Here is a 57,671-nt window from a genome sequence, read left to right as displayed (position 1 = left end):
TTGCCCATTTGCTGTGAGTAAAGATGATCCGATTTTAACAACGATACGTTTTAAAGCCTTGAGCTGACGTTGCCCATCTACCACTTCTATCATCTTGTCCTCAGTTGTACGCTTGATTAACGTACGTAATACACTTCCATTTCGCCATCGTCACCATCATCGTCCTCATCATCATCTGCCAATAGACCAGCCAGACGTTGTTGACGACGCATTTCACGATAAGCTTCTTTTGCGGCAATTGTTTGTTCACGTGTTTCTGCTTCAAGCTGATCACGGAATGCTTTCACTTTTGCAGCATACTCTGGATCTTCTGCTTCCAACTCACGTTGTTGCTCGATTTGATCCATGAGGTAATACACAACTTCTTTTGTGCCCTCAGACATTAAGCCTGAAGTTTTGAATACTGGGCCATCCCATTGTAATTCTTCGAGAATATGGTTGCACCATTCTTCACGTTCAGACTCTGGTAATTGATCCAATTTGTTGAGTACAAGTACTACAGGTAATTTTGCTAAAGTTGGTGAGAACTTTTTCAATTCTTCCAAAATTGCTTTCGCATTATATGCAGGATCTGAACCATCAATCGGTTGTACATCGACAATATGTAGGAGAATACGTGTACGTGCCAAATGCTTAAGGAAACGAATCCCCAAACCTGCACCTTCCGCCGCACCTTCGATCAAACCAGGAATATCAGCCATCACGAATGAACGATGACGGTCAGCATCGACCACACCAAGGTTAGGAACCATGGTGGTGAATGGATAGTCTGCAACTTTTGGTTTTGCAGCAGATACCGCGCGGATAAATGTTGATTTACCCGCATTTGGCATACCCAATAAGCCTACATCCGCAAGAACCTTAAGTTCTAAACGAATTTCACGGAATTCACCTTTAAAACCGTGAGTACACTTACGCGGTGAACGGTTAGTTGATGATTTGAAATGAGTATTCCCTAAACCACCATCACCACCGCCTGCAACAAGTACTTTTTGACCATTTTCAATTAGGTCACCAATAATATCGCCTGACTCGGTATCTACAATTGTCGTTCCCACTGGAACATAAAGAGTAACGGATTCACCACCACGTCCAGCACAGTTTGCGCCAGCACCGTTTTTACCACGTTCAGCGCGAAATTTACGGGTATAACGGTAATCTACTAAGGTACTGGTATTGTCGTCAGCTTGAATATATACGCTACCACCACGACCACCATCACCACCATCTGGACCACCAAATGGTACGAATTTTTCACGGCGAAAACTGGCTACGCCATTGCCACCGTCGCCAGCCTCTACGGTAATGACTGCTTCATCAACAAAGCGCATGCTGCCAATCCTCTGAAATCTTTAAAACCGCATATTCTGCCATATTTTGAAAAAATTCTCGAATAGTATTCTTCAGATGAACATGAATTTTATTAAACAATTTTTATAATTTCTCAATTAAAGCTGATTCTTGACTTATTTTGATTGTTTTTCACTCAGATATTTTCTTATAATTATATCTGTAAAAAAAGTAAATCAATGACTCACAAATGAGCGCATTAACAATTTATCCATCTACTTTTTAAATTAAATATTTTTATCTATATTAATTCAAAGGAATACCAATATTGTCTATCGTCCAAATTAGTGCTGCGCTTGGACCCGCAGAATGTGAACTCGCTGTAAAATACACTTTGCAAGAAATGCAAAAAGAAGCAAAAAACCAGAAAATAGATTTAGAAATTATAGAAAGCAATGAAACCAAGTATGGTTATTCTTCTATACTTTTAAATGTGAATGATGATGCAAAAAATTGGCTGAATAATTGGCTCGGTACTATTCAATGGACATTTCAAAGTAAAATTCGACCAAATCATAAACGTAAAAATTGGTTTGTCGGTGTTTCACTCATGGAAGTACCACAACAACTTCCGACTGATGACAGCATTATCTTCCAAGCATGCCGTGCTTCAGGTGCAGGCGGGCAACATGTTAATACCACTGATTCTGCCATTCATGCGACACATGTTGCTTCAGGAATTAGTGTCAAAGTCATGTCTGAACGTAGCCAACATGCCAATAAGCGTCTTGCAAAGGAATTGATTACATTAAAACTTCAACAGCAGTTTGAAAATAATCAAGCAAGTAATAAACAAGTTCAGCACTTGCAACACGCTTTAATTGAAAGAGGTAATGCAGTGCGAAACTTTAAAAAATAGAATTTCCTTATAAAGTAAACCATAAATATCAACCTCATACCTTTAACTATAGATTAAAAATGACTTTAAAAATTAAAATTCCCTTAGAGTTAATTGAATTACTGTCTGAGATACCTCAGTCTATCCATGGACAATATACTGAAAATCAAAAAATCATAACTCTTAGCCATCAACATGGGGGCATTCATTTAGAATTTCTTATCCATGTATTGAATGACCATCGAGAATTTCAACTACATGCTGTGCTTTCAATTGATAATTTTAAACAATTTGAAATTATCAATTTGCAAGGATGTTCAGACAATTTTAAAAAAAGTGAAAATCGTTATTTAGAAGCTATGTTTAATATGGCTATACGTGTTTTAAAACAACACTCTCATAATTTAGTGCCTATAAAAAATCAAAATCCAAAATGGAAAAATACTCTTCAGCTTTTTTTAAAATTCGCGTGCGTTGGACAGACACACTTATTATCAGATTTTATTTCAAAAAACTTTTTAAAAATAAAATATATGAAACTAGAAGAACGAACTTGGTTTTGCCTTCAAGCACTTAGAGAACAAAATCTTGCAATATCAATAGACTGGCGCGATATTGAAGATTTACCCGAACTTATCAAAAGTATTCTTGAAGAAATCCATTACAAATATAATGTGTCTTTTCAAGCTTTAGAAAATTTTGATATTGAAAATGATGATGAAACTATTTTTATTGAAAATTTAAAAAATCAGCTTATCCATATTGGTCTTCACCTTCTTTCAATAGAAACACATTCAGATGATTATTTCTTCCTTTTGTGTATAGAGGATGAATATTCCAAGCTAATTCAGCTATGTGATAAATTGAATTTAGAAATTTCATAAAAAATGGAAGCCGAAGCTTCCATTTTTGAATCTTTAAATCAAGAATAAATTAAGCATGTGCTTCTTTTGATTCTTCAAGCATTTTACGATCCACTTCTTCAGGATTGTTCAACGCTTCATTCAGTTTAGCTGTATCCAATTTGCCTACCCATTTTGCAACAACAATCGTTGCCAATGAGTTCCCCACCAAATTCGTTAATGCGCGCGCTTCAGACATGAAACGGTCAATACCCAGAATCAACGCCAAACCTGCAACTGGAATATGACCTACTGCTGACAAAGTCGCAGCCATCACAATAAAGCCTGAACCTGTTACACCCGCAGCACCTTTAGAAGAAATCAATAACACTGCTAGCAATGTAATTTCATGCCAAATATCTAAATGTGTATTGGTTGCTTGCGCAATAAAGATCGCAGCCATCGTTAAATAAATAGATGTACCATCAAGGTTAAATGAATAACCGGTCGGAATGACTAGACCAACCACAGACTTTTCACAACCTGCAATTTCAAGCTTTTTCAACATACGTGGTAACACAGATTCTGAAGAAGAAGTCCCCAATACAATCAATAACTCTTCGCGAATCATGCGGATCATTTTTAAAATACTGAAACCACAGATACGGCTGATCGTACCTAGAATAATGAAAATGAATAGCAAACACGTAATATAGAAACAAACAATCAATTGTCCAAGTTGAGCAAGACTGCCGATACCATATTTACCAATGGTAAATGCCATTGCACCAAACGCACCGATTGGTGCAAGTTTCATGATCATATTTACAATGTTAAAGAATACATGTGCAATCTGATCAATAAACTTCAATACAGGCTTACCAGCATCACCTAACTTGTGTAATGCAAAACCAAATAACAATGCAAATAAAAGCACTTGCAGAATTTCACCTTCTGCAAAAGCTCCAACGACTGTATTTGGAATAATATGTAAGAAGAATTCAACTGTCGATTGCGCAGCACCTGATTCTACATACTTTGAAATACCAGATGTATCCAAAGTCGCAGGATCAATATTCATTCCCACACCAGGTTTAGCAACATTAATTACCACCAAACCAATAATCAATGCAATTGTTGACACAATTTCAAAATATAAAAGCGCAATACCACCCGTTTTACCGACTGATTTCATGCTTTCCATACCAGCAATACCACTGACAACAGTACAGAAAATCACAGGAGCAATAATCATTTTGATGAGCTTAATAAAAGCATCACCTAAGGGTTTAAGTTGCTCACCTAAACCTGGAACAGTTTTCTCAACACCATTGATTAAGTGTGTGGTCGTTGGGAAATAATGCCCCACGATTACACCTAAAATAATGGCAATAATCACTTGAAAATAAAGTGACTTATATAGAGGTTTCTTAGCCATGATAATTAATTCTTTCTCTATTTCTTTGTGAAGAAATATTCAATGTTAATGCCACCTAAATGTTGCCCACATCTAAAACCCCTTTTAATTCAATTAAAAAGAATCTAGAAAATCTTATTTTTAAAAAATAAAACCCGTTCAGAAAACCTCAGCTTTCTAAAGGAAGGACAACAAATAACGATGTTTAAGATCTATTCTCTATTACGCGATAAGCCAATAAGAATAAACGCAGCACAGGAGATGAAAAATAAAACACTATTCACTTGTTATTTTAATTAATTTTTACTCATCAATCTCAACTCAAATGTTAAAATTGCTTAATAATTATTCAATTTATGCTTAGACCTTAGTCTAATACCAGCTATACCTATGTCATTTCAAGCATTTGTGGCATAGTGTAGAGGACAGTTTTTTCTCATCTTCGCCTATCAAAAATGAACACAAAACGTAATATCTATAAAGACTTTGAACATCCTTTTGCCCAATTTGTCAGAATCGTGGGAAAAGGAAAAAATGGTGCACGATCACTCACTTATGATGAAGCATACCAAGCTTTTTCAATGATCTTGAAAGATGAAGTCTTAGATGTTCAACTCGGGGCATTTCTCATGCTACTCCGTGTCAAAGAAGAATCAGTAGATGAACTCTCTGGTTTTGTCCAAGCGACCAAAGACCAATTGAATTTTCAAACTCTGGATGTGGATCTAGACTGGTCATCTTATGCAGGTAAACGTAAACATTATCCGTGGTTTTTATTGGCTGCACTAACCTTAGCCAAACACGGTTATAAAATCGTGATGCATGGTGCTTCTGGTCACACCATGAATCGTGTTTATACCGAACAAGTTTTAGAATATTTAGGCTTCCCCATTTGCCAAAATGAATTAGAAGTAAAGCAACAACTTGCTCAACATAATTTTGCTTATTTACCTTTAGGTGTTATTTCACCCGTCTTAGAGGATTTAATTAATCTTCGTAATGTCATGGGATTACGTTCGCCTATTCATACACTCGCGCGCTTAATCAATCCATTTAATGCCAAAGCGACCATGCAAGCTATTTTCCACCCTGCTTATCGTAGTTCGCACCAACAGGCAGCTTTTCAACTGGGCTATAAAAATAGTGCGGTGATCAAGGGTGAAGGTGGAGAATTTGAACGTAATCCGGATGCGAAGACATTGATCTGTGGGATTAAAAATGGCGAGTTGTATGAACATGAACTGCCTAAACTGACGGATAATCGCAGCCCTATAGAAGAAGAACTTAATTTAGCTGTATTCAAAGCTGTTTGGGAAGGTACGCAAAGCCACGAATATGGTGAAATCGCAGTACCTGAAACAATGGGAATCGCGCTATATACCATGGGTGTTGTAAATAGTTATGAAGAAGCAATGCTCACTGCCCGAAAACTTTGGAAAAATCGCTTCTAACTACCAACAACAATCACCCGTTTGAATTCTATTAATATTTCTAAACGTAAAAAGAGTTGGATTAAAGCCAAATCCAACTCCTCTTATTCATACAGTTTCAGCCAATTAGTTTATTCATAAAACCTACTAATTGACTTGCTCAATGACACGATAAATGCTGTCACTTTCACGGCTTTCAAACAGCAATTCGATACTGGGTAAAATTTTTTCACCTTCAACAATAATATGATCAATTTTTTTAAACAATGCTAAACCTTGCGCATGCTCCTGTTCATGCAAATTATTGAGCCAAGCCATAGCATTGACCTCATTGCTATATTGATCTTTGACTTTTACGGTGATCATCTGATTCATTGCTCTTCCCTCTTTTTTTAATCCTGAGTTTTTATAGCATGACATGAATACGAGTTTTCATAGGAAGATGTTAGATTTTATGGCAATGTTAAAGCTAAGTAAGCTTGTATCAAATTCATGATAAAAATTAAAAAATTACAGTGCATCACTTTTGTAATAGTGGGACTTTAAAATTATTTCATTAGATTTCAAAATTGAAAAAGCTCGCATTTCTGCGAGCTCTTTAGGTTGGAAAGCTAGTGCTTATTTCTTGTTTAGACTGGAGCTATAAACTCAATAAGCTGTCATTGATCTGTCCAACTATAATAGTAGCCTCATATGGTTAATGACCTACTGTAGTTTTAATATAGTCAGTAATCATTTTCTAAGCAAGATGCGGTAACACTATTCAACTTTATTACAGCAATTTTGAAATTGAAAATTTGTAAAATTAGAGGATAATAGTGCACGTATTCAAAACACCTATTAATAAGCATCATTTGAAATACTTTAAATAAAAAGCTATGGATAAGAATAAAAAAGACTTTTTTATCGGACTTGCGATCATCATCGTATTCATCTTTTTATATAAAATTGGATGGATCACCACTTTGCGCCCGATGCGTCATTATTAAGCATTATCTTAACCGTAATAGCCTTACTTAACATCGCTGTTCTTTAATCCAATAATTTCCAATCGCGCCCAATTTGCACAAAGTTAGGTAACTTATCACTTTGCATGACATTATTCTCTTGATCTACGGCAAACTTTGTCCATAGTTCAATTTGATCTGGATCAATCATTTCATAAAAGGTAAATTCACCAAGTGCAGCTTCTAAGGCTGTATCATTTGCAACAAGATCATGCAAAGCACCACCTTTTGCTAATGGCGATGGTTCGACTAGAATGCATTCACCTTTAATTTTGCTACCACTTAAATCAAAAAAAGAAAATTTCATTGTTATTTTCACTTAAATTAAAAATTTTGAAAAATATAGCACACAATTGATCAGTAATTATGATTGCTTTTATAGCAATCTACGCAGGATAAAAGTTTTTTACTGAACCCATAGCATTCATTTTATATTTGCACTGATACAACCATACTTTTATTTATCTTTCTTAGCTTGGGTTAAACTGTAGAGAATCAACTCTTTGATTAAATGAAAGAATAAAGGAATGTTAAAAATAAAGACGATCACCATAAATATGATCGCAATGATTGATAATGCTAAATCGAAATTCGCCAGTTGCTCTAATGGCTCTGTATAAACGTTTAATAGCAAAAATAGTGCGAGGGTGTTAATCAATAGTAATATGCTCACAATAACTGCGTACTTTTTATTTTCAAAAGATATTTCATTCAAAAACAATGTCATTATTGATCCACTATAAGTGCATGATATCAAAGCGATGAAATACAACATAAATGTAAATGATTTCAATAAAGGCATTAGATTTAGCGCAGCATAAGCAATAACAAAACCAAGAATAATTTTGAATATAACTGTAGCGATTCTTTGCATATTCTATGAACCAGATGAATTATCGTTTTATTATTTTTAGTGTTTAAAATGGTGCGCTCTGCGGGACTCGAACCCACGCCACAGGCTTCGGAAACCTGTACTCTATCCAGTTGAGCTAAGAGCGCATCTTTTGAATGGGCACATCATAACAAAAAATCATACTAGGTAAAGCATTTATAAAACAACTTGCTCAATTGCTGAGCAGGCTCTATACAACATCCTATATATGCAATGCAGAATTCCACCTAACTCACTTGGTTTATTGTTTGAGATCGCTCACAATACACACTCCAAAAACCAAGTGAGAATTTCATGACTGATGCGCTGACGTTAAGAGATTTATCGAAAACCTATCGCAATGGGTTCCAAGCACTCAAAGGAATCAATTTAACTGTTCCAGAAGGTGAGTTTTATGCACTCTTAGGACCAAACGGTGCGGGTAAATCCACAACAATCGGGATCATCAGTTCACTAACCCGTAAAACATCGGGTACAGTTGAAATTTTTGGGCATAATTTAGATACTCACCCATCCGATGCAAAACAATGCTTAGGTGTCGTTCCACAAGAGTTTAACTTTGGTCAATTTGAAAAAACTTTTGATATTTTAGTGACCCAAGCGGGTTATTACGGCATTCCGAAAAAGATCGCAGAACAACGTGCAGAACATTATCTAGAAAAATTAGGGCTTTGGGAAAAACGTAATACCCAAGGTCGTATGCTGTCTGGTGGTATGAAACGCCGTTTAATGATTGCTCGTGCCATGATGCATGAACCGAAATTGCTAATTCTCGATGAACCGACTGCGGGTGTCGACATTGAACTACGTCGCTCAATGTGGGACTTCCTCACCGAGATGAATGAGAATGGTACTTCTATTATTTTGACTACACATTATTTAGAAGAAGCTGAAATGTTGTGTCGTCAGATTGCGATTATTGACCGCGGTGTAATTAAAGAAGACACCTCGATGAAATCATTCTTGACGCAATTGACCGAAGAATCTTTTATTTTCGATTTAGAACATCCGATTGAACCATTGAATATTGAAATTATTGGTTTGAAATTTAATTTGGTTGATCCTTTAACTTTAGAAGTCACGATGGATCAAGCGCATTCTTTAAATGATTTATTCCAACTTTTAGAATCTCAAGGCATTCGTGTACGCAGTATGCGTAATAAATCGAACCGCTTAGAAGAACTATTTGTGAAAATGGTTGAGAAGAATCTTGAAGGAGCAGCACAATGAATTTCACCCAACTCCGTGTTGCACTCTACACCCTAGTTTATAAAGAAATTCGCCGCTTTATGCGGATTTGGCCACAAACTTTATTACCGCCTGCGATCACCATGAGCTTGTACTTTGTGATCTTTGGTAATTTGGTCGGTTCTCGCATTGGTCAAATGGGTGGATTCAGCTATATGCAATTCATCGTACCAGGCTTGATCATGATGGCTATTATTACCAATAGTTATGCCAACGTATCATCTAGCTTCTTTAGCGCTAAATTCCAAAAAAGCATCGAAGAACTGATCATGAGCCCTGTGCCTTTACACATGGTGCTATGTGGTTATGTGATTGGCGGTGTTTGTCGTGGTGTACTTGTCGGTGCAATCGTGACAGCAATGAGTTTATTTTTCACTGATTTAGCGATTCATAATATTTTCGTGACGATATATACAGTCATTGTGACTTCCCTATTATTCTCTTTAGGTGGGTTTATCAATGCGGTTTATGCCAAATCATTTGATGATATTTCAATTATCCCTACATTTGTTTTAACACCACTGACTTATTTAGGTGGTGTATTCTATTCAATTAGTGCTTTAAGCCCATTTTGGCAAAATCTCTCTTTAGTTAACCCGATTGTATATATGGTCAATGCATTCCGTTTCGGGATCTTAGGTCATAGCGATGTCAATGTTTCGTTGTCTTTAATCATCGTGACACTTTGCTGTGGCGTACTTTACGGTATTGCTTACTATTTACTTTCTCGTGGTTCAGGAATGCGTGAATAATGTCTGTCGAACTTTCTTTATTAGGTAAAGACACCAATTACCCTACAACTTATCAACCTGACATCCTTTTCCCGATCTCGCGTGCAGAAGCACGTGAGCAATATGCGCATGTCGATGGCATATATAAAGGAAAGGATTGGTGGCATGTTTTCGAAATTTCTTGGTTAAATGCCAAAGGGATTCCACAAGTTGCGATTGGTCGTATTGCGCTACCTGCAACATCGCCGAATTTAATCGAGTCAAAATCATTAAAGCTCTACTTCAATAGTATGAACTTCACCCAGTTTGATTCGCAACAAGCTTTTATTCACACCGTTGAAAAAGACTTGTCCAATGCAGCGCAAGCACCTGTGACCTTGACACTCTTTCCAGTCGATGAATTGAACATTGCCAAACCACAAGGCATTTGTATTGATGATCAAGAACCTGACCGCTTAGTCAATCATCCTGATGCAAGTCTTTTGGCATTGGATAATCAGGCGAATGAATCTGCGGAAAGCATTGATATTCAACTATATTCTCACTTACTCAGAAGTAATTGTCCTGTGACAGGTCAGCCAGATTGGGGCACTGTTTTTATCCGTTATCAAGGCAATAAACCTTGTTATCGGAGCATTTTAGCTTATATTATCTCTTATCGTCAGCATAACGGTTTCCACGAACAATGTGTGGAGCAAATCTTTGCCGATATTTGGCAAAATTTAAAACCTGAAAAGTTGATGGTTTATGCAACGTATACACGTCGTGGTGGTTTAGACATTAACCCTTGCCGTGTATCTGATGAATCATGGATGCCAAGCCCAATCCGATTGGCGCGACAATAAAACATTGAGGTTGAACACATGCCTTTTTTTGGTTTTGTACCTTCTGAAGAACTATTAAAGAACATTCAGACAGGTATCGAGAAAAAAAACTCTAACGAACCACTTTATCCTTTACGTGATCAAACAGCTTTGCTTATTAATGAAGAAATTATTGATACGCTTTTAGTTGAACTTGTTCGTCGCTTTCCAGAGAGTGACAAACGTGACACAGCTGAAAAACTTGCTGGATATGTAAAATCTACTGTTGCGGTTTTACTTAAGCAGTTATTGAGTAAAGCGGATAATAACGTTGTACGTGCTTCTGTAGAGTTTTCTGAACGTAGCTTATTTAAAGATCCGCAAGGGCAATTCCGCGTTGGTGAATCTTTAGATGCAAATTTAATTACCAATTTAAAGAATAGTTTTGCAGAGGTTGCATCAGCTGGCGATACTAATCGTGCCGTACTGTCTGAACAAATGAAGCAATTTGCAGATGCAACCATTAATCACTTCATGCGTGACTTCAACAAAACCTTAGATTTAGGCATGATCAAACGTAAAGGTGCAGATATTGGCGCGGCTGCGGTGGGTAAAGCTGTGCATATTGCAATTGATAAATTGATTCCAAGCTTAAATAAGGTTGAAATCAAAGCAGTTGCTGAATATTACGACACTTTATTTTTTAATTGATCGTTAAAATTTAATTGTTTTTTTTAATGAATAAGAATGCTCTCCATGATGAGGGCATTTTTATTTGCAATCGTGTTCACTTTAACACCTTACTTATTATCAATTAAAAATCATAAGCTTAAAATTATTTAAGCAATCAATAAATAGAAAATAATCGCTTTAGTTTAATTTGTCACAATAGCAGTAACATTGGCAACTTAAAACATCCTTAATTCTTGCTTTTTAACATATTCAATTTGCTCATGAATAGCCGTAAACCATTGACTTCAACATTTACCATACGTTGCCATCAATAGGGATTGTGATAGCATGCCCGAGACTCATTTTTATTGCACCAAAACAGACCAATGGATCCAAACGCTCAATATAAATTTTTACGGCAAGCACCTCGTGATGGTCTCAGCACATCCCAACTCCCTTCTCGTTGGCAAAAACTACATATTGACCCCTGGTTAAGTCTATTTTTACTTTTAAATGCCTTACTTGGTCTGACAGTACTTTATAGTGCCTCTGCGCAAGATATGGGGTTGGTCTCTAAACAAGCCATGAGTTTTGGAATCGGTTTTTTGGTCATGTTTGCCTTGGCGCAAGTACCACCCAAAGTTTACCAAGCTTTTGCGCCCTACTTTTACTTGTTTGGAATTGTATGCCTTGTCGCAGTCAAACTCTTCGGTGAAGTCCGTATGGGTGCGCAGCGTTGGATCGGAATCCCTGGTTTTGGCAGTGTGCAGCCCAGTGAATTTTTAAAAGTGGGAATGCCGTTGATGATTGCGTGGTTTTTAGCACGTAACCCTTTACCGCCAAGTTTTAAAAATGTATTCCTTTCTTTAATTATGATTGGAATTCCTTTTATCCTTATTGCAGAACAACCTGACTTAGGAACGTCACTACTTATCTTAGCCAGTGGTATTTTCGTGCTCTTTTTGAGTGGTCTGTCTTGGACGATGATTTTAGGTGCAATTGGTGCTGTCGCACTCATTATTCCCATTGCATGGCAATTTTTACTACATGACTATCAACGGCAACGTGTACTGACTTTAATCAACCCTGAAGCCGATGCCTTGGGCACAGGTTGGAACATTATTCAATCAAAAACCGCCATTGGTTCAGGTGGTTTTACTGGACGTGGTTACTTGGAAGGTACGCAGTCCCACTTACATTTTTTACCAGAAGGTCATACAGACTTTATTATTGCAGCATTTTCTGAAGAGTTTGGGCTGATTGGTATATTGCTTTTGATTACGATCTATTTTTGTATTATTTTTAGGACCTTCCAAATCAGTCTACAATGCTTTCATAACTTTGGTCGCCTAGTCGCAGGCACATTTGCTTTGTCATTTTTTGTTTATGTATTTGTAAATGCAGGCATGGTCAGTGGTATCTTACCTATTGTCGGTGTGCCATTACCATTTATGAGTTATGGCGGTACTGCTATTATTACCTTGATGGCGACTTTTGGCATCGTGATGTCGATTCATACACATCGTTAATCTTAATATTCGTTGCCCCAACCATCGGTAACTTTCACTTAAAGTCATTTTCAACATAAAGAATTAGGAAATATAACCTATGTTTAATTTAGGTTTTTTACAAAAGGTCAGAAATATATCTTTTTGTGCAGCTGCTTTTTCAGTGACCAGTTTTTGCCAAGCCAATGATTTTGCAAATAGCCCTGAATATAACAACTTTAAAGCAAAAACCATGCAAACCTATGGTTTAAGCAACGAACAAGTCGATTGGGCAATGAATGGTTCTCGCAACTTACCCAATATTATTAAGATTATGGATCGTCCAGGTGAAAGTAAACCTTGGTATCAATATAAAACTAACTTTTTAGCTGAAGGTACGATTCAAAAAGGCGTACGTTTTCAAAACCAATATGCAGATACCCTAAATCGCGCAGAACAGCAGTTTGGTGTGCCTCAGGAGATCATTCTTGGGATTTTAGGTGTAGAAACTGGATATGGGGCAAATAAAGGCTCATTCATCACTCGTGATGCACTTGCAACACTCGGATTTGGTTATCCACGTCGTGCGCAATACTTCCAAGATGAACTGGCGGCACTCATCGCTTGGTCATATAAAGATGGTGTTCCAGCAAATTCGATTGTAGGTTCTTATGCAGGCGCTGTTGGCTACCCACAATTCATGCCAAGTAATATTCCAAAGTTTGGTGTGGACTATGATGGCAATGGGCACGTAGATTTACGTAATTCAGCAGTAGATGCTATTGGTTCCATTGCAAACTATCTTGCACAAAATGGTTGGCAACGCGATCAACCGATTGCATTTTTAGCGCGTTATACAGGAACCAATCCTGAATCAATTATCGCGAAAGATCTCACTCAACCTGTTCCCTATGGCTCAATAAAAAATTTAGGCATCGCACCGCTGAATCCTGCGGTCAAAATTGATGATCTTGATTTGGTCAATGTTATTCAATTACAAGATGATTTTGGACCTATTTACTACATCACTTATCCAAATTTTCAGGTCATTACCACCTATAATAAAAGTCGCATGTACGCAACTGCGTTATGGCTTTTAGGGACTGAGATTACAAGCCGTTAGTGCTTGTAATTTCCTACACAACAAATAAGTCAAGAAATATATTCAATAAATTGGGTGTATTTCATACAAATTAAATATCTTGTTACATTATTGTTTATTTTTCAATCAAAACCTGTAAGAATTTGTCCTTTTTGTAACTATTATTTAAATAATACTAGACACTTTTATGATAGCTTGAATATTATCCTTTTCGTTAAATGCAGTTGCAAAAGTGAATTTACAGACCTCGTATGGTTAATTTTCAGCGACTTAGAAAGTTAAACATGGGGTTCCAAGGAGTTAAACGATGCATGCTTCACTCAAATATATGATAGCCCTGACCATGGGTTTGAGTATGACGCAAGTCAACTCAGAAATGGTTCAGTCATCATATTTAAACAATGATTCTGAAAGTTCGAGCTTGGCTTCTCGTGTGATTAGCAAAGACTCAACGAATTTTAATTCGCACTTTTCAAACCTAAACAGTTTGTCAATTACTGAACGTTCTGCCGACAAAGTTCGTCGTCAAACTATTGCAGCAAAAATTCAAGTACCTGAAGATGAGCCTTCAGTAATTGATAAACTTAATGAAGTTGCTTCAAACACAGTTCGCAAATTTAGCCAAACTGGTGTTGCATCTTGGTACGGTCGTCAATTCCACGGTCGTAAAACAGCAAGTGGTGAAACATTCGACATGAATGAATTAACTGCTGCCCATCGTAGCCTGCCATTGAACTGTTTTATTCGTGTGACGAATAAAGACAATGGTAAAAGTGTCGTGGTAAAAGTAAACGACCGCGGTCCATTCCACGGTAACCGTGTACTTGACCTCTCTTATGGCGCTGCGAAACGTTTAGGTATTACAAATTCAGGAACAGGACGCGTGAGCATTGAACGCGTTGATGGTCCAAACTCGTAAATCACGACTGCATGCGTTTAACGAAGCCACTTTTTAAGTGGCTTTTTTAATGCTTCACCAAATCCACGTTTAGCATTGTAAATCTAGCTTACATATTTACATGTCCGATTTGCCCCCTTAACTGTGTCATACATTCCCCTTTTCTTTCGCTTCATTCAAGTTAAAATCAGAATAGATGTACAGGACGTACCCTTCAAAATAAAACTGAAAATAACAATGTGAGCGAGACATGGATTCAAAGCACTCTGTTTCTATCGGAAAAAATCCAGCACTTGCAAAAACAAGAAAAGTGATCGCTTTAGGCTTTGCCACTCAAGGTTTGGGATATGCCACGGTAATGACCGCACTCCCGACATTTAAAAATCGTTTTAAACTCTCTGAAGACCTACTTTCAATCATTATTTTAGGTGTCTGTATCGCAGCAGCACTGGGCTCAATCCTTGCAGATCGCCTTGCTGTAAAACTCGGTTCAAGATTTGCCATCGTGATAGCTTTTATTTTTGAAGCAATCGGAATTGCTGTTGCGGCATTCAGTTCAAGTGTTACAATCATGGTTGCCAGTTTTCTACTGTACGGACTTGGACTCGGGTGTTTAGATGCTGCTTTAAACATGCAAGCCGTGATGGTGGAGCAACGTCTTGGGAAAAGTGCATTAGGCGGTTTCTTTGCTTGTTATACCGCAGCCGCTTTTTTAGGTGCCATGATCATGTCTGCAACAGTGTCGACAAGCTTTGGCGCGACCACAGCATTATTCATTGCTGTAACTATTGCCCTCGTGACTGCACTGTGTTCTAAAAAATGGCTTTTTCAACAGAAAGAAAATGCTGCTGTTATCTCAGAAACCAAAAATCCTATTCCACAAAAACAATTATGGATTTTTGGTCTAATCATACTCATTGCATTTACGGTTGATTCTGCGATCAGCACTTGGAGTTCAATCTACCTGAAAGATGTATTGGCAAGTTCAGCAACAGTTGCCCCACTTGGTTATGCAGCTTATCAAATCGGTATTCTCATTACTCGGTTAAGCTTAGATTTTATTTTAAAATTTAAAAATGCTGCATGGCTTGCTGTCACAACGATTTTAATTGGTGCAATCGGTTGTGCGATCGCAGGAATTGGACATTCTCTCACCTTTGCAATTTTAGGTTTTGCACTCGCTGGCGTTGCTGTGGGTGCTTTAGTTCCACTGACTTTTTCTGCCGCAGGACGTTTGGATGAAAATCGCCGTGATGAAATCATCGCACGAGTGAATATTTTCAACTATGGCGGCGCTGTCGCAGGTGCGGTCATCGTCGGTTTACTAGCGGCCCCGATTGGCTATGGCCCATCGTTCATCGCTTTGGCACTTTGTTTACTGGCTTTGCTACTTTTTAGAAAAAAGTTGATATAGTTCAAGCCGTATTCATACGATGCAAACCTTACATCCTCACACAATAAAATAGATGAATAATAATCCTATTTCCTATACTTGGATTGAATTGTTTGTTAGTTTAATCAAGATAAGTCATTAGATATATTCAAATAGAGCAGTACTAAAAGTTAGGGGTGAGTCATTATGTTTCAGTGGAATTCATTCAAACTCGGTCAATTCATTGCACCTATCATTTGCATAAGCAGTTTTAGCCTTTTGTGTGCCTGTACCCATTTCTCGCAAACTCAAAATAATGCACAGCCCAATGTCACAATCCCCCCAAACACATCGAGCAAACTTTTTTATGGTGGCTCGATTTTGACCATGCAAGGAATGTCTCCCCACTATGTGGAAGCGCTCTTAATCAGTGACGGAAAAATCACTTATGCAGGAAGTCTAAAACAAGCAAAACAGCTCAAACAAAACAACACTGAAGAAATCAATCTTAATCAACACACCCTTTTACCTGGATTTATTGATGCACATAGCCATTTAAATAGTGTGGGGCTACAACAAACGGTTGCTAATCTCTACCCTACCCCAGATGGAACAGTGACCAATATTGCTTCGTTAATCCAAGCCATGAAAGACTGGCAAGCAAAAAACCCAGCATTTATTCAAGCCGCTTCAGGTTGGATCATTGGCAATGGTTATGATGATGCTCAAATTGATGAGAAACGCCACCCCACTGCGGATGATTTAGACAAAGTATCAACTACACAACCGATTATCATCTTGCATCAATCTGGGCATCTCGCTTCAGTCAACCATAAAGCCTTAGAAATTTTAAAAATAAATAAAGATACACCAAATCCTGATGGTGGCATTATTCGTCGTAAAAACAATAGCCAAGAGCCCGATGGAGTTCTAGAGGAATCCGCTGTATTTTCTGCAATGGGCTTTGCTTTTAGCAAAGTTCCCCCTGAAATCATGCAAAATATGGCGAAGACTGCTTTAAAAACCTATATTCAAAATGGTTATACCACTGTACAAGAGGGTCGTGCAGATGCGGGAACTTCTGAAATGTGGCGTAGTTTTGCCGATATAGGTCAACTCCCCATAGATGTCGTGGTCTATCCTGACATTATGAATGAAAAAGCGTATATGCTTAAAAATGGCAGTAGCTTGAATTACCAAAACCATTTTCGAATTGGTGGGGTGAAAATTAGTCTAGATGGTTCACCACAAGGTAAAACAGCATGGCTCACAAAGCCCTATCTAATTCCACCTGAAGGCAAAGCCAAGCACTATCGTGGTTACCCTGCTTATCCAAATATCAAAACTGTGCAAGATGCGATTAACTTAGCCTATCAAAATCATTGGCAAATTTTGGCGCATGCCAATGGTGATGCTGCAATAGACCAATATATTCAAACAATTGAATCCGCAAATGCGCAATATGGTAAACAAGATCGTCGTAATGTCATCATTCATGCGCAAACCATGCGTGAAGACCAGTTAGATCGTGCAAAAGATTTAGGTCTAATTCCATCTTTCTTCTCCTTGCATACATATTACTGGGGAGATTGGCATAAACATGAAACGTTAGGTGCTGAACGGGCGAATCGTATTTCCCCAACAGGCTCTGCTTTAAAACGTGGCATAATTTTTACTGAACATCATGATGCTCCTGTCATTCCACCGAAAAACATGATGGTGATAGATGCGACAGTCAATCGAAGCACACGCTCAGGTGATGTATTGGGTGAAGAGCAAAAAGTTAGCCCGTATATTGCTTTAAAAACGGTCACAGATTGGGCGGCATACCAATATTTTGAGGACAAAACCAAAGGCACGTTAGAACAAGGGAAATTGGCTGATTTAGTGGTTTTGGATCAAGATCCACTGAAAGTTCCATCTCAACGCATCAAAGACATTAAAATTGTCGCAACCTATAAGGAAGGTCAAAAAATTTACCCCTTAGCGCAACCCACTCAACAGTAAAAACGCAAAGAAGAACACAACATGAAGCTTCAGAAAATAATAAAAAGAAAAACTTTAGCGAATCACATGATTGCAAGCATGTGCGTACACCTTTCTATCGGATACGCACATGCAGGGTCTGAAATTTTCAAACCTACTTTTCCGCAATATGATCCCTCACCCAATATTCACTATGCGATGAAAATTGAAAATATCGGAATGGTGCAGTTGAAACGAAATAAAGTCGCAGCAGTCGGTGTCGCAATTGCGAATCCATTTTCTGATGATGAAAAGTACTACCGTGATTATGACGATTGCAAAGTTAAATCTTGTAAGCTCAATTTTGATTTGTCAGATTCACTTTCATCTAAATTCAAAATTGTTTATTTTCCGGGAATTGGTGAAATATTAGCGCCTAAAGATTGGAAAATCATGAACGCAGATATGGGGCCGTCAGGTGTTGCATCTGCAATGTTGATGAGTCCAAAACAAGATGAAGCCATCACTGTATATAATTCTTCAATTTGTGCGGGCTGTGGTATGCGTCCTGCAACGCTTTATTTTCCGAATTTAATCAAAGAAAGTGTCAAAAATGAATATGGATATGTCAGCGACCCACATAAATATCTCGCCATTGTTCGACCACGAAAAAATTTAGCGTATTTTAGCTATCAAATTCCAAACTACCCGAATAAAACACACGGCATCGCCTACTACTATTCAGATGGTGATTTTAATTTTCAAGAAATCCAAGTGACGTTAAAACCACAGAATCAGGCTTTAGCAACACCGATTCTGAATTTCTACCAAGCAACACATTAAAGTATTTAATTGACCTTAAATACAGCACTTATTGTCAGTTGAGATTTTGACCATATTTCGGTTCTGGTATATATTTTCAAACAAGATAGAAAAACGATTACACAAGGATAGAACGATGAAAACAATCACTGAATGGTTTGATGAATATAGCGAAAGCCATCAAAACAAAACCAATAAGATGATTCACTGGGCTTGTGTTCCTGCAATTCTATTTGCCATCATTGGTATTTTGGCTCACTTTAGCGCGACACTCACGGCATTGATCATTGTGCTGACCTTAGTATTTTATGCACGCTTAGATCTCGTTTTAGCCGTTGCGATGGTCGCACTTGTTGCTATTATGGCGTGGGTGATTTACTTACTTCCAGTTGGCGTAGGATTCTATATTGGCGTTTTTGTTCTGGCTTGGATTGGACAATTTTATGGTCATAAAGTTGAAGGAAAGAAACCGTCTTTCTTTAAAGACCTCCAATTCCTCCTCATTGGCCCTGTATGGTGCATGGATGCCTATTTAGCTAAAGTACTGCCTAAATGGAAAACACGCCAAAAACTGGCTGTTTAACGCAAAATAAGCGTAAGGGAAATTTTCAACAAAATTTCCCTGCTTTTCTATCAATTCAATAGATAAAATAAACCATAAAAACACAATAAACTTAACCCAAGATTTAGCAAAATTTTCTTGGAAATAAGTGCCAAAATTACACAAATCACTGCCGTTAAAAAATAAGCATCTAATGGCAAACTACGGAATTGATCACCATTAAAAAATACAATCGGTGCACAAATCGCGGTCAGTAAACACGGTGCTGAATACTGCAACATCTGTTCAATAAATTGAGGCAATTTGAAGGCAAATTTAGGTTCAAGAAAAATATAACGATTTAGAAATACAATCACCGCCAAACTGAGCAATAAAGTCCACGTCATTGTTGCGCTCCTTTATTTACCGTGCCGATAATTTTTGCCGTATACATTGCACTCAACATCCCGAGAATGCCTGACAGCACAAGTCCACCCTCAAATTGGAAATATTTAAAAATACAAGCAGAGAATAGAGTTGCAACTACACCAACCAATGTCGATTTATTCTTAATCATTGGGACAATAATCAGAATAAATACAGCGACAATCGAAAAATCTAAATGTAAACTTTCTAAATTCGGGATAGATTGAGCAAGTAAAATACCCAACAAACTAAATAAGCACCAAGCCAAATAGAAACATAAACCTGCACCAAATAGATAAGCAAATGTACGTTGCTTATTTTCACCAATCCCAACAGCAAATAATTCGTCGGTTAATAGAAATCCAATACCCAAGCGCTGTTTTAAGGGAAACTGTACAACATCTTTGCGAAAGTTCAGCGCATAAATCAGATGTTGACTGGTTAAAAAGAATATCGTGATCAGAATCGTCCATACTGAAGCATCTGCCATCACCAATCCCAAACTCACCAATTGTGCTGCGCCCGCAAAGACTACAGCCGACATGGAAAATGCCTGAGCAAAAGTTAGTCCAGCATTGATCGCCATTGAACCAGCAAGAATTCCCCACGGCAAAACCGCAATGGATAAAGGTAAAATATCAAGCACACCTTGGAAAAAGGCTTTTTTATTGAGGACTGATTGAGATTGTATCTCAATACTACACGGTTCGGATTGACTGCTCATTTCTAAAATCTCAAACGCTAGACAGTTTGAGTATCTTGGAAATACTTGCTGATGACTTGAACAAAATTGCTATTTAGGATTTTCAAGAATAAAAATTGCGCCAAAGCAAATTATAAATTCAAAGTACTCAAATACTGCGTAGGTGTCACACCCATTGCTTTTTTAAAATGCCGATTAAAATGACTTTGATCCGAAAATCCACAATTTTGCGCAGTCATTGCGATATTCATGCCCTGTTTTAGTAATTGTTGCGCTTTACGTAAACGAATTTGTACTAGCCAACTATGCGGAGGCAAACCTGTATATTTTTTAAACTCACGTAAAAAATGCCAAGGACTCAGCCCCACATGATTGGCTAAATCCGTCAGTGAATAATCATGTTCAGGAAAACTGCTTAATAAATCTTTGACCAACTCAACTTTACGCTGTGCTTCAGGCAATTCTGCTTGGGTTAATTTGGCACGACCATAACGACCAATCAATCGCGCCAATGTGGATAAATACATGCTTTCCTTTAACAAGGCATTGTCTTTTTGTTCTAATAAATCAAAGAGTAATGATAGTTGTTGCGCAAGTCCAATATCATGCACAACCGCATTGGGAAACCACGGCACGCTATTTTTAACAGTGAAAAAATCTTGTCCTGCATCCAATAACATCTCAGGTGTTGGATAAATCGCACGATATTTCCAACCCGATTCAACCGCAGATGAACCTGTATGAATTTCATCTGCATTGACTAAAATAATATCGCCTTTCGGTGCTGTATGTAACTGTCCAGTCCGAAAAAAACTTTGCGCACCCTCTTCAATCACACCGATGCAATAACCTTCATGCACATGCTTTGAAAATTGCTTTTGATGATATTGCGCTTTTAATAGCTCTAATCCACCCAATTCTTTTAGGTGGAAATAGTTTGCCCACTCCAGCATGCCTTCGATTCAAATATTTTACTGACGCTTTAAAATAGCATGCTTAGACACAAGGTATAGAACAAAATTGCTATCGCAAGATAAATTTAAAACCAGTGGTTTAGGTCTTTTGGTAATTCTCAACTCATTGATAGGTTTTTCCATCGTGCTTCAACCATCCATTCGTATGGCGACGACTTGGATCATGATGTGTCCAATGCATTACTCCACCTTGGTTGCTATATTCATACTCACCAAAAAACTCCACCATATCACCTTTTTTCAAATTCTCAATACGTGGCGCTAAATCAATATTATGTGCGACTAGTACGGTTAAACCATTATCTAAAGAAAGAATGAATTTTTGGTGACGTGAACCTTCGTTATCATCTCTTAATATTGCTTTAACTTTACCAATAGATTGAACCTGAACATTGCTAAGTTTTTTATCATAGGCTTTACGAATAACCTCTAAGCCATGCTGATTTTGACTGTTTGAATGTGATTCAATATCTGTATGAGTCGCTTGAGTCTGTGTATTTTTAGAATTATCAATTTGATGCTGTTGAGAAGATTCGGCTTGAGCTTGCGAATTGTTTTTTGATTGATTGGAGTCCATACCAAAATACGCTGCTGCCAATAATGCGATTGCAGCACCAATGCCGAGTTGAGTTTTATTCGCCATAAAATATGTGTCTAAACAATTTGATCTTTATAATTATACGAGAATCATCAACTTGATTTGTAATAAATCCGTTTTTAAATACAGCTTACAGCGACATCATATATTTAAAAATTCTGATACAAAAAAAACCCCTCAACAGTGAGGGGTTCTTTCATTCTACTGAATCAGTAAAATTATTGAGCAGCAGCGGCAGCTTGAGCAGCAGCAACTTCGTCAGCGAAGCTCATTTCTGCTTTTTTCTCAATACCTTCACCTACTTGGAAGCGAACGAATTGAGCAACTGTAGTACCTGTAGCTTTAAGTACGTCAGCAACTTTTTTCTCGTTGTCGATTACGTACATTTGACGCTCAAGTACAACTTCGTTCAAGTATTTTTCAACTGAACCAGTCACCATTTTTTCAACGATGTTCGCTGGTTTACCAGATTCGATCGCTTTTGCTTCTGCAATTTCTTTCTCTTTCGCGATAAGCTCAGCGGAAACGCCTTCAGCAGTAACAGCAACTGGGTTAAATGCAGCAACGTGCATTGCAACGCCTTTACCAGTTTCAGCATCACCTGCGTAAGAAACTACAACACCGATACGTAAACCGTGTTTGTAAACTGCAAGGTTGTCGCCTTCAACGATTGTTGCACGACGAACTTGGATGTTTTCACCGATTTTTTGAACAAGTGCAATACGCGCTTCTTCTACAGTTGAACCGTCAGCAAGTTTCAATTCAGCAATTTTAGCAGCGTCAGTTTCGTTTGCAGCCAAAGCAGCAGCAGCAACTTGTGCAGAGAAACCAGCAAAGTTTTCGTCTTTAGCAACGAAGTCAGTTTGACAGTTTACTTCTAAAAGAAGTGCTTTGTTGCCTTCTTGAGCAATTGTGATTGCGCCATCAGCAGCAATGTTACCAGCTTTTTTAGCTGCTTTTGCTTGACCAGATTTACGAAGGTTATCAATCGCTAATTCGATGTCACCGTCTGCTTCTGTTAATGCTTTTTTGCATTCCATCATTGCAAGACCAGTACGGTCACGTAATTCTTTTACCATGCTCGCAGTAACTGCAGTCATGTTGTTCTCCTAAATACGGGTAGAATATGAATCTGTTCAACAAAAACGGCCCAAAGGTACCTCTGGGCCGTTTTGCTTTCTCGACGCTCAATTTGTCATCATTTTAAATCACAAAAATGACAAGCTTGCGTCAAAAACGCATTAAGCCTCAGGAGCTTCTTTCGCAGCTTCTTCGCCTTTAGCTTGAGCATTTGCTTGAGTTTGAGCGTATTCTTTACCAGCAAGAATCGCATCAGCCATAGCAGAAGCATAAAGAGTTACAGCACGGATCGCATCATCGTTACCAGGAATAACGAAATCTACGTTATCTGGGTTAGAGTTTGTATCAACGATACCGATTACTGGAATACCAAGGTTCTTAGCTTCTTTAATAGCGATCGCTTCGTGATCAACATCGATGATGAACAATGCGTCAGGTAAACCACCCATGTTCTTAACACCGCCTAAAGAGCGTTCAAGTTTTTCCATTTCACGAGTACGTTCTAATGCTTCACGTTTAGTAAGTTTAGCAAAAGTACCATCTTGTGATTGAGTTTGAAGATCTTTCAAACGGTTGATTGACTGACGAAGAGTTTTCCAGTTAGTCAACATACCACCCAACCAACGGTGATCTACATAAGGTTGACCAGCGCGTTGAGCTTGTTCACGGATGATGTTAGAAGCAGCACGTTTAGTACCAACGAACAATACTTTGTTCTTTTTGCTTGCTAGGTTGTTAACGAAATTCAAAGCATCGTTTAACGCAGGAACAGTGTGTTCAAGGTTGATGATGTGAATGCGGTTACGCGCACCAAAAATGTATTGACGCATTTTTGGGTTCCAGAAGCGAGTTTGGTGACCAAAATGCGCGCCAGCTGTAAGAAGGTCGCGCATGCTTACGTTGTAATCTGCCATTTTCTATATACCTTAAAGTTTGGGTTAGGCCTCCATATGTCCAGCATTCTCCACCCTTACGGGCACCCAGAGATATGTGACGACATATGTGCGGATTTTTAAATTACCCTGATCAATATTTCCGTAAACCTTTCATAAAGAAAGTAACAGAAAGCATTTGATAATTTGGGCGGCTATTTATACCATAGTCACATACAAATTTCCAAAAGTTTTTAAAGATCATGAACAGTACTTACGAAGCTCCCCGTCGATTAATCAAAACCGCAGATGAAATTGAAAAAATGCGCGTTGCTGGTCGCTTGGCTGCAGAAGTTTTGGATATGATCAAACCGCATATCAAACCAGGTGTTTCTACACTTGAATTGGATACGATTTGTCATGACTATATTGTCAATAAGCAAGATGCGATTCCTGCTTGTTTAGGTTATGGCGCGGCACCTGGTCGTCCAGCGTTTCAACATGTCATTTGTACTTCTGTGAACCATGTGGTTTGTCATGGGATTCCATCTGAAAGTAAAATTTTGAAAAAAGGCGATATTCTCAATATTGATGTGACTGTGATTAAAGATGGTTATCACGGCGATACCAACATGATGTACATCGTGGGCGGTGAAACGTCTATTATTGCAGATCGCCTATGTAAAGTTGCCCAAGAAGCCATGTACCGTGGTATGGAAACAGTAAAACCAGGTTCAACGATTGGTGATATTGGTGCTGCCATTCAAAAATATGTTGAATCAGAACGTTTCAGTGTAGTTCGTGAATATTGCGGTCACGGCATCGGGACTGTTTTTCATGATGAGCCTCAAGTACTTCATTATGGTCAAAACAATACAGGGATGGTCTTAGAAGAAGGCATGACCTTCACCATCGAACCGATGGTCAATGCAGGTGTTTGGCAGACTCGTTTAATGGGTGACAAATGGACTGTTGTGACTAAAGACCATAGTTTGTCTGCACAGTATGAACACACCCTACTGGTCACTAAAGATGGTGTTGAAGTGCTTACTGCTCGCCCAGAAGAAGATTTATCTCGCTTCCAAAAATAAGTAAGTCATTGACTTAAGCAGCATATCGAATTGAAAAAAAGGTCATCTTAGGATGATCTTTTTCATTTTTAAATAGATAACAATTAAACTTAATAATATGATTTAATTTAATTAATTTATAAACTTTATAAAAAGTAAAATGTAATATTCTTGTAAAATAGTTACCTAAAGCCATTCATTCTTCAACCAATAATGAATAAAACCGTAAAAAAATAACATTCACTAAATAAAAAGCCTTCTAATGCCTACATAAATTTACCCTCAATAATTTTAATAATAAAAACCTATAAAAATTAGTATCAATTTCGGACATGGAGTCCAATCTATGAAAAAAACGTTATTTTGTATTGCAACAGCGTGTTCTGCTGTTCCAGCCATGAGCTATGCCGATTCACCTTATTTTAGTTTTAAAGATGGTGATGGATTTAAGCGTTTTTCCGTATCTGTGGGCGCACTTTATGTAAAGCCAACAGGTAAAGCACAGCCCATTCAGATCAACACTTCTGTTGCCGAAGGTGAAAAAACCAAAGTGGGTGATGTAAAAATGGATTCAGTACTTGGTGCTATTGATGAAAGCAAACCCAATGCAACAACTAAAAAAAACCTATTAAAGACAGCGGTTGATTTAGATTTATTAGGGTTGATCTCGTATAAAGAAGGAGACACTAAATATTTAAAATCGAATGTCTCAGGTGAAGCTACAATTAATGGTCTTTCACAATGGGAAGCTCAAGGAACGGGTTTAGAAGCGGATGATGTCGCGACACTAGGGATCATGTCTAATTATTTCTTTACCGATAATATCTCACTCGAAGTTAAAGCTGGTCTCCCTCCCAAAGTAGATATTATTGGTAAAGGTCAAATCTACGCACCACTCACAGGCATTGCCTCACCGACTGGTGTTGGAGCAATTATTGGTGATTTACCACTGAAGAAGGATATTGCTATTACAGATCTCAGTGCACAGGATAAAGCTGCTTCTGCACGCGCTTGGACACCTGCTTTTGAATTTCAATATCACTTTGGCAAAACAGGTGTAAATAAATTCCGCCCTTATATTGGCGTCGGGATGATGTATGCATATTTTAACGAATTAGAATTAAATAAAACCATTGAACAAGATTTAATCAATGCAGGTCACATGTTGATTAATATGAAAGACAATCAAGCAGGCGCAGCCTTAGATGGTAAGAAAAGTTCGGGTAATCCTAAAGTTAAACTCGAAGCAGATGATGCATTTGCCCCTGTAGCCACAGTAGGTTTTACTTATGATTTTAATGACCGCTGGTTTGCAGTAGGTTCTGTGTCTTATGCTCAGCTAAAAGGTAAAACTCAAATCACCATTTCTGATGAAAAATATGGCGAACTTATTAATGCCAAAACAGACATCGAGATTAATCCAATTTTAGGTTATGCAGGCGTCGGCTATCGTTTTTAACCTAATTTGATCAGACTAAGTATCTCGTAGTGCAATAAATAATCATCTATTTTTATCTAAAATTTAATATAAAAACCATATAGTTAGACTATTTGGTTTTTATTTTTTGGCAATTTGTTTCATAAACTGACATTTATTAACAATAAGTTAACTTTTTTATAAAACGCACTTAACAAAAGTAACCAACTGTATTTTAAACACTTTTTTTTAAATAAAATCAAAAGTCCGTTATGCCCCCCATGTGGCTTAAAAATACACCCTCCTTATCATCTGTAACTTCTTCTTTAATGAATTCTCTTTGAAAAATAAATTGAATCAAAAAAAGAGAAGGACATCTCAATGAAAACTTCAAAAATTTTTATGGCATTGATGCTTATTCCAACAGTGTCATTTGCTAAATCCCCATTGTTTAGCATGAAAGAAGGTGATGGTTTTAAACGCTTTTCAATTTCCGCTGGTTGGCTCCATGTTATGCCTCAAGGTAAAACAAATCCGATCAGAGTAACAACGCCAATTCAAGAAAAAACACGTGTAAAAGTTGGTGAAGTCTCAGTGGATTCGGTAAAAACATCCATCGATACCTCAACCGATGAAGGGAAAAAACAATATGCCAAATTTGAAAGTATTTTAGGTGTAGGTGAATTTTTTCAATTGATTAAAAATGGTGTGTTACCTGCCAACTTGAGTGGTGAGTCTGAAATCAATGGTTTATCTCAATGGACAGCAGCAGATACAGGTCTCGAACCACAAGATGTAGATACACTTGGAATCATGTCGAAATATCAATTTACTGACAACTGGGCACTTGAAATGAAAGGCGGAATTCCCCCAAAAGTTGATATTAAAGGTAAAGGTAAAATTTATTCACCGATGCGTGGAACAGCCTTTCCAAGTGATACTTCTAAGTTCTTCGGCTTAGGTGAAATGCCATTAAAAAAGGATATTTTTATCACTGACCTATCAGCACAAGACGTTGTTTCTACGGCACGTGCTTGGACACCTGCATTTGAACTGCAATATCAATTTGGCAAATCAGGAGTCAATAAGTTCCGACCTTATCTAGGTGTCGGTGTGATGTACGCATACTTCAATGAATTAAAAACCCACCCTGCTGTGCAGGCAGATTTAATCGCTTCTGGGCATATGGTGCAAAATATTCTCGATAATAAAGCAGGTGCATCACTCGATAAAAAAACTTCATCTGCTAATCCAAAAATCAAAGTCAAAGCTGATGATGCCTTTGCCCCAATTGTCACTGCTGGATTTACTTATGACATCACACCAAGTTGGTTCGCGGTTGCTTCGGTATCCTATGCCAAATTAAGCAATGATATTAGTATCGACGTGGTCAATCAAAATAATGGTCAAGTTTTAAATCATGCCACTACAACCATTGATACAGATCCATTATTAACCTACATGGGTATTGGTTATCGTTATTAAACTTCAGCAACGATACTATAATCATAAGAAGAACAAATACGATGTATTTGTTCTTCATTTCAAACAATTGCGGATGACGTTATCGTGTATCCACTTTTATGATAAAGCAAAAGGTATTTATTACTGCGGAATATCCGTTATTCTGTCGTTTGAGATTGAATCAAAAAATCTTTGACTGTATCCAAAATATTCAACGCCAAATCATGGTCAACAGATCTAGCCAAAGTCAGTGCACCAGACAATAAACTGAGCTGAATAATCGCTTGTTCTGAAAGTTGAGTATTTTCATGCTTAGGATCATTTAATGTTGTTAAAATTTTTAATAAAGTTTCAACACCTTGATGAAATGTTTGCTTGACTGCCTTTCCCTCCTCTTCTCTTGCTACATCCATTGACAAAGAAGATAGAGGACAACTTTTTCCTGGATCTGCTAAATTTTTTTCAGATAAATATCGCGTAAAAATTAGATCAAGCGCCTCATGTTCAGAACCTGTCTCCGCAATAATACTGTTCCACTTTTGTTCAGATTGCCGAAAAGTATCTTTGCAAGCAATGTCAATTAACTCATCTTTATTTTGAAAATGTTTATAAAAACCGCCATGTGTTAATCCAACAGCTTTCATAAGATCAGAAACACTCACAGAAAAACCTTTATCACGGATTAACTGAGAAGATATATTTTCAATATTTTTACGATTTTCTTGCGCTAATTGCTTTGAGACACGAGGCATAGTCACTATTCCCAATCAGAATTTCATTTACTCACTGAGCCAATCAGCTTGAGCCTGTACATTTTTCAAATAAAAAAATGTATTTTTATTATAGATTATGATTATAATCTATTTACTGTATTTTTGTATAATCAGTTTCAGAATTGCTCCATAAAATATTCCAACCTATTATTCAAAAACCATCAGTTGATTATCAACAATGTCTAAAAATGCTTAGTTTACAATGTATCAGTCACATAAAAGGTAATATATGGAAGCAACGCAACAACAGCAAAAATTTTCTAAGCCTTTGATCTATATGTTGATTGGCAGTGCATTTATTTTAGCACTTTCACTCGGTGTACGTCATGGCTTCGGGCTTTATTTAGTTCCAATGAGTCATGAGTTTGGCTGGAGTCATCAAGTATTCAGTTTAGCGATTGCTTTTCAAAACCTATTGTGGGGCGCTGTACAACCATTTACAGGCGCTTTGGCAGACAAGTACGGTAGTAAGAAAGTTGTTGCAGTCGGTGGTGTTCTCTACACCATTGGTCTATTACTGATGTCGATCAGCTCAAATGCTCTTCTGCTTGATTTTAGTGTTGGATTGATTATCGGTTTAGCATTATCAGCAACATCATTTTCTGTATTGCTTTCCGCAGTCGGGCGAGCGGCTCATCCAAGTAAACGTAGTATGGCAATGGGGATCGCAAGTGCAGCAGGCTCTTTCGGTCAGTTCATCATGTTGCCAACAACCTTACTCCTGATTAAAAACTTTGGATGGTCTTCTGCACTCATCATCACTGCAATTCTTGTTGTATTGATTGTGCCTTTAGCGTGGATGTTAAAAGCACCGATGTATGTCGCTCCCAATGCAGTTAGTCAAGCAACTCGTCCAAACTTAAGTTTCAAAGAAATTCTAAAAATCGCATTTAATCATAAACCCTTTTTATGGCTTGCTTTGGGTTTCCTTGTATGTGGTTTCCAAGTGGTCTTTTTGGGAATTCATTTACCAGGATATTTAATCGATCATGGTTTTGATGCTTCAACAGGAACAGTCTTCTTAGCACTGGTCGGGCTTTTTAATATCGTGGGAACTTATGCGGCTGGCTGGCTCGGTGATAAATATTCTAAACCACATCTACTCATGGGCTTATATGGCTTACGCGGTGTCGCCATCGTCGCATTTTTAATGCTACCCCTCAGTATTTGGACAGTCTATGCCTTCGGTATCGTGATGGGGATTTTGTGGCTCTCCACAGTTCCGCTCACCAACGGGATTGTTGCCAATATGTTTGGAGTCAAATACCTGACCATGCTTAGTGGGATTGTGTTCTTTACCCATCAAGTAGGTTCTTTCTTTGGTGGCTGGCTTGGTGGTCTCAACCATGATATAACAGGGAACTACAATATCATTTGGGCGCTATCCATTGCGCTCAGTGTTCTTGGCGTGTTGGTACATTTCTTTGTTAACGAGGAGGCTGTCGTCGATGACTAATACATTTTCATGGCTAAAATGTAGCATCTGGATGGGGCTGATTCTACTTTTTGGATTGTCGATGCTGTTATGGTTGAACACCCCTGAATTATTTGAATACTTCAATATGGCATTCTGCGCACATTAAATAATGTTATATACCAGTGCTTTAATCGTGTTTAGGGCACTGCTTGCTAATTTCGTCGAGATTTAATTGTTTAAATTGTTCAATTAAAAATTCTAAAAATTTACGTACCGCAGGCAACATCCCTAACCGAGATGTATACACCACATAAATCACGCCTTTAGGTAAATAATATTCAGGTAAAATTTCAATCATTTTTCCGTTTTTTAATTCCTCATACACATAAACCTTCGGCAATGATGCAACACCAACCGCTTTTAACACGGCGGATTTCATCGCATGAAAATTGTCTGTGCGTAGTTTTGGATGATGTTCAATATCATGAAAAACATTCTGTTCAGTACGCTTTTGTAACATCCAAACTTGTTTCGGTGTTTGAAAACCAATACTTGGCAATTGCTTTAAATCATCCAAATGCGAAGGTTTGTTATAATGTTTGAATAGTTCTGGAGATGCCACCAAAACATGTTCCCATGCATCTAATTCACGAATGATTAATTCACTGTCTTCCAAAGGCGTACTCACCACACGAATGGCTAAATCAATCCCCTCTTCAATCAAGTCCACTCGACGATTGGTTGATAATAAATGAACTTGAACATCAGGATAATGGTGCATATATTCTGCGACCATTTCCCCTACAGGCGTATTCACTAATGCTACGGGGCAAGACAATCGAATTAAACCTGAAGGTTCATTGCTCAAAGTATGCTGAATAAAGTTTTCGGCTTGATTAACATCATCTAAGATTTTTAAACAATGTTCATAGAACTGTTGTCCAACCTCAGTGACCGCAAATTTACGAGTATTACGCTGGATTAAACGAACCTCTAAACGACTTTCTAAGTCAGAAATACGGCGTGAAAGCTTGGATTTTGTAATACCCAACTCTTCACTGGCTTTGGTAAAACCTTGATATTTCACGACTTGAACAAAATAGTAATAATCATTGAGATTCTGCATCATTGTTCCATTTTTAGAAAAATCTGTTGTCTAATTTACGCTGTAATCCTGCATTTATACCTCAATTAATACAATTAAGCGAAATAATAAATTTGAGGAATTAAAATATGAATGCAATTGAAAAAACCTATACCAGTAACCGTAGCACATGGGTAGGCGATGGTTTCCCGACCAACTCCATGTTACCTATGGAAGAAATGGGCAATCAAACCAGTCCGATTTTGGTCATGGGCTATACCGAGCAATATCCATTCAGTCCTAATGATGAACATCAACGTGGTGTTGGGATGCATCCACACCGTGGTTTTGAAACAGTGACTATAGTTTATGATGGCGAACTTGAACATCATGATTCCAAAGGCAATAGCGGCACGATTGGTAAAAATGAAGTGCAATGGATGACTGCGGGTCGTGGCATTATGCACGCAGAGTATCATTCCAAAAACTTTGCCCAAACAGGCGGAAATTTGGACATGATTCAGCTTTGGGTCAATCTGCCTAGCCATGCCAAAATGACGGAACCACGTTATCAAGAATTAACTGAACAGAATATTCCAGAAGTTCAACTTGAACATAACCAAGGGGGTATTCGTGTGATCTCAGGCACATATTCAAATGGTAATCGCACTGTTAAAGGTCCTGCACAGACTTTTAGCCCGATCAATTTATTGGATATTCGTCTAAATAAAGATGCCAAACAGCATTTTGAGTTAAATCCTACGTGGAATAACATCATCTTTGTTTTAAGTGGTGAAGTGAAAGTAGATGGTCAGATTTTCCACAACCTACAAACACTTTATTTAAACCATGATGTTGATCAGGTTGAAATTGAGTGTTTGCAAGATGCTAAATTATTGATGATGAATGGTGAACCTTTGAATGAGCCTATTGTCGCGCATGGTCCATTTGTCATGAATACTCAGGCTGAGATTCAGCAGGCTTTTGTCGATTTTCAAAATGGTCAGTTTGCCTAATCTAGAGTAAATCATTATTGAATTTCAGTAATGATCATAAATAGAAATCACAGTGATGTGGTTTCTATTCTTACAAAAGTGATTAATCAGAGTTTAATAGTATGATTCATAGACATCTTTTCAATGATGGCGGGATAATTCAAAAGCCTGCACGATCTTCATAATAAATCGTTTTTAAACCACTTGACCATGATTTTTTATGTGAAACAATGAAATTTCATGTAAAAAGCCTAGTTTAAGAAAACTAGGCTTTTTTGTGGATTACAACTTATTGAAATAAAATAATTAACGTAACCGATTTCGCATAAGGTGTATTATGTTAATTTTAGGAAATCTATATAATATCCATACATATCATGGTCATTTAGTGACGAAATTAAAATCTAATTAGGATTCCACTTTTTAAATTTTAGATCATCAATAGTATCTAGACTAATCAACTCACCTAGATTCCTAACAATATTTAAAGCATCTTCTAAAGTACCTTCTTTCCCATAAGATCCGAGTTCTTTAGGTGACGGTATTTCCATATGGATTGATCTATCCTTGTTTACAGCAAACTGAAGTGTATTTTCATATTTATCTATAATTCCTAAAAAATTATCTGGCATATGGAGTACACAATCCATGCTGTGTAATATTTCTTCTTTCGTTACATACCACTGATCTGAATCTTCAGCAGGAATTGTTTTACCTTCACAATAGTCAGTATAAAAAAATTTAAATTTGTTCATCTTTACGTTTTTCTAAGTAAAAATTTAAATTATACACAAAACTTTCTTTTTACAACTTTCTATCCCATTTAACATAATGGCGCTTATGCGAAATCATTTTTATATTTTTATTTAAAATCAACAATTTAAGAATTTTAAAAACTGCCATTTATCCTCAAAAAAGCGACTCATAAACAAGTCGCTTTCTTTTTGAGCAATTTTGATACATTTTGCAACTAAAAAATGACTTTTAGTTTTAATCCATCAATATTTCAAGCCGACTTACGTGAATTGACACGCCCTTGAATCACAGCTTTGACATTATTCTTCGCATAATTTAAGAATACTTTTAATGGTGACAATTTAGGATTCGGTTTCTTCCCTTCACCAATCGCTTTGAATTGTGCTGCATACCAAAGAATTTCCATAATCGCCATTTTATCGACAAAAGGAATACCTGTTTTAATTTGCTCAACTGCATAACGTACATCACGCCCTGCAATAAGATTATTGGTTACATCGGTTTCAACAGCCAAAGGACGTGCAATTCCGATAAATTCACATGCCCCACTATCTAAAGCAGCATTCATGCCTTGCGCGGTACGGAAACCACCTGTCACCATCAACTGACACTTCACTTCTTTACGGATTTTCTCAGCAAAATCGAGGAAATAAGCCTCGCGCGCAATCGTACTTTCCTTACGCTTATCAGCTTTTGCCCCTGCCATCGCTGGCGCTTCATAAGTACCACCAGAAACTTCAATCAAGTCAATACCCGCTTCATCAATTGCCTTAAACACTTGAATCACTTCTTCTTCAGTGATGCCACCACGTTGGAAATCTGCCGAATTGAGTTTCACGGATACAATGAAATTTTCAGAAGTTTTGGCACGTACAGCTTTATAAATTTCCAATAAGAAACGCATACGATTTTCAATCGAACCGCCCCATTGGTCAGTACGTTTGTTGGTCAGTGGTGAAAGGAATTGGCTAATCAAATAACCATGCGCACCGTGTAATTGCACACCTTCAAAACCTGCTTTTTCACAAATACGTGCTGACTCAGCAAAACGCTGAATTAAATCTAAAATTTCACTTTCTTCAAGTGCACGTGGTGTGCCAAATGTAGAAGCCAATAATGGGCTAAAAGGAACTGCCGACGGCGCAACAGTTTCCGCATTTAAACCACGCGGACACTGACGTCCTGGGTGTGAAAGCTGAATTAACTGCACCATTTTGTGCTTTTTACCGACATTTGCCCACTCAGTCAGTTTTGCTAAATCACGTTCAGTTTCAACAACAACAACACCTGGCTCATTCTTGGCACGAAAATCCACCATGACATTACCTGTGATTGCACAACCTAAGCCACCTTTGCCCCAAGCATCGTACAAACCTAGATGTAAATGATTCGGTTGACCTGCATGATTGGCAAGTGCTTCACTCATTGCACCTTTGATGATGCGGTTTTTAAATGTGGTCTTTTTTATATCGAATGATTGTGCAAGATGGCTCATGATCAAATCTCTTTTTAGTGATTAGAGTTTTTACTCTAAATTAATATTATCCTAAATCAAGAGTAATTTTGACAATGCATTTTGTCAACTTTATAAGTGAATATAAAAAAGAATATTGAGGAAATGACCCAGAATTAATATTGACTAGCGGCGATTAATCTTTTTGTATAATCACTCAAAGGCTTATCAAATAAGGCTTGTGTATCCTGAAACTCAATCATTTTTGATTCTTTTAACACTAAAATTTTCTGACAAAGTGCTTTTACAACTTGTAAATCATGACTAATAAATAAATAACTGATTTGATAATCACGTTGCAATTGGCGCAATAATTTTACAATTGTTCGCTGTGTCGTGCGATCTAATGCTGAAGTTGGTTCATCTAAAATCAGCAATCGTGGCTTTAATGCAACCGCTCGAGCCAATGCCACACGTTGTCGCTGCCCTCCTGACAATTCATGCGGATATTTTTGCTTCACTGTGATCGATAATTCAACTTTATTCAAAATTTCATTCATTTGAATAATAATATCTGATTCTTTTAATTTCTGAAGTTCCAAACCTTCACGGATAATCTGTTCAACAGTCATGCGAGGATTCAGACTACTATAAGGATCTTGAAATACGATCTGAAAACTGGAACGTAATGGTCGAAGTTTTCGTTGACTTAAACGATTTAAATCTTGATTGAGTAAGACAATATTCCCAGAGCTTTCAATCAATCTCGCGATTGCCAATGCCAATGAGGTTTTTCCAGAACCACTATCTCCAACAATTCCGATGGATTCAGCACGATGTAAACGTAAATTTATTGGTTCAACAGCAACGAAATACTCTTTTTTTCGACTGAATATTCCCTGCTGAATCGGAAATTTAACCCCTACCCGATGCAAGGATAAAACCAAATGGTTTTCAGAATGTGACTTATTCGCTTCACCAAAATCTTGATTCAATAAAAACTTGGTATATTCAGCTTGAGGATTGTTAAAAATATTTTTAACCGAGCCTTTTTCTTCTACTTTCCCTTGATTCATCACAATCACATGGTTGGCATATTTACGCACTAAATTTAGATCATGACTGACTAAAATCATTGCCATATTGTGATTGAGAATCAATAGTTGTAATAAATTCAGTACTTGTGATTGAAGCGTTACATCGAGTGCTGTCGTTGGCTCATCAGCAATGATAATTTCGGGTTTCTGTGCCAATACCGAAGCAATTAGAACACGTTGTCTTTGCCCGCCAGATAACTCATGTGGATAACGATCTAACTTTTCCTCGGGATCATCCATTCCCACATCACAGAGTAAATCATAGACACGTTTTCTGACTTTATCCTTAGACATTCCTTCTAAAAGCAAAGCTTCGCCTACAATTTTTTCAACTTTGTGCAAAGGATTCAATGCTGTCATGGGCTCTTGAAAAATCATCCCAATTTTTTTACCCCGAATATTGAGTAAAGCATTAGAATCTAGATGTAAAAGATCTTGCTCATGATAAACCGCTTGACCCGTGACTTTTAAATTTTCAGCAAGTAGTCCCATCAGTGCCAAACCACTAATCGACTTTCCTGAGCCACTTTCCCCCACAATCGCGACCGTTTCACAGCGATGTAAATCAAAATTGAGGTTTTCCACCAATACCGTTTTTTGCTCATTTTCAATATGTAAATTTTGAACTGAGAGCAACAAATTTGGATCATTTTTGGCGTCTTGGATCGAATGCATCACGTGTTGCCTCCCCAATGTAGATCAATAATGAAAGCACCAAAGCCAAACTAAAAAAACCAGATAAAGCCAACCACGGCGCGTTTAAATTATTTTTCCCTTGCAATAATAATTCACCTAGAGAAGCAGCATCTGGTGGTAAACCATAGCCTAAAAAATCCAAAGCTGTCAGTGCTGTGATATTTGCAGTAAACATAAAAGGAAGCTGCGACAAACTAGAACTTAAGACATTAGGAAGAATATGTCGGAACATAATCATCAGATCACTCACACCCAAAGCCCGTGCAGCACTGACATATTCTAACTTTCGTGCTTTTAAAAACTCAGCACGTACAATGCCGACTAAACCAGTCCAACCAAAAAGCAGCATGATCAGAAATAACCAATAAATACTAGGTGTAAATATGCTGACGAGAATCATCACCATGAATAAAGTTGGCAATCCTCCCCAGACTTCAAGAATTCTTTGTCCGATTAAATCAACCCATCCACCGTAATAGCCCTGTATCGCACCAACGATAATTCCAATCACCGAAGCAAACAACGTTAAGACAAGTCCAAAGAGTAATGAAATACGTAGTCCATATAGAATACGTGCTAAAACATCACGCCCTTGATCATCTGTTCCTAACCAATTTTGTGTTGTCGGTGGCGATGGGACTGGTACACTTAAATCCAAATTTGGCGTTTGATAGGAATAACGTAATATCGGCCAAATTGCCCAACCTCTTTCGTCAATGAGCTGCTGCACTACAGGATCACGATAATCTGCTTCAGTCTCAAATACACCACCAAATGTTGTTTCTGGATAGACGTTAAATACGGGTACGTAATAATGTTGATTATATTTCACCAATAATGGTTTCTCATTTGCGATCAACTCTGCAGAGAGAGAGAGCACAAAAAGAATGATAAATAAAATAAAAGAGAAGTATCCTAATCGATTGCCTTTAAATTTTTTTAACCGTGCGCGTAGGATCGGTGACATTATTTTGCACCTCGCGATTCAAAATCAATTCGAGGGTCAATCACACTATAAATCACATCACAAATCAGTCGTAAAACCAGTCCAAACAAAGTTAAAAAGAACAATGTCCCAAAAATAACAGGATAATCACGCTGTTGAATTGCTTCAAAACCAAGTAACCCGACTCCATCTAAATTAAAAATAATTTCGATGAGTAAATTACCAACAAAAAATACCCCTACAATCACTTCAGGCAAACCTGCAAGAATCACCAATATCGCATTACGAAATACATGTCTATACAGCACATAATTTTGCCCAAATCCCTTAGCGCGTGCGGCTAAAACATATTGCCGTTCCATTTCTTCCATAAACGAGTATTTGGTCAGATAAGTCAAACTGGCAAAACCACCCAATACCATAGCCAGTAAAGGCAAGGTCATATGCCAGAAATAATCAATAATTTTGCCCCATAAACTGAAACTTTGAAATTGTTCAGAAACAAAGCCTTGCAATGGAAACCACTGAAAATAAGAACCACCTGCAAAAAACACGATCAACAAAATTGCAAATACAAAAGCAGGAATGGCATAACCGACTGCGAGCAGTAAAGAGGTAGATTTATCAAACAATAAACCATGTTTTTTGGCTTTTTTAATTCCAAGTGGAATCGAAATCAGGTAAATCAGTAAGGTACTCCATAAACCCAATGAAATCGTGACTGGCATTTTTTCTAATAATAATTGCGTCACGGCTTTATCTTTAAAAAAACTGTTTCCAAAATCAAAAGTTAGATAGCTTTTTAACATTAAAAAAAATCGTTCATGCGCAGGTCGATCAAAGCCATATTGAGCTTTGATTTTATCGATCATCTCCTCACTTAACCCCTGAGCACCACGGTATTCTTGACGATTGACTGAAGTAGATAATCCCGCCGTCGTTCCATCAACACCTTGAAAGTTTTCAGCTTGCTGAATCGCTTGTTCAACAGGGCCGCCTGGCGCAATTTGCGTAATCGCAAAATTGATCAATAACACAAAGAACAATGTTGGAATGATCAAAAATAATCTTTTGAGTATATATCTGCCCATTAAAACATTGTTCCTTATAACCTCATTACAGCACTGTATAATTGTATTATTTTATAACACCAATAATCCAATGATGCTGATTAATACCTATACACAATTATTCTTCTAAACGTTGATTTATACAAATTTCATTGAAAAGCACCATGATTTTAAATCATCAACTTTTTAAATCACCTATTTTTTAAATAATGAGTCACTTTTTCTGTTTGAGTAGAATCTGACCACCAATATTCTAAACCTAAAGATAACTTAGGTTTAATATCAGGTTGACGATACATATTCCAATAAGCATACCAATTTTGATCATTGCCATAGGTCAATATTTGATAATAACCCGCTCTCAAAACACGATCTAAGGCACGCGTATGTAGTACCAATTGCTCTCTACTCGGTGCACGAATAATCTGCTGTATTAATTGATCCACAACAGGATTTTTAATGCCTGAATAATTGTAATTGCCTATCTCGTCTGCCGCTTGACTCCCCCACATTTGCGCCTGTTCAGCCCCTGGGGTTAAAGACTGTGGCATATTCATCGGTGTCATTTGAAAATCTAAACGGCGCATGCGCTCCGTATATTGTGGCGTGTCCACTTGACGAATCGTCGTTTGAATGCCTAATTTTTTTAAATTGCGAATATATGGCAACAGTGTTCGTTGTATACCATCTTGATGAATTAAAAATTCAATTTGAATTGGATTCCCTTTACGATCTACCAATTGTGCATTTTTAAACTGGTATCCTGATTTGAGTAAAATTGAACGTGCAATCAATAAATTTTGGCGATTAAATCCACTGGCATCTGAAACTGGATATTTCCAATTGCTCAACGTGCCTTGACGTTGTAGCGGATTAAGTTGGTGAAGATAAGGTTTGAGAATATCTAACTCTTTAGCACTCGGCGCACCAGTCGCTGCCAATTCACTATTTTGAAAATGGCTTTGCAGACGAATATTTTGACCATAGAGCAATGCTTTATTGATCCATTCAAAATCGTAGGCATAGGTTAAAGCTTGTCTAAAATGAATATCATTGAATGGCGCTTTTCGAGTATTAAAGACCAAACTTTGTGTGAGGGCTGGCGTTTCTATTTTCGCTGTATATTTCTGTACCAAACCCGATTTAACTGCGGGGAATAGATATTCCGCGACCCAGTTCCGTGCATTTTTTTCTTGGTAAAAGCTATACTGTCCAGACTTGAATCCTTCAAATGCAATTTCAGGGCTACGATAATAAACAAACTTCATTTGATCAAAATTATAGCGCCCACGATTTACCGCTAAATCTTTGCCCCAATAATTTGGATTTCGCTTATAACGAATACTCCGCCCTGCATCGATCTGATCAATCAGATAAGGTCCTGAACCTAAAATCGGCTGCAACGTAACTTTGGTATAGTCTTTATTTTTCCAATCCGCTTTTGAATAAATCGCAATCCTAGCCAAAATCAGAGGCATATCTGGATTATGTTCAGATTTGAACGTCATTTTAACTTGGGTTGGAGATAAAACTTCGGTCTTGGCTAAATCCGATAAATACATTTGAAAACCAAGATTGGCTTTGCTCTGAATCGTATCAAAAGTAAATTTAACATCTTCAGCGGTGACTGCTGTGCCATTACTAAAGCGCGCTTTTGGATTTAAATGAAAAATCACAAAATTGGTTTTTTTCGGATCAAAAGTGACTTTCTCTGCCAAAAGTGGATAAAGCACGCCCGCTTCATCCAAAGAACTATCCATCAAAGTATCAAACAGATAGTTAATCCCTTCAGTTGAACTACCCTTACCATTCATACTATTGAGGTTATCAAAAGTCCCTAAGCTGGAAGTGCTGATATAACCGCCTTTGGGTGCATTGATATTGGCATAGGGCATCGCCTGAAACTTGGCATAATGAGGTGTATTGTGAATGGCAAGATAAGCTGTTGTCTGCACAGCAGCATGCAAATGCATCGTTGCCATGCACAAGCCTAATGTAAGCCCGATTGGACTTACATAGATAGAATTTAGGTACATTCCCCTAATTTCCTTTATTTAGAATAAGCTGATGATTAAAGGCTTGGAACTTTAATCACACTACCAATACGCAAAGAAGCTGTAGGCTTAAGATTATTCATTTCCGCAAGTGCGCTTGAATCAATACCATATTTACTTGCAATACGAATCAAAGAGTCGCCACTTTTCACTTTGTAGTCCGATACAGTTTTTGGAATACGAATGGTTTGTCCACGTTGCAAACCTGCACGAGACTTAAGATCATTGAGATCAGCCAATTCTTGCACAGACAAACCAACACGACTTGCAATCGCATTCAACGACTCACCTGATTTCACCGTATAACTTTCAGTGTCTTTACCTGTCAATTTTGCAACCGTTTTGGCAGATGCTTTGACATCTTCACGATCTTTTGCTTCTTTAATTTGATTGGTCTTCGCAGTTTCGCCTTCTAGCTTCAAATGCTGACCAATATTCAAAGATGCATTACGCGATAAACCATTTAAGTCAGCTAAATAAGAAAGCTGTAGCTTATATTTTCGTGCAACACTTGCCAAAGTTTCACCCGATTGCACGACATGTACGTCTTTGCTTGCAGCTTGAGCTTTCACTTCATTTTTAGAATGTGCTTTATCTTTTACTGTTGGTTCAGGTGTACCTGTGAGTTTCAACTTTTGTCCAACAAATAAGCCCGATGTAGTGTTTAAACCGTTTAAATCTGCAACCTGACTGACTTGTAACCCATATTTATTGGCGACAGCGGTTAAGCTATCTCCTGCTTGAACAGTGTAACTGTCTGGTGTGGTACTTCCTTCTGGAATCTTAATCGTCTGCCCAACGAGCAAGCTTTTTGACGGAGAAATTTTATTCAACTCTGCCAATTCAGAAAGTGTCAACTTAGACTGAGTTGCAATACTGGATAATGTATCACCACGCTGAACTTTATAATTTTCAGTCTTGTACTCAGTTTCAGCTTTCACATTTTTAAATTTACTTTGATCAACCACTTTAGATTCAAGTTTTGAATCAATTTCTTTTACTTCATTGACAGGTACATTAATTTTTTGACCAACATACAAACTCCTAGAAATATCGAGTCCTGGGGTTAAATCAGCAAGTTCATTTACAGATAGAGCATAACGATCAGCGATGACTTTTAAGTATTCACCACGCTTAACTTGATAAGTCTTGGTTTTGATTTTGGCAACAGGTTTAGATGTATCTGCACGAACCACTGTTTTATTAATTTCAGACAATTTATCATCAGCTGAATCTTTCAATTTCAACTTCTGCCCAACAAATAAATTACTACTCGTCGTCAAGTTATTGTAACTCGCCAATTGCGAAACAGATAAATCAAACTCGTTTGCAACACTGGTTAAGCTGTCATTGGGTTTAACCACATAAGTTGTTGGTGCTGTATCTGTAGATTTTTTTGAAGGTGCATCAACTTGAGGTTTCGCATCATATAAATATAAAGTTGCGCCAACAAACAAAGTACCATTTGGATCAACTTGGTTCCATTTGGCAATATCTCGCCAATTCACACCATTTTTTAAGGCAATCGTCGCTAAAGTATCACCAGATAATACAGTGTAAGTACTACGTTTACCTTTTGGTGGTTCAACTACAACTTCGCTGTCAGTCTTTTTAAAGTTTTTATCTTTATTTAATTTTGCTTCTTCAGAATTGGCTGGCGTTGTATCCGCTAAACCTTTTGGATAAGCAAAACCAACCGTATTTTCCTTACCTTGTACATTAGCAACAGATTGACTGGTTTGAATTGCCGTTAACTTAATTTTGCCATCGTACGGATCTAAAACCTCCGTACCTTGCGGTGCAATGGCTTTAATCTCATTCACAACTTCTTCTTTCTCGGCTTGCGTTGCTTGAGGTTCTAAAACTTGTTTGACTGTCTCTTTCTCTCCTTCAGCTTTTACGGCTGCAAGAATTTGCGCTTTTTCATTGGCTGAAATTGGTGGTTCAATCGCAACTGGCTTGACATTCGTAGCAGGCGTCACTGCCACAGGAATACGTGGTGCGCTTGGAATGTCTGCATTGGTCGCAAATTTTGCTAAAGCATCAGCATTCGATGGTGTTGTTTTTAAAACACTTAACTGACTGGCTGAACTCGACGATGAATAAGATGTCGTTGGTTTAGGATTACTTGTTAAGACTGGTGGAACCGCTTTTGCAGGGGTAATAGATTGAGTAACACCAGAAACCGTTGTAGGAGACAAGGTTTGTGTTGCTGTCGATGGACTATTATTACTCGCCCACAGCCCTCCATCATAACCTGGTTTTAAAGCTTTTAATTTACTGTCAATGGTTGGACTTAAATCAGCAGGAATTAATACACGTAGAGTACTATTTGGATCAACACTTTCACCACGATGCCCTGGATTCAATGCATAAAGTTCAGCACGACTTAACCCAGTAATCGAGGCAATTTGATTCAATTGCACACCTGGTGGTACAGCCACTTCTCTAAAGTGTGGACGATTGGCGATTGGCGGTAAAGAAACACCATATTTAGAAGGGCTTTTAATAATTTGCGCTACAGCCAAGAATCTTGGCACATAGTTCATTGTTTCTTGTGGTAAACGTAAAGACCAATAATCTGTAGGCAAACCCGCAGCTTGGTTACGGTTAATCGCTTGTTGAATACGACCAGGTCCTGCATTATAAGCAGCCAAAGCCAATTCCCAAGAACCAAACTGATTATATAAACTTCCTAAGAACTCATAGGCTGCACGAGTAGACTCAACCACATCACGACGTCCGTCATATAAACTGGTCTGTCTTAATCCGTAAATTTTCCCTGTACTTGGAATAAACTGCCACATCCCCGCTGCTGCCGCACTACTTGTCGCAGCAGGGTCATAAGAACTTTCAATAATTGGCAATAAAGCTAATTCTGTTGGTAAACCACGACGTTCTGCTTCTTTTACAGTGTGGTATAAATAACGTGATGCACGCGCACTCACACGATCAATATAAGGTTGACGTGCAGCAAACCAACTCCGCTGTGCATCAATCCTCGGATCCCAGCGGTCTTCATTCATTTTAAAACCGACAGACATCCGCTTCCAAACATCACCATGCTTTAAGATCAGTAAACGATCACCCTCTACTGCACGCATATCTGTTGCAGAAAGTAGATCTTCAAGCGAGTCTAAACTATTCGCATCCAACATTCCTGCGGTTGATGTTTGAACTTTTGACGATGTTGGCGTAGAAGAACACCCAGCAGTCAAACCTAGTGCCGCGAATGCAGATGTTAATAATGATAATTTAAAGAAAACAGACGCAGTAGGTTGCCACACCATTGTGGTAGGTTTAAACATAAGGGTTCCGAACAACATATTAGTAAATTATTTTATCTTTGCCATTTTAGTAGAGCTATACGCGCATACAAGGCAAAATTTGAATGCTTATTGCATACAAATGTTACAAGAAATTAAAAAAATCTCTGTTCATGCGTAGAAAACGCCGATTTGCGTATACAATAAATTGTTCACCTACGATGTTCAACGCTTAATTCACTTTCATTGGTTATATCTATGTCGCAAACACTCACCCTTTATGTCGATGGCGCTTGTAAAGGCAATCCTGGTCCTGGTGGCTGGGGAGCATATATCATCACGCCAAATGAAGAACATAAACTATGTGGTGGCGAGTTAGACACAACCAATAATCGTATGGAACTTACTGCAGCCATCGAAGGTATTGCTTTTTGCCCTATTTCTGAAAAATTGATCATTTGGACAGATTCTAACTACGTTAAACGTGGTATTACTGAGTGGATCGAAGGTTGGAAAAAGAAAAACTGGAAAGATGTCAAAAATCCAGATCTTTGGAAAAAGTTAGATGCTACATGCCAAGGTCGTGAAATTGAATGGAATTGGATCAAAGGACATGCAGGACATCCAGGTAATGAGATGGCAGATCAGTTAGCCAACTTAGGTACTGAGCAAAGACTTGCAGGTAAAACGACAACTTCGATTACGACTAGCCCAAAAACTGGCAGCCTGCAAGATTCGATTGAACAACAGAATCCTATAGAAAATGATAAAAAAAAAATTGAAAAGGATTGGTTACTAGATGACCCTTTTGGTTTTGATTTCGTAGATTCTGAGGATGAAATGATGTCAAATGAAGAAAACCAGTCAACTGAAAATATGTCACAGTCACATCCACAGGTTGACGAACAAGCAGCTGTTCAAGTTGATAATGAAAACAATATGGTGAATGATCAAGTCATGGACTTAGATATCGAACATAACGAAACACTTCATGTAGAAACGAATATTCACCCACAAATCGTCATTACACCTGCAACCATAAAATTACATGGACCTCGTCAATTTATTCTCGATACAGAAACCACTGGTTTCTACTATCAGGATAGTGACCGTATTATTGAAGTCGGTGCGATTGAAATGATCAATCGTAAACTCACAGGTAGTTCGATTCATATTTATATCAATCCTGAAAAACCTGTAGGTGACTCTGAAGCCATCCATGGTATTACAGACGAATTCTTAAAAGATAAACCTAAATACGATGAAATTGCACAGGTGCTTTTTGACTACCTAAAAGGCAGTGAAATTATTGCGCATAACGCAAGCTTCGATATGAACTTCTTAGATATGGAGTTCAAACGCAGTGGTTTACAAGCACTGTCTGAAGTCTGTGAGGTGACAGATACCTTGGCAATGGCGAAAAGCAAACATCCGGGACAGAAAAACTCTTTGGATGCATTAGTGCGTCGTTATGAAATTCCGCAACGTGACCGTACCTTCCACGGTGCATTACTCGATGCAGAGATTTTATCTGACGTCTACTTGGCAATGACAGGTGGACAAGTATCCTTTGACATGGATGCAATTTCTGAACATACTGAACAAGCTTTGGGGAATACCGCACGACAAAAAATCGAAATCGAAGTTCCTGTTATTTTAGCTTCAGCTGAAGAACTTGAAGCGCACGATAACTGGATCAAACAATTCCAAGAAAAGCATGGGGAAGCTTGCATTTTTGCAAAATAATTTTTGACATAAATCATTATTTTTTTATGTAAAGATTCTGTTCTTCAGCTATATTAAACTTAGAAAATCGAACTTCTTTGAGAGCTCGATATAGAACATTTAGATACCCAGGATAGGTGCAGATCAATGTCTTACCAAACCTCTATACATTTTGATCCGACAGCATTACTAATTATTAAAAAAGAAGTTGATAATTCAATTTTACAAGTAGAATCTGCTGTCAGTAGTTTAGTTGAAGATCAAACATTACCTTTTGGTATTGATGATGCATTACTTCAATTTGAACAATGTGCCCATGTACTGATGTTAATTGATATGCCACAAGTCGCAAAAATTACCGAGCTTGCGGCATTATTGATGCGCAAAATCATGCAAAATCCACGTGAAGTAAATACCCAAGATGTGATTGCATTGAGCGAAGGGACGACCATGCTCAAACGCTATATCGAGTTTATTTGTTTACGTGAAGTCAAAGTACCTCAATTCTTACACGACACACTGAATCGTTTAGAACTCGCTCTAGGTTTAGAACTCACATCTGAAGGGCAAGCGATTGCACCACTTCTTGACTGTGTAACACCGAATTTTACTTTGCCACAACCTCCAGAATTGGAAAAATCAGTTTATGTGCATAAACTGTATAAACTCAGTTTGCATAAACTTCTGAAACAACAAGAAACTGAATTAGATTTACAAGCAATTAAACTGGTCGGTGCATATCTTGCCAATGAAGCGAAAGACCAAACCAGTGCTCAATATTGGGCATTAACTTCTGTAGCCTTCAATCAAATTGACAATTTAATTCTTAATGATACACGCCTGAGAACCTTAATCAGTATTGAAACCAATATTTCAACTTTCTTCAAAAATCAAAATGATTTCAAAGCATCATTAACAGATTTAGCCAATATACTGAGTCTTTGTATTAGCCAAGAAGATGAAATTTCACAACATATCCGTGATCAAATCAATATTGGTGAAGATATTCTCACAGATACACAACTACAAATTTTTAGCCGTCATTTGTATGGCCCTGATTTCAATACTGTGCATAGCATCAGCCAGCTCATTACAGATGAAATGTCACAGATTCGTAATGATATTGAGTTTAACTATCAAAATATGAGTGATGAAAAAACTCAAGAATTGAAAACTAAACTGACTGATCTTGCACATGTGTTTAAGGTCTTGAATTTGAACGAAGCATATATTGAACTGAAACAACAAGCTGATCTTCTTTCTCAAGACAATATGCTAAAAGATGAAAACTATGCGCAACAACTGATGAATAGTATTCTTTCTGCGATGAATTCTATTGGTATTCTTGAGCGAAACTACACCTCAAATCGTTTACAGCTTAAAGTGAATAATTTACAAATTTCTTTAGATCGTTTAGATGAGGCACATGATGCCCTACTGACTGAAACGAAAGCCTTGGTAGATTTGAGTGCGCAATCACTGGTGCAATACCTACAAGAACCACAGACCAATCTAGAATCTATTCCATCGCAATTCCGCGAAATCGGCGGTGCGCTGATCTTCCTTGCAGCACGTGATGGTCAAAAAGCTCTACTTCAATCTGCTGAATTTGTTCAAAAAAGCTTAGAGAAAGAGCAAGTATTGAACAAAGAACAAGTTAATAAACTTCTCGATGTCTTGGCAAGTGCAGATATGATGATTGAAAACCTACAAAACAAACAACCTGTTTTGCAGAAAATGTTTGATGTCGCACTAACAAGTAGTCAAAACTTAAAAACGGTAGCTTAATGTCTGACCAAAATTCAGAACTATCACTTGCTTATATCTTCCACCATCATCAACTGTTGGTGGATGAAAACCTACAACTTCCTAAAGTTGAAAAGTTAGCAAATGATCTTAGCTTTAACTCGGGTGATCAAATCATTGCCCGAGATCTTTTTATTGAAGATCAAATTCCGGCAGGCTACCAACTTATTCCGATTCGTCAGTTGATCTCACAATGGACAAAAACTGAATTTGAACAAGCCAGTCGAGCTTTACAACTGCTTGAATGGCGTCGAAATCATAAATTTTGTAGCCATTGTGGGCATGAAACAGAAGTCCACCCTACTGAATATGCTATGGTTTGCCCTGCTTGCCGTTATCATCAGTATCCACGCGTACAACCCTGTATTATCACTGTGATTACCCGTGGCGATGATGAAATTCTGTTAGCAAAAAATGCGAAAAACAAAGGCAGTATGTATGGTCTCATTGCTGGCTTTGTAGAAGTGGGTGAAACATTAGAAGAAGCGGTAAAACGTGAAACTTTAGAAGAAGTCGGTTTAAAGGTGAAAAATGTCACCTACCTTTCTAGCCAGCCTTGGCCATTTCCGAGTAATCTCATGCTGGCGTTTAAAGCTGAATATGAATCAGGTGAAATCGTACTGCAAGAAGAAGAAATTAGTGATGCACATTTCTTTAAATTTAATGATCTACCAGAAACACCATTCTCAGGTAGTATTGCGCATGCTATGATTGAACATGTCATTCACAATACACCTATGCATCAAGAATGAATGTATTACTCAAAAAATAATGTTCAAAAAAATCCCCAATTTATTGGGGATTTTTCATTTCACGATCCAAAATTTGAATAATCTCAGAACGTGTTTTAAAGAAGCGACTAAACAGGCTTGAGACACTACCCATAATTGAAATATGACCTGTTTTGGGAATAGTCACAATTTCACAATGATTACCTTGCGCAATAAGCTGCTGTTTAAAGTCCAAAGAATTGGTATCTTTCACGATTTGATCATTCTGTGCCAAGAATAAGTAATGTTTCACCTCATTCTTTTCGACAAAATAATAAGGCATCACTTGTTGATAGGGTACAGCTTGATCAAAAGCATCTTCTGCTAATGGATCACCTTTATAATCAAAATGATAAGGCCCAGCAATGCCAATTAATGCTTTAATATTTTGCTTTATCGCCAATGAATAATGTTGCGGGTGATAGAGTAAGGAGGCAATATTAAAAGCACCAGCTGAATGCCCAATCAAGGCAATTTTTGCCGTTGAAATCCCCAATCGAGACTGTTGTTGCTCCAAAAAGTTTAAAGCAATCGCCAGATCATCAATATAACTTGGAAATTTATGTGTTGGTGCTAAATGATAATTCATCACTGCAACATCATAACCAAAGCGACTAAATGCCTCTCCAACAAATTTATACGCTGTTTTATCCCCATGACTCCACGCACCACCATGTACAAAGACAATTAATGGCTTAAGTTGAGTTTGATTAGAAACATAGAGGTCTAAACGCTGTCTTGCTTTCAAACCATAAGCAACATTGTGCTTAATGGAATAACCCTTTTTCGGAGTTAATCCATTAATCGTAATGCTACCTAAATCATATAAACGAAAATCTTGGTACTGCGACTTTAATACATCAAACTGTTTAAGGAGTTTCTTTTTTAAAGGCTGTAATTTACTGCTGAATAACATTATTTGATGGCTCTGCCGCATTCGGATCAATTGCAACTGGTGTTTGTACATCAGGTTGCTGCACATTGCCGACTACAGGTGCTGTAAAAGCTGAAGGCTGAAGTGAATTATTGGCTTGTTCGATATTATCAATCAAAGTCACAATTTTAGTCACATTGCCAACCTTTTGTAAAACATCATTTAAATCATTAACTTCAGCATTATTCAAACGACCCAATATGTATAGTACCCCATCTTCAGTATGTACAAGAACCTTATTGTCTGAAACTACAGGCGCTTTCATGATCAAACCACGTGTATTTGCAGTCACTGTGGCATCTTGCATAATGGTGCTATAACCAATTTGGCTACCGACAGTAATATAATTATGTACAGTCTTAACATCACTCATTGCACGTAAGTTATCTTCAGCCAATTGTTTTAAATGTGCATCTGGAACTTGCCCAGTGAGTAAAACATTACTATGAAAACTATTGATATTCACTCGCGATTGCTTAAAGCGAACATCTAATTTATATAAGTTAATTTTAGCAGTACGTTCAATAGAAGAATCAATAAAAACTTGCCCTAAAGATCTCACACCACTTTCTGTTCCGACTGGCGCAGAACCTGTACCACCGGATATAAAACTTGCGCAACCAGACAAACTTGCTACACACATCATGGTGATGACAATACGCTTTAACACTCAGCAAGACTCCTATTGATTTTAGCCTGTATAACAATGCTTTTATATTGTTAACATGCTGGAAAATATCTTATTTTTTAAATAACTGTGCCTAAATATACATCACAGATTAATCAAGTCTGCATCTAAAGTAAATGCATTTTCAATCCAAGATCGATCATAAGAGATTTTACTCAGGTCTGGCTGTACGTTTTTTGCAATTTTATGATGTAAATCAAAACCAATTACATCAAAACGGCAATAATATTGTGCAAATTGTGGATACTCTTGTAAAAATAGCAGTGCTGTTTTCAACATTTTCCGTTGTTTAGATAAACTCACCACTTCAAAAGCATGCCCCATCTGAGTGGGTGTTCTTGCTTTCACTTCAATAAATACCAGATCTTGTGCTAATTTAGCAATAATATCAATTTCACCAAAACGTGAAAAATAATTCAATTTTACAACTTCATAATGATGCTGAATCAGTAGTTCGACTGCCTCATGTTCAGCCCACGCTCCGAGAGAAAAAATCGTCATTTCAAACTAATTTAACTATTTCACATCTTTCGATCTTTCGAAGAACATATACAAAGGCACCAAATTCGCTTTTGAACGTTCAAAGCATTGCGGAATACGTTCAACACGATTTCCATCAATTTTAATTTTACCCGTTCGACCATTAAAGCTTAATGTTTTAATTTGTGGGTCAAGTACAAATTTTTGAGCGATATACCATGCATCGCCACCAAATGCGTACAATCGTTGATACGCTAGAGATTTAGGTAATTCTTTATTTGCCTTAACGACCTCTTTCCACTCTTTTTCATAAATTGCAGGAACATCACAGAACTTCATGCCTTTTGGCAAAGTCTTTTGCTCTTCGATTGCAATGGCTTGTGTATAAATGCGCTTTTCCTGTAATCGAGGTATACTCGACAACCAATTATTGGTTCCAAGCAACAATATACCCTCATTTCTTCCGATGACTTTAGGCATTTCATCGATAGGATCAACCTCACCAGAGAAGTTAGAAAAAAGTGCATTGAGGAAGTTAATGGATTCGGTTTCTGTACCTTTTTCACGAACAATATAGAGTTTCGTCACTTTATCATTTTGGATAAAGTCTAATAACGCCAAAGCATCATCATTTTTGGACAGGCTGAATTGCCACACATTCTTATCAGACTGATATACTTCATTTAGCGCTAAAACAGGAATTTTAGGTTTAGTACTCACCAAAACTTCAACATCTGGTCTCGCCAATGGTCCAATGATCATCTCGGTCTTTTTATTGACCTCTTTCTTTAAAATTGTTTTTATCGGAATTTGATCAGAATTGACGAATTTCAACGGAATTTCATTTTTTGATGCTTGTGAAGCATTCAATATTCCTTGTTTAATCGTTAATCCAGCTCGCGACATAGGGCCTGTTTCAGGTAAAATGACCAGAATCTCTGCGTGAAGTTGGACGGCAAATCCAACTATTCCCAATAGCGCCACTCTTTTTATACTGTTCAATACTAATTTATTTTTCATGGAGACCTTTATGAGTGCTCAATTATTTGTCGTAGCGACCCCAATTGGGCACTTAGATGATATGACTTTTCGTTCTATTGAAGTATTAAAGTCTGTTTCTATTATTGCGGCAGAAGATACACGTCAATCTGCTCAATTATTAAAGCATTATAATATATCAACTCCGCTCACAGCGTGTCATGATCATAATGAAAGTAACAAAATTGATATACTTGTAGAAAAACTAAAAAATGGTGCGGACATTGCTTTGGTGAGTGATGCAGGTACACCATTAATCAGTGATCCGGGGTTTAAATTAGTTCGTGCTGCGCAAGAGAATGGTATTCGTGTTATTCCTGTACCTGGTGCCTGTGCTGCAATTGCGGCATTGAGTGCGGTCGGTTTACCCAGCGATCGCTTTAGTTTTGAAGGCTTTTTATCATCGAAACAATCTCAACGATTAATTCAGCTCGAAAAGCTTCAACATGAAACCCAAACCATGATTATCTATGAAGCGCCACATCGTATTTTAGATAGCGTAAAAGATATGTCGAAAGTGTTTGGGGCGGATCGTCCTGTTGGTTTTGCACGTGAAATTACCAAAACTTTTGAAACCATTAAAAAAATGACTTTGGGTGAATTGGTGACTTTTATCGAAAATGATCACCATCAACAAAAAGGCGAAATTGTTTTAGTGATTGGTGGTGCACCAGAAGAAAAAGACATGGATCAAGAGAAACTCGATAAGCTACTTAATCGTTTACTTGAAGATCTTTCCGTAAAAGCTGCTTCTCAATTGGCTGCAGATTTAACTGGGATTAAAAAGAAAGTTGCGTATCAACGTGCTTTAGAATTAACACAAAAAGAAGACTAAATTCTGAGTTATTCAGGCTGAAAATGAATTAAATCGTATCTTTAAAGTGGCTGAGTTTTTTTAAACTCAGACACTTGTTACATAATTTATGACGTAAACATTTAGGGTCTGTTGACAATTCGTCTATGTTTGCGACTTTGTGTATTTTTTAGCTGATACTAGGCGTGAAATACGAAACTTAGTCATTCTAAGTGAGTAGTTCATAACGAAGTAGCAGCAAAAAATACACCAGTCCCGAAGGGTTGTGGCTAAAATTATCACAAACTTCGTTATGAAATTTAAAAATGGAACCACCATTCTTTTCATTTCATGCCTCGTTTGCTCTATTTTAGCCGACAACGCAAGCCATTTATGAAATGTCAACAGACCCTATTAATTCTGACCATTATTTCCCCAACGGAGATAGGCAGGTCGTTGACTGAGTAGATCATAGTATTTTTGAACATTGTCTAAAACTGGATGTTCAAGTGGTGTGAGTAGCCATCGTTGAACAGATAGACCAATAGGAATGTCGGCTAGTGTAAACTCATTGCCTGTAACAAAGGCTTGGGTCTTTCCTAACTGAGCATCCAATATTTCCATATTTTTTGTCCAAGCTTGGATACTATTTTTCACTTGAATCTTGTCCTGATGCAATGGTGAATCTCGCACTAAATGCATCAATGCATAAGTCCAACTGTTATTCAGTTCAATGCCCTGCCAATCGATCCATTGATCAATCAACGCCCGTTTCTGAGGATGCTCTGAATACAACTTTTCCCCAGTATATTGATTCGCTAAATAACGAATAATGCTATTCGACTGCCAAAGAACAAACTCTTGATCAATAAGAACAGGAATGGTTGCATTTGGATTCAAGTGTATAAATTCAGGTGATCTTGGTGATTGGAACCCTCGTCCCCAGTCTTCTCGTTCATACGCTAAATTCAGTTCATCACATAGCCACAGGACTTTTCTAACATTAATTGAATCAGCACGCCCTAAAATTTTAAGCATTATCCAACCTCATTTTTCCAAATAAAAAGCACCACTAGTGTGATGCTTCATTTTAAAATTTTATGACTATTCAGCAGACTCATCTGGTGGAACTTCTGTTATTTTTCCACCACGTGCCAAAAATGCAGCCACTTCATCTTCTAGGGCTTCACGTTGTCTTTTCTTAGCTGTTACTGTCAAAGTTTCAGCCTCGGCAAGATCAGAATCACTTACGGTAGAATCACTAGCAGCAGCACCTTTTTCGGCAGCTTTTGCCTCATCATCATCTACAACGCTGTCTTCTGAATTATCATCATAATCATTTGAATCTGTCATCTTACACTCCCCATCAATGACTTTGATATACCAACTGAAAATTGGTGATCTTTAGCAAGAAATGTATCAAGCTCTTTCCGATTCGACTAGTATCTAAATGCACAAAAGTGAATTTTTTTTAATCAAAATCGTAATTTTATTTAAGTGATTGTTTAAAAAATATCACCAATAGATTTAAACTGCATATTGAGTACGATTTAACGTTGCCAAACCATTTGCCTGAGCCATAAATTGGTCTTTCAAAAACGGTTGTTTCTCAACTTGTTTCAAACCAAAATTACGTGCCCACACAAATGGGAATAGTTCAGCAGACTCTAAAAATCCAATCGCAGACATACTATGCATCATCGCATCATTCTGCCCTTTCCGCTGATGTTCATAGCGTTTTAAAGTTTGCTCATGCGCCCAAACACCGCGTTTTTTGTCTTTTAATAACACATCGCATAAAACAGCCGCATCTAAACAACCAATATTGACGCCTTGCCCTGCCAAAGGATGAATCACATGTGCGGCATCTCCGATCAATGCCAATCCATCTTTCACATAACGTTGCGCTGCTCGTGCTTTAAGTGGGAATTTAGCTCGTGGAGTCGCTTCTAATACCTCACCGAGCATGTGGTGACTTTCACGCGTTAATAATTGACAAAAATCTTGATTATTTAAACCTGAAAACTCATCTGCATAATCATCAGGTAATGTCCAAACAATCGAAATCCAATGTTCCGCTTGTTCAGGCTTTAAACTCGCCATCGGTAAAAATGCCAAAGGCCCTGTCGGGTGGAAAATCTGACGTGCCACATACTGATGCGGTTGAGTAGTCCGAATCGCACATGTCAAACCTGCTTGTTTGTAATCTAGAACATCTAAATCAATGAAAGCTTGTTCACGAACAAACGAATTTGCACCATCTGCACCAATGACCAATTTAGTTTTAAGCTCAGTACCATCAGCTAATTTAATGATCCAACAACCGACACCTTGTTCCACTCGAACCACTTTAACTTGAGTACGATAATCTTGCAGTTTTTCCAGCATTTGTTGCTGAATTACTAGATTCAACAAACTTGGCTCAACCATTGAACCCAAAGCTTGTTCAGCAGTTGGAAATTTTTCAGAGGCTTGACCGAAGTTAATTTCACCATAACCATTTTTATTCCAAACTTGCATGCCTGTATACGGCATTTGACGAGCAAGTTTATCCCAGACATTGACTGTTTTAAGTAAATGGATCGTGGCTTGACTGAGCGCTAAAACACGTGGATTTGCAACGGATAATGTCTTTTCAGCATCCAAAATTGGCGCAGCATCTAATACCGTCGCTTGAACCCCACCCTGTGCTAATAACAACGCAGTGAGTCCACCGACTAAGCCACCACCAATGATGACAACATCGAGTAAATTTGCGTGTTGATTTAAATCACTCATGCTTTTAACCCCATCGCATAGTTGGCAACAAGCGGTTTAATGCCAGGAATCACATCGAAAGCCACCAAACCTGTATTACGTAATAATTTCAGCATCGGGTTTTGATTACTAAACCCACGCACGACTGAATCACAGAATTTAATCACACGTCTTTGATCTGCTAAACGTGATTGCTCATAGGCTTTAAGCATTTCAGGTTCGCCAATATCATCGGATTTGGCAATCTGTTCGATTATATAACGCAGTAAAACATCTGCATCGCGCATACACAAGTTAAAGCCTTGCCCTGCCACTGGATGAATGGTATGCGCTGCATTGCCCATTAGGATCACACGTCCAACTGCTTGTTTCTCTGCCAAAACTTGTGACAAAGGGAAACTAAAACGCTTACCTGTTTTTTGAAACTTCCCTGCGCGGTCACCATAGGTTTTTTGTAAAGCATCTAGGAAATGTTGATCATTTTCATCACCTAACCATTCTCCTTCTGTGCCTTTTTGTACTGGCCAAACCACTGAACGACGACATTCACCTGGTAATGGTAATAATGCCAATGGACCTAAATGGCTAAAACGCTCAAAACCAACCTGTTGGTGTGGTTTAGAGGTTTGTACTGTGGTCACAATCGCAACTTGGTCATAATCATGCACATCGACACCTACACCAAGTGCTTGACGACAGAATGAATCTCGTCCATCAGCAGCAATCACCAATTTTGACTTGAGTGAATGGGTATATTCGTCATTACGTGTTGCTTCAACATAGACAAAATCACCATCTTGTTTTAATGATGACACATGTACACCATCGATCAATTCAATTAATGATTGTTGACGAACTTGTGTAAGTAACACACGTCCTAACCAAGCATTTTCAATCACTTGACCAAAGCTTTCGACTTTTTCTTCATCAGCTTTCAAGCGTGCTTTACCAAAGCTCCCTTGTTCAGTGATATGTACTTCAAGGATTGGGGTCGCATGTTCTTGTAAGGCATCCCACAAACCTAGTTTTTGGTAAATTTGTACGGTACGGCGGGATAATGCAGTATTTCGTGCATCGAAACTTGAATGATAAGGTGCAACAGTTCCATCATCATAATTCGGGTATTTCACAGCTTCTAAAAGTTTTACTGCAATATTGGCTTTTGCCAACATCAGTGCCAAACTCAGCCCAACCATTCCACCGCCAACGATGATGACTTCTTGTTGCATGCTTTGATCCTTTCTATACGCGATTCAGCGAACTGAATCCTTATAATCTTGATTGATTTCATCTTACATGAAGCACGATTATTTTTGTATGGAAAATCAATATTGTTGTTTTGAATTGGTACACAACCATCAATTTTCGCATAAAAATCGTCTGAATCCTTTTTATAGAACAGAGCAATTTCACAGAAAACTAAGTTTGAGTTAAAATCAGTTTTGAATAGATACAAGCTATTGAAATATCTTAACAAACACGTATATTTCGCATAAAGTGTTTATGTTAATTTTAGGAAAAGTTAAACATGAAGATTTATGAATCCAAAGAAGAATTAATAGATCCAATTAGAAACTCGTTTAACAAATATTTAGCAGAATTTAGTCATGTTTCAGAAGACGATAAAAATAAAATAATTAATGGGGTTGATAAGACTCCTTCGCAAAATATTTCCTACCAATTAGGATGGGTCAATTTACTATTAAAATGGGAAAAGGATGAAAAGGCAGGAATACAAGTTATAACGCCTAAAGAAGGGTTTAAATGGAATAATTTAGGTGCTCTATATCAAGAGTTTTACCAAGAATATGGTCAGCATTCTCTTAATGAAAATACAGTTTTATTATCAAATAAAGTAGATGAGGTTATAGATTGGGTTCAAAGCCTAACAGATGATGAATTATTTTCAATCAACCAAAGAAAATGGGCAACAACACCTGCTCAATGGCCTGTATATAAATGGATTCACATAAATACAGTTGCTCCTTTTACTAATTTTAGAACGCAAATTAGAAAATGGAAAAGACTTCAACAATAACCACCCTATTGAATATAACGAGCATCATGAAAAATATTAATTATTTTAAATTAGTAACTTATAGCAAAGAAATAATTGATTAGATTCTTTCATTTCATGTTTTTTTAAACTAAATTTTCCCAATTTTCAATTTAAGAAAGCTCAAATAAGTATAATACCAATCAATTTCTAAACTGACTGGTATTAAATCTATGGCTAATTTTACAACTCAAAACTTATTTTGACTGTGCCATCAACGCTTCAATATCATCAACTGACTTCACGACATTTTTGGTCAATACCAATGGACCATGTGTAGTCGCAACAACATCATCTTCGATACGAATACCAATCCCACGCCATTTGGCATCTACAGTTTCATCATCAGGTGCGATATACAAACCTGGCTCAACCGTAATCACCATACCTTGCTCAAACAGACGAGCATTGCCATGACGATCTTTATAAGCACCGACATCATGCACATCCATACCCAGCCAATGCCCTGTGCCATGCATATAAAACTGACGATAACTTTCAGATTCAATGATTTGATCGACATCACCATGCATAATACCAAGTTTGACTAAACCCTCAACCATGATTCGTACAGCGATGTTATGTGGTTCTCTATAAGAATTGCCGATTTGAATGGCATCAATCGCAGCAATCTGAGCATCTAAAATAATTTGATACAGTGCTTTCTGTTCAGGACTAAACTTCCCATTCACAGGGAAAGTTCTTGTGATGTCTGAGGCATAACATTCATATTCACAAGCAGCATCAATTAAAACCAAATCACCATCTTTGAGTGGTTGATTATTTTCAACATAATGCAGAATACAGCCATTTTTACCGCCACCAACAATACTGTTGTACGACGGCACACAACCATTCTGACCAAACACATAATTCAATTCAGCTTCGAGTGCATATTCCATCATATTTGGACGGACGTGTTGCATCGCACGCGTATGCGCTTCTGCACTGATATTTGAAGCAATTTGCATCAATTCAATTTCTTGTTCAGATTTA

The 57,671-nt window shown here is 37.6% G+C and carries 55 protein-coding genes and 1 tRNA gene (2 of these 56 running past the window's edge); 25 read left to right on the top strand and 31 right to left on the bottom strand.

Annotated elements, in window-relative coordinates; all coding sequences use genetic code 11:
* Positions 1-93, bottom strand: the 5' portion of a protein-coding gene (gene proB, locus EXE09_RS08820; protein WP_068973964.1) for a glutamate 5-kinase. 1,041 nt of this gene lie to the left of the window's left edge; only the first 93 of its 1,134 coding nucleotides appear in the window; the start codon lies at positions 91-93; its stop codon lies beyond the left edge, outside the window.
* A gap of 23 nt (positions 94-116) precedes the next feature.
* The gene (gene cgtA / locus EXE09_RS08815) at positions 117-1,331 is read right to left on the bottom strand and encodes an Obg family GTPase CgtA (RefSeq protein WP_068973963.1); all 1,215 of its coding nucleotides are present in this window, start codon (positions 1,329-1,331) and stop codon (positions 117-119) included.
* Between the two features lie 287 nt (positions 1,332-1,618).
* Between cgtA and prfH the strand changes: the two genes are divergently transcribed.
* Positions 1,619-2,209, top strand: coding sequence for a peptide chain release factor H (gene prfH, locus EXE09_RS08810; RefSeq protein WP_130117013.1), 591 nt, complete (start codon positions 1,619-1,621; stop codon positions 2,207-2,209).
* A 59-nt stretch (positions 2,210-2,268) separates the two neighbouring features.
* Positions 2,269-3,072, top strand: a complete 804-nt coding sequence (locus EXE09_RS08805; RefSeq protein WP_130117012.1) for a hypothetical protein — start codon at positions 2,269-2,271, stop codon at positions 3,070-3,072.
* A gap of 49 nt (positions 3,073-3,121) precedes the next feature.
* Here the strand turns inward: EXE09_RS08805 and EXE09_RS08800 are convergent, their stop codons facing one another.
* Complete coding sequence (locus EXE09_RS08800; RefSeq protein ID WP_068973961.1) at positions 3,122-4,468, bottom strand: dicarboxylate/amino acid:cation symporter; 1,347 nt, start codon at positions 4,466-4,468, stop codon at positions 3,122-3,124.
* A 434-nt stretch (positions 4,469-4,902) separates the two neighbouring features.
* Here EXE09_RS08800 and EXE09_RS08795 point away from each other — a divergent pair, with 434 nt between their 5' ends.
* Positions 4,903-5,898, top strand: coding sequence for a glycosyl transferase family protein (locus EXE09_RS08795; RefSeq protein WP_130117011.1), 996 nt, complete (start codon positions 4,903-4,905; stop codon positions 5,896-5,898).
* Between the two features lie 126 nt (positions 5,899-6,024).
* Here EXE09_RS08795 and EXE09_RS08790 read toward each other — a convergent pair whose 3' ends face one another.
* The 4 genes from EXE09_RS08790 to EXE09_RS08775 all read right to left on the bottom strand — a co-directional run bounded on the left by EXE09_RS08790 (position 6,025) and on the right by EXE09_RS08775 (position 7,883).
* On the bottom strand, positions 6,025-6,252 hold the full coding sequence (locus EXE09_RS08790; RefSeq protein ID WP_068973959.1) for a hypothetical protein: 228 nt from the start codon (positions 6,250-6,252) through the stop codon (positions 6,025-6,027).
* Between the two features lie 657 nt (positions 6,253-6,909).
* Positions 6,910-7,191 carry a hypothetical protein gene (locus EXE09_RS08785; protein WP_068973958.1) on the bottom strand — a complete coding sequence of 94 codons (282 nt, stop codon included), beginning with the start codon at positions 7,189-7,191 and terminating at the stop codon, positions 6,910-6,912.
* A 150-nt stretch (positions 7,192-7,341) separates the two neighbouring features.
* Positions 7,342-7,758 carry a hypothetical protein gene (locus EXE09_RS08780; RefSeq protein WP_130117010.1) on the bottom strand — a complete coding sequence of 139 codons (417 nt, stop codon included), beginning with the start codon at positions 7,756-7,758 and terminating at the stop codon, positions 7,342-7,344.
* 49 nt (positions 7,759-7,807) lie between these two features.
* Positions 7,808-7,883, bottom strand: a tRNA-Arg gene (locus EXE09_RS08775).
* Positions 7,884-8,070: 187 nt separating this feature from the next.
* Here EXE09_RS08775 and EXE09_RS08770 point away from each other — a divergent pair.
* The 11 genes from EXE09_RS08770 to EXE09_RS08720 all read left to right on the top strand — a co-directional run bounded on the left by EXE09_RS08770 (position 8,071) and on the right by EXE09_RS08720 (position 19,459).
* Positions 8,071-9,006: an ABC transporter ATP-binding protein gene (locus tag EXE09_RS08770; RefSeq protein ID WP_068973956.1), complete on the top strand. Its 936-nt coding sequence runs from the start codon at positions 8,071-8,073 to the stop codon at positions 9,004-9,006.
* Positions 9,003-9,776 (top strand): ABC transporter permease, encoded by a 774-nt coding sequence (locus EXE09_RS08765; protein WP_087552960.1) that lies wholly within the window; start codon positions 9,003-9,005, stop codon positions 9,774-9,776. Before EXE09_RS08770 ends, EXE09_RS08765 begins: the two co-directional genes overlap by 4 nt.
* The gene (gene queF / locus EXE09_RS08760; RefSeq protein ID WP_130117009.1) at positions 9,776-10,600 is read left to right on the top strand and encodes an NADPH-dependent 7-cyano-7-deazaguanine reductase QueF; all 825 of its coding nucleotides are present in this window, start codon (positions 9,776-9,778) and stop codon (positions 10,598-10,600) included. The genes EXE09_RS08765 and queF overlap by 1 nt, the downstream gene beginning before the upstream one ends.
* Positions 10,601-10,618: 18 nt before the next feature.
* Entirely contained in the window at positions 10,619-11,269 is a 651-nt protein-coding gene (locus tag EXE09_RS08755) for a hypothetical protein (protein WP_068973953.1), read from the top strand.
* Between the two features lie 347 nt (positions 11,270-11,616).
* A complete protein-coding gene (gene rodA / locus EXE09_RS08750) occupies positions 11,617-12,759 on the top strand; it encodes a rod shape-determining protein RodA (RefSeq protein WP_130117008.1) in 1,143 nt (380 codons plus the stop codon).
* 79 nt (positions 12,760-12,838) lie between these two features.
* Positions 12,839-13,840: a lytic murein transglycosylase B gene (mltB, locus tag EXE09_RS08745; RefSeq protein ID WP_068973951.1), complete on the top strand. Its 1,002-nt coding sequence runs from the start codon at positions 12,839-12,841 to the stop codon at positions 13,838-13,840.
* Between the two features lie 286 nt (positions 13,841-14,126).
* Positions 14,127-14,738: a septal ring lytic transglycosylase RlpA family protein gene (locus EXE09_RS08740; protein ID WP_068973950.1), complete on the top strand. Its 612-nt coding sequence runs from the start codon at positions 14,127-14,129 to the stop codon at positions 14,736-14,738.
* A gap of 229 nt (positions 14,739-14,967) precedes the next feature.
* Positions 14,968-16,131: an MFS transporter gene (locus EXE09_RS08735; RefSeq protein ID WP_130117007.1), complete on the top strand. Its 1,164-nt coding sequence runs from the start codon at positions 14,968-14,970 to the stop codon at positions 16,129-16,131.
* 165 nt (positions 16,132-16,296) lie between these two features.
* Positions 16,297-18,096, top strand: a complete 1,800-nt coding sequence (locus EXE09_RS08730; RefSeq protein WP_130117006.1) for an amidohydrolase — start codon at positions 16,297-16,299, stop codon at positions 18,094-18,096.
* A gap of 66 nt (positions 18,097-18,162) precedes the next feature.
* Positions 18,163-18,897 carry a DUF4850 domain-containing protein gene (locus tag EXE09_RS08725; protein WP_130117025.1) on the top strand — a complete coding sequence of 245 codons (735 nt, stop codon included), beginning with the start codon at positions 18,163-18,165 and terminating at the stop codon, positions 18,895-18,897.
* A 115-nt stretch (positions 18,898-19,012) separates the two neighbouring features.
* Entirely contained in the window at positions 19,013-19,459 is a 447-nt protein-coding gene (locus tag EXE09_RS08720; RefSeq protein WP_068973946.1) for a DUF962 domain-containing protein, read from the top strand.
* Between the two features lie 50 nt (positions 19,460-19,509).
* On the opposite strand, the gene EXE09_RS08715 is transcribed toward EXE09_RS08720, so the two are convergent.
* The 6 genes from EXE09_RS08715 to rpsB form a co-directional block, all read right to left on the bottom strand.
* Entirely contained in the window at positions 19,510-19,824 is a 315-nt protein-coding gene (locus EXE09_RS08715; protein ID WP_130114205.1) for an AzlD domain-containing protein, read from the bottom strand.
* The gene (locus EXE09_RS08710) at positions 19,821-20,567 is read right to left on the bottom strand and encodes an AzlC family ABC transporter permease (protein ID WP_130117005.1); all 747 of its coding nucleotides are present in this window, start codon (positions 20,565-20,567) and stop codon (positions 19,821-19,823) included. The genes EXE09_RS08715 and EXE09_RS08710 overlap by 4 nt, the downstream gene beginning before the upstream one ends.
* A gap of 110 nt (positions 20,568-20,677) precedes the next feature.
* Positions 20,678-21,499 (bottom strand): AraC family transcriptional regulator, encoded by an 822-nt coding sequence (locus EXE09_RS08705; protein ID WP_130117004.1) that lies wholly within the window; start codon positions 21,497-21,499, stop codon positions 20,678-20,680.
* Positions 21,500-21,623: 124 nt separating this feature from the next.
* Positions 21,624-22,163, bottom strand: coding sequence for a DUF3465 domain-containing protein (locus EXE09_RS08700; RefSeq protein ID WP_130117003.1), 540 nt, complete (start codon positions 22,161-22,163; stop codon positions 21,624-21,626).
* Positions 22,164-22,336: 173 nt separating this feature from the next.
* The gene (gene tsf / locus EXE09_RS08695; RefSeq protein WP_068973941.1) at positions 22,337-23,218 is read right to left on the bottom strand and encodes a translation elongation factor Ts; all 882 of its coding nucleotides are present in this window, start codon (positions 23,216-23,218) and stop codon (positions 22,337-22,339) included.
* 141 nt (positions 23,219-23,359) lie between these two features.
* Positions 23,360-24,112: a 30S ribosomal protein S2 gene (rpsB, locus tag EXE09_RS08690; RefSeq protein ID WP_068973940.1), complete on the bottom strand. Its 753-nt coding sequence runs from the start codon at positions 24,110-24,112 to the stop codon at positions 23,360-23,362.
* A 221-nt stretch (positions 24,113-24,333) separates the two neighbouring features.
* Between rpsB and map the strand changes: the two genes are divergently transcribed.
* From map to EXE09_RS08675, 3 genes are all read left to right on the top strand, one after another.
* Positions 24,334-25,161, top strand: a complete 828-nt coding sequence (map, locus tag EXE09_RS08685) for a type I methionyl aminopeptidase (RefSeq protein ID WP_068973939.1) — start codon at positions 24,334-24,336, stop codon at positions 25,159-25,161.
* 325 nt (positions 25,162-25,486) lie between these two features.
* A complete protein-coding gene (locus tag EXE09_RS08680; RefSeq protein WP_130117002.1) occupies positions 25,487-26,599 on the top strand; it encodes an OmpW/AlkL family protein in 1,113 nt (370 codons plus the stop codon).
* Positions 26,600-26,938: 339 nt separating this feature from the next.
* A complete protein-coding gene (locus tag EXE09_RS08675) occupies positions 26,939-28,042 on the top strand; it encodes an OmpW/AlkL family protein (RefSeq protein WP_068973937.1) in 1,104 nt (367 codons plus the stop codon).
* A gap of 137 nt (positions 28,043-28,179) precedes the next feature.
* Here EXE09_RS08675 and EXE09_RS08670 read toward each other — a convergent pair whose 3' ends face one another.
* Positions 28,180-28,773: a TetR/AcrR family transcriptional regulator gene (locus EXE09_RS08670; protein ID WP_130117001.1), complete on the bottom strand. Its 594-nt coding sequence runs from the start codon at positions 28,771-28,773 to the stop codon at positions 28,180-28,182.
* A 250-nt stretch (positions 28,774-29,023) separates the two neighbouring features.
* Between EXE09_RS08670 and EXE09_RS08665 the strand changes: the two genes are divergently transcribed.
* Positions 29,024-30,250, top strand: a complete 1,227-nt coding sequence (locus EXE09_RS08665) for an MFS transporter (RefSeq protein WP_068973935.1) — start codon at positions 29,024-29,026, stop codon at positions 30,248-30,250.
* Positions 30,243-30,377, top strand: a complete 135-nt coding sequence (locus EXE09_RS19135) for a hypothetical protein (protein WP_264757108.1) — start codon at positions 30,243-30,245, stop codon at positions 30,375-30,377. Before EXE09_RS08665 ends, EXE09_RS19135 begins: the two co-directional genes overlap by 8 nt.
* A gap of 21 nt (positions 30,378-30,398) precedes the next feature.
* Here EXE09_RS19135 and EXE09_RS08660 read toward each other — a convergent pair whose 3' ends face one another.
* Complete coding sequence (locus EXE09_RS08660; protein ID WP_130112298.1) at positions 30,399-31,337, bottom strand: LysR substrate-binding domain-containing protein; 939 nt, start codon at positions 31,335-31,337, stop codon at positions 30,399-30,401.
* Positions 31,338-31,444: 107 nt separating this feature from the next.
* On the opposite strand from EXE09_RS08660, the gene EXE09_RS08655 reads away from it, so the two are divergent.
* Positions 31,445-32,311 carry a pirin family protein gene (locus EXE09_RS08655; protein WP_130117000.1) on the top strand — a complete coding sequence of 289 codons (867 nt, stop codon included), beginning with the start codon at positions 31,445-31,447 and terminating at the stop codon, positions 32,309-32,311.
* A gap of 383 nt (positions 32,312-32,694) precedes the next feature.
* On the opposite strand, the gene EXE09_RS08650 is transcribed toward EXE09_RS08655, so the two are convergent.
* The 7 genes from EXE09_RS08650 to EXE09_RS08620 form a co-directional block, all read right to left on the bottom strand.
* Positions 32,695-33,045 (bottom strand): hypothetical protein, encoded by a 351-nt coding sequence (locus EXE09_RS08650; protein WP_068973932.1) that lies wholly within the window; start codon positions 33,043-33,045, stop codon positions 32,695-32,697.
* A gap of 251 nt (positions 33,046-33,296) precedes the next feature.
* On the bottom strand, positions 33,297-34,541 hold the full coding sequence (locus EXE09_RS08645) for an NADH:flavin oxidoreductase/NADH oxidase family protein (RefSeq protein WP_130116999.1): 1,245 nt from the start codon (positions 34,539-34,541) through the stop codon (positions 33,297-33,299).
* Between the two features lie 134 nt (positions 34,542-34,675).
* The gene (locus tag EXE09_RS08640; protein WP_130117024.1) at positions 34,676-36,271 is read right to left on the bottom strand and encodes a dipeptide ABC transporter ATP-binding protein; all 1,596 of its coding nucleotides are present in this window, start codon (positions 36,269-36,271) and stop codon (positions 34,676-34,678) included.
* Positions 36,243-37,259 carry an ABC transporter permease gene (locus EXE09_RS08635; RefSeq protein WP_130116998.1) on the bottom strand — a complete coding sequence of 339 codons (1,017 nt, stop codon included), beginning with the start codon at positions 37,257-37,259 and terminating at the stop codon, positions 36,243-36,245. Before EXE09_RS08635 ends, EXE09_RS08640 begins: the two co-directional genes overlap by 29 nt.
* Positions 37,259-38,329 carry a microcin C ABC transporter permease YejB gene (locus tag EXE09_RS08630; RefSeq protein WP_130116997.1) on the bottom strand — a complete coding sequence of 357 codons (1,071 nt, stop codon included), beginning with the start codon at positions 38,327-38,329 and terminating at the stop codon, positions 37,259-37,261. The genes EXE09_RS08635 and EXE09_RS08630 overlap by 1 nt, the downstream gene beginning before the upstream one ends.
* A gap of 170 nt (positions 38,330-38,499) precedes the next feature.
* On the bottom strand, positions 38,500-40,344 hold the full coding sequence (locus EXE09_RS08625) for an extracellular solute-binding protein (RefSeq protein WP_130116996.1): 1,845 nt from the start codon (positions 40,342-40,344) through the stop codon (positions 38,500-38,502).
* A gap of 35 nt (positions 40,345-40,379) precedes the next feature.
* On the bottom strand, positions 40,380-43,670 hold the full coding sequence (locus EXE09_RS08620) for a LysM peptidoglycan-binding domain-containing protein (RefSeq protein WP_130116995.1): 3,291 nt from the start codon (positions 43,668-43,670) through the stop codon (positions 40,380-40,382).
* 216 nt (positions 43,671-43,886) lie between these two features.
* Here EXE09_RS08620 and dnaQ point away from each other — a divergent pair, with 216 nt between their 5' ends.
* The 3 genes from dnaQ (at position 43,887) to nudC (ending at position 47,911) form a co-directional block, all read left to right on the top strand.
* Positions 43,887-45,374, top strand: a complete 1,488-nt coding sequence (gene dnaQ / locus EXE09_RS08615) for a DNA polymerase III subunit epsilon (protein ID WP_130116994.1) — start codon at positions 43,887-43,889, stop codon at positions 45,372-45,374.
* Between the two features lie 126 nt (positions 45,375-45,500).
* On the top strand, positions 45,501-47,141 hold the full coding sequence (locus EXE09_RS08610) for a chemotaxis protein (protein WP_087552937.1): 1,641 nt from the start codon (positions 45,501-45,503) through the stop codon (positions 47,139-47,141).
* Entirely contained in the window at positions 47,141-47,911 is a 771-nt protein-coding gene (gene nudC, locus EXE09_RS08605) for an NAD(+) diphosphatase (protein ID WP_130116993.1), read from the top strand. The genes EXE09_RS08610 and nudC overlap by 1 nt, the downstream gene beginning before the upstream one ends.
* Before the next feature lie 40 nt (positions 47,912-47,951).
* Here the strand turns inward: nudC and EXE09_RS08600 are convergent, their stop codons facing one another.
* The 4 genes from EXE09_RS08600 to EXE09_RS08585 all read right to left on the bottom strand — a co-directional run bounded on the left by EXE09_RS08600 (position 47,952) and on the right by EXE09_RS08585 (position 51,051).
* A complete protein-coding gene (locus tag EXE09_RS08600) occupies positions 47,952-48,845 on the bottom strand; it encodes an alpha/beta hydrolase (protein WP_068974842.1) in 894 nt (297 codons plus the stop codon).
* The gene (locus EXE09_RS08595; RefSeq protein ID WP_087552934.1) at positions 48,829-49,533 is read right to left on the bottom strand and encodes a BON domain-containing protein; all 705 of its coding nucleotides are present in this window, start codon (positions 49,531-49,533) and stop codon (positions 48,829-48,831) included. Before EXE09_RS08595 ends, EXE09_RS08600 begins: the two co-directional genes overlap by 17 nt.
* Positions 49,534-49,635: 102 nt before the next feature.
* On the bottom strand, positions 49,636-50,052 hold the full coding sequence (locus tag EXE09_RS08590; protein WP_130116992.1) for a YraN family protein: 417 nt from the start codon (positions 50,050-50,052) through the stop codon (positions 49,636-49,638).
* A 15-nt stretch (positions 50,053-50,067) separates the two neighbouring features.
* Positions 50,068-51,051 (bottom strand): penicillin-binding protein activator, encoded by a 984-nt coding sequence (locus tag EXE09_RS08585; RefSeq protein ID WP_068974839.1) that lies wholly within the window; start codon positions 51,049-51,051, stop codon positions 50,068-50,070.
* A gap of 10 nt (positions 51,052-51,061) precedes the next feature.
* Between EXE09_RS08585 and rsmI the strand changes: the two genes are divergently transcribed.
* Positions 51,062-51,904: a 16S rRNA (cytidine(1402)-2'-O)-methyltransferase gene (rsmI, locus tag EXE09_RS08580; protein ID WP_068974838.1), complete on the top strand. Its 843-nt coding sequence runs from the start codon at positions 51,062-51,064 to the stop codon at positions 51,902-51,904.
* Positions 51,905-52,276: 372 nt separating this feature from the next.
* Here the strand turns inward: rsmI and EXE09_RS08575 are convergent, their stop codons facing one another.
* The 4 genes from EXE09_RS08575 to ubiH form a co-directional block, all read right to left on the bottom strand.
* Positions 52,277-52,900 carry a glutathione S-transferase family protein gene (locus EXE09_RS08575; RefSeq protein WP_130116991.1) on the bottom strand — a complete coding sequence of 208 codons (624 nt, stop codon included), beginning with the start codon at positions 52,898-52,900 and terminating at the stop codon, positions 52,277-52,279.
* Positions 52,901-52,966: 66 nt separating this feature from the next.
* Positions 52,967-53,215, bottom strand: a complete 249-nt coding sequence (locus EXE09_RS08570; protein WP_068974836.1) for a hypothetical protein — start codon at positions 53,213-53,215, stop codon at positions 52,967-52,969.
* A gap of 174 nt (positions 53,216-53,389) precedes the next feature.
* Positions 53,390-54,640 carry an FAD-dependent monooxygenase gene (locus EXE09_RS08565; RefSeq protein WP_130116990.1) on the bottom strand — a complete coding sequence of 417 codons (1,251 nt, stop codon included), beginning with the start codon at positions 54,638-54,640 and terminating at the stop codon, positions 53,390-53,392.
* Positions 54,637-55,848, bottom strand: coding sequence for a 2-octaprenyl-6-methoxyphenyl hydroxylase (ubiH, locus tag EXE09_RS08560; RefSeq protein ID WP_068974834.1), 1,212 nt, complete (start codon positions 55,846-55,848; stop codon positions 54,637-54,639). The genes EXE09_RS08565 and ubiH overlap by 4 nt, the downstream gene beginning before the upstream one ends.
* 299 nt (positions 55,849-56,147) lie before the next feature.
* Here ubiH and EXE09_RS08555 point away from each other — a divergent pair, with 299 nt between their 5' ends.
* Entirely contained in the window at positions 56,148-56,657 is a 510-nt protein-coding gene (locus tag EXE09_RS08555; RefSeq protein WP_130116989.1) for a ClbS/DfsB family four-helix bundle protein, read from the top strand.
* 215 nt (positions 56,658-56,872) lie between these two features.
* Here EXE09_RS08555 and pepP read toward each other — a convergent pair whose 3' ends face one another.
* Positions 56,873-57,671 carry the 3' portion of a Xaa-Pro aminopeptidase gene (gene pepP, locus EXE09_RS08550; protein ID WP_130116988.1) on the bottom strand. The gene runs 524 nt beyond the window's last position, so 799 of the gene's 1,323 nt are visible here — the last part of the coding sequence; its start codon lies beyond the right edge, outside the window; its stop codon occupies positions 56,873-56,875.

The organism is Acinetobacter sp. WCHAc060025 (assembly GCF_004209355.1).
Taxonomy (GTDB): domain Bacteria; phylum Pseudomonadota; class Gammaproteobacteria; order Pseudomonadales; family Moraxellaceae; genus Acinetobacter; species Acinetobacter wuhouensis.
Note: the sequence above shows the minus strand (reverse complement) of the source record. Positions and strands in the feature narration are given on the sequence as shown.

Bases quoted from the DNA above. Each gene is read 5' to 3' on its own strand.
- cgtA (WP_068973963.1), bottom strand. From the start codon at position 1,331: ATGCGCTTTGTTGATGAAGCAGTCATTACCGTAGAGGCTGGCGACGGT.
- EXE09_RS08805 (WP_130117012.1), top strand. From the start codon at position 2,269: ATGACTTTAAAAATTAAAATTCCCTTAGAGTTAATTGAATTACTGTCT.
- EXE09_RS08800 (WP_068973961.1), bottom strand. From the start codon at position 4,468: ATGGCTAAGAAACCTCTATATAAGTCACTTTATTTTCAAGTGATTATT.
- EXE09_RS08795 (WP_130117011.1), top strand. From the start codon at position 4,903: ATGAACACAAAACGTAATATCTATAAAGACTTTGAACATCCTTTTGCC.
- EXE09_RS08790 (WP_068973959.1), bottom strand. From the start codon at position 6,252: ATGAATCAGATGATCACCGTAAAAGTCAAAGATCAATATAGCAATGAG.
- EXE09_RS08785 (WP_068973958.1), bottom strand. From the start codon at position 7,191: ATGAAATTTTCTTTTTTTGATTTAAGTGGTAGCAAAATTAAAGGTGAA.
- EXE09_RS08780 (WP_130117010.1), bottom strand. From the start codon at position 7,758: ATGCAAAGAATCGCTACAGTTATATTCAAAATTATTCTTGGTTTTGTT.
- EXE09_RS08770 (WP_068973956.1), top strand. From the start codon at position 8,071: ATGACTGATGCGCTGACGTTAAGAGATTTATCGAAAACCTATCGCAAT.
- EXE09_RS08765 (WP_087552960.1), top strand. From the start codon at position 9,003: ATGAATTTCACCCAACTCCGTGTTGCACTCTACACCCTAGTTTATAAA.
- queF (WP_130117009.1), top strand. From the start codon at position 9,776: ATGTCTGTCGAACTTTCTTTATTAGGTAAAGACACCAATTACCCTACA.
- EXE09_RS08755 (WP_068973953.1), top strand. From the start codon at position 10,619: ATGCCTTTTTTTGGTTTTGTACCTTCTGAAGAACTATTAAAGAACATT.
- rodA (WP_130117008.1), top strand. From the start codon at position 11,617: ATGGATCCAAACGCTCAATATAAATTTTTACGGCAAGCACCTCGTGAT.
- mltB (WP_068973951.1), top strand. From the start codon at position 12,839: ATGTTTAATTTAGGTTTTTTACAAAAGGTCAGAAATATATCTTTTTGT.
- EXE09_RS08740 (WP_068973950.1), top strand. From the start codon at position 14,127: ATGCATGCTTCACTCAAATATATGATAGCCCTGACCATGGGTTTGAGT.
- EXE09_RS08735 (WP_130117007.1), top strand. From the start codon at position 14,968: ATGGATTCAAAGCACTCTGTTTCTATCGGAAAAAATCCAGCACTTGCA.
- EXE09_RS08730 (WP_130117006.1), top strand. From the start codon at position 16,297: ATGTTTCAGTGGAATTCATTCAAACTCGGTCAATTCATTGCACCTATC.
- EXE09_RS08725 (WP_130117025.1), top strand. From the start codon at position 18,163: ATGATTGCAAGCATGTGCGTACACCTTTCTATCGGATACGCACATGCA.
- EXE09_RS08720 (WP_068973946.1), top strand. From the start codon at position 19,013: ATGAAAACAATCACTGAATGGTTTGATGAATATAGCGAAAGCCATCAA.
- EXE09_RS08715 (WP_130114205.1), bottom strand. From the start codon at position 19,824: ATGACGTGGACTTTATTGCTCAGTTTGGCGGTGATTGTATTTCTAAAT.
- EXE09_RS08710 (WP_130117005.1), bottom strand. From the start codon at position 20,567: ATGAGCAGTCAATCCGAACCGTGTAGTATTGAGATACAATCTCAATCA.
- EXE09_RS08705 (WP_130117004.1), bottom strand. From the start codon at position 21,499: ATGCTGGAGTGGGCAAACTATTTCCACCTAAAAGAATTGGGTGGATTA.
- EXE09_RS08700 (WP_130117003.1), bottom strand. From the start codon at position 22,163: ATGGCGAATAAAACTCAACTCGGCATTGGTGCTGCAATCGCATTATTG.
- tsf (WP_068973941.1), bottom strand. From the start codon at position 23,218: ATGACTGCAGTTACTGCGAGCATGGTAAAAGAATTACGTGACCGTACT.
- rpsB (WP_068973940.1), bottom strand. From the start codon at position 24,112: ATGGCAGATTACAACGTAAGCATGCGCGACCTTCTTACAGCTGGCGCG.
- map (WP_068973939.1), top strand. From the start codon at position 24,334: ATGAACAGTACTTACGAAGCTCCCCGTCGATTAATCAAAACCGCAGAT.
- EXE09_RS08680 (WP_130117002.1), top strand. From the start codon at position 25,487: ATGAAAAAAACGTTATTTTGTATTGCAACAGCGTGTTCTGCTGTTCCA.
- EXE09_RS08675 (WP_068973937.1), top strand. From the start codon at position 26,939: ATGAAAACTTCAAAAATTTTTATGGCATTGATGCTTATTCCAACAGTG.
- EXE09_RS08670 (WP_130117001.1), bottom strand. From the start codon at position 28,773: ATGCCTCGTGTCTCAAAGCAATTAGCGCAAGAAAATCGTAAAAATATT.
- EXE09_RS08665 (WP_068973935.1), top strand. From the start codon at position 29,024: ATGGAAGCAACGCAACAACAGCAAAAATTTTCTAAGCCTTTGATCTAT.
- EXE09_RS19135 (WP_264757108.1), top strand. From the start codon at position 30,243: ATGACTAATACATTTTCATGGCTAAAATGTAGCATCTGGATGGGGCTG.
- EXE09_RS08660 (WP_130112298.1), bottom strand. From the start codon at position 31,337: ATGCAGAATCTCAATGATTATTACTATTTTGTTCAAGTCGTGAAATAT.
- EXE09_RS08655 (WP_130117000.1), top strand. From the start codon at position 31,445: ATGAATGCAATTGAAAAAACCTATACCAGTAACCGTAGCACATGGGTA.
- EXE09_RS08650 (WP_068973932.1), bottom strand. From the start codon at position 33,045: ATGAACAAATTTAAATTTTTTTATACTGACTATTGTGAAGGTAAAACA.
- EXE09_RS08645 (WP_130116999.1), bottom strand. From the start codon at position 34,541: ATGAGCCATCTTGCACAATCATTCGATATAAAAAAGACCACATTTAAA.
- EXE09_RS08640 (WP_130117024.1), bottom strand. From the start codon at position 36,271: ATGCATTCGATCCAAGACGCCAAAAATGATCCAAATTTGTTGCTCTCA.
- EXE09_RS08635 (WP_130116998.1), bottom strand. From the start codon at position 37,259: ATGTCACCGATCCTACGCGCACGGTTAAAAAAATTTAAAGGCAATCGA.
- EXE09_RS08630 (WP_130116997.1), bottom strand. From the start codon at position 38,329: ATGGGCAGATATATACTCAAAAGATTATTTTTGATCATTCCAACATTG.
- EXE09_RS08625 (WP_130116996.1), bottom strand. From the start codon at position 40,344: ATGTACCTAAATTCTATCTATGTAAGTCCAATCGGGCTTACATTAGGC.
- EXE09_RS08620 (WP_130116995.1), bottom strand. From the start codon at position 43,670: ATGTTTAAACCTACCACAATGGTGTGGCAACCTACTGCGTCTGTTTTC.
- dnaQ (WP_130116994.1), top strand. From the start codon at position 43,887: ATGTCGCAAACACTCACCCTTTATGTCGATGGCGCTTGTAAAGGCAAT.
- EXE09_RS08610 (WP_087552937.1), top strand. From the start codon at position 45,501: ATGTCTTACCAAACCTCTATACATTTTGATCCGACAGCATTACTAATT.
- nudC (WP_130116993.1), top strand. From the start codon at position 47,141: ATGTCTGACCAAAATTCAGAACTATCACTTGCTTATATCTTCCACCAT.
- EXE09_RS08600 (WP_068974842.1), bottom strand. From the start codon at position 48,845: ATGTTATTCAGCAGTAAATTACAGCCTTTAAAAAAGAAACTCCTTAAA.
- EXE09_RS08590 (WP_130116992.1), bottom strand. From the start codon at position 50,052: ATGACGATTTTTTCTCTCGGAGCGTGGGCTGAACATGAGGCAGTCGAA.
- EXE09_RS08585 (WP_068974839.1), bottom strand. From the start codon at position 51,051: ATGAAAAATAAATTAGTATTGAACAGTATAAAAAGAGTGGCGCTATTG.
- rsmI (WP_068974838.1), top strand. From the start codon at position 51,062: ATGAGTGCTCAATTATTTGTCGTAGCGACCCCAATTGGGCACTTAGAT.
- EXE09_RS08575 (WP_130116991.1), bottom strand. From the start codon at position 52,900: ATGCTTAAAATTTTAGGGCGTGCTGATTCAATTAATGTTAGAAAAGTC.
- EXE09_RS08570 (WP_068974836.1), bottom strand. From the start codon at position 53,215: ATGACAGATTCAAATGATTATGATGATAATTCAGAAGACAGCGTTGTA.
- EXE09_RS08565 (WP_130116990.1), bottom strand. From the start codon at position 54,640: ATGAGTGATTTAAATCAACACGCAAATTTACTCGATGTTGTCATCATT.
- ubiH (WP_068974834.1), bottom strand. From the start codon at position 55,848: ATGCAACAAGAAGTCATCATCGTTGGCGGTGGAATGGTTGGGCTGAGT.
- EXE09_RS08555 (WP_130116989.1), top strand. From the start codon at position 56,148: ATGAAGATTTATGAATCCAAAGAAGAATTAATAGATCCAATTAGAAAC.